Below are 57,671 nucleotides of genomic sequence, written 5' to 3' on the forward strand. Positions count from 1 at the left end.
AGCAAGACCGTATTTCCCACAGACGACAGTCTGCTAAAAATGCTGTATCTGGCCACGATGGACATCACGAAAAAATGGACAGGGCACCGTCAGAACTGGGGACAGATTCACTCCCAGTTGGAGATATTCTTTGAAGAAAGGTTATCCTAAAAACGGAAAAATTAAGGTATTAAGACTGCCGAAGGGGAGTTTTACTTGACAACCCCAAAAACAGATTTATAATACAAGCATGGGCAAGAACCACAGAAAAATGGCCTTGCCCATAAATAACTATTAAAATTTTATGTCAGTTTTTTGAGTTTACACGGACTTTGAAACGGTCTCCTTTGGCTCCTTTTTATTTGTCAATCAGCACTACTTTATTTTAATAAACAGAATGACCTTCCGAATGTTTTCGTTACATTAGAATAATGAATTTATTATTCTGATACTCCTGTAGTTATGAAAAAGCAACTTATATGATTAATGTATTTGCTAACATAACTTTGTGAAAATTCATATCTATAATTCAAAGCAAATAATATCTCAATTAAGCAAACTTATTTTTCTACCCAAAATATAATTACTGCCCATATACTATATATCTTTCCCTCAACAAATGAAATAGACCTTCGAAGATATGTTGGATTTTTATTCCAAAAAACAAAAACCATATACCATAACTTCGAAGGTCTTGAAAACTTATACAGGGCAAAGTGTCCTTATTCTTAAATTATTGTTCCATCTGTCTGCCTAAAAAAGCAGCTGCTGTACTAGCCAATTTTGTTTCCACTTCTCCAAATTTCACTTTTGGATCTTTTGTAAGCATAATAACAGAACCTATCGCATCACCCTCGCTTATAATTGGGTAGATAACCTGGTAAGTATATTCACTTTCATCGTCTGCTACAATTTTAATAAAATTCTTATCTTCTTTACTAGCTAAAATATTTTCTCTTTCATTAATCACTTCTTCCAAATCTCTTGTAATTGGTTTTGAAATGATTTCTTTCTTCATACTGCCGGAAGCTGCAACAAATTGATCTTTATCAGAGATAGCAATAATGTAACCTGTAGTTTGTGCAAGAGAATCTGCATATTGTTTTGCAAATTGTCCTAACTCTCCTATAGGTGAATATTTCTTTAAAATTATTTCTCCTTCTCTATCTGTAAATATTTCTAGAGGATCTCCTTCTCTAATACGCAGTGTACGACGAATTTCTTTTGGTATAACTACACGTCCAAGATCATCTATTCTTCTTACGATTCCAGTGGCTTTCATAATAATATTCCTCCATTTGCATGATTATCATAGTACAATACTTATGATTATTATTGTTTGTCAAAAGGAAGAATTTATACCTAAACTTGTCATTTAGATAAAAAAATATTTGCGGGGACTTAGAATATTTTTAAAATTCTATTATTCATAATAAACCTGATAAAGGAAAAGTCCGTGTCCGCTAACTGTAATTCCTGCCTTTTGACGCTTTTTGCTTGTTAAAATTTCTAGCATGTCATCTGTCCCCCTATTTCCCTCACCAATTTCAATTAAGGTTCCTATTATGATTCGTACCATGTTATAAAGAAAACCATTGCCGGTAATTCCAATACTTAATACATTTCCATTTCCATTAACATGAAAATAAATATCTTCAATTGTTCTTATTGTAGATTTGCCGTCCCTTCGATCAGTTGAAAATCCTTTAAAATCATGTGTTCCAACTAAATAAGAGGCAGCTTTTTTCATATGTTCTATATTCAGCCTATTAGGCTCATGATACGTATATTTTCTTAAGAAAACCGATTGTGTTTCACCCATATAAATTCGATATTCGTAAGTTTTAGCCTTTGCTGAATACCTGCTATGAAAATTAAGATCCACTTCCTTAATATCTACTACCGCAATATCCTCCGGCAGCAACCTGTTTATACCTATAAGCATTTCCCTTAAAGGTAAATTAGTGTAACTATAAAAATTAGCAACCTGTCCCAGAGCATGAACGCCGGCATCGGTTCTACCCGAACCAATCAGTTTAATATCTTCCTCTAACAGTTTGGAAATACTATCTTCTATTACTGCTTGAATTGAAGCTTTTTTAATAGATTTACCAACTGTATCTACTGAGGTTTTCCCCAGCCTTTGCCAGCCTGAATATCTGCTTCCATCATACTCTATGATTATTTTTATGTTCCTTTTACTAATATTACCAGAAACTCTACCATTATTCATTGAATAATCTCCCACACCTGCTTCAATAAGCCTTTCTCTTTTGTACAATATCTATTATATATAATTTAACTATTTGGCAGTCAAATAAATAGATGTATTTCCCGGATATCTAATTCATAAAAATTATAATCTAAAAATTAATTCTACTTTACATTTATGTCTTTATAACTTTCTTGAAATATTATCCAGGTTTTTAATATATAAATTTAGCAAATGGGTTTCTTTATATAGTATTTACATAATAAAATTCTTAATGTGAAAAAAAGACATATGTATAATAATACATTTACTATTATACACAAGTCTTTCCAAAAGAAAACCCTAAATTTTGATATTTTTCTAAATTATTCTACATCTGATGTACAATAAGGGCATTTTGTCGCTTTAATATTGATCTCAGATAAGCAATGTGGACATTTTTTAGTTGTAGGTTCTGCCACCGGTGCATTCTTTTCACGTAATTTATTCATCTGTCTTACCATAATAAAAATAACAAATGCCATAATAAGAAAATTAAGAACTCCGGTAATAAAAACACCATAGTTAATAGTTGCAACGTTTGCAGCCTGAGCAGCCTGGATATTCTCATAAAACTTACCGTCAACTGCAATAAACCAATTGGAAAAATCTAAACTTCCTGTAAAGATACTTAGAATTGGCATAATAATATCATTAACTAAAGATGTTACTATACCATTAAAAGCACCGCCAATAATAACACCCACTGCTAAGTCTATCATATTGCCTCTTAATGCAAACTTTTTAAATTCTTTTAACATAATATAACCTCGATTCCAGCTCTTGAGCACTTTTTAATATTAATAGTAATTTTGTGTCCGGTACAAATAGTCCATGAAATATTTGTCTTTTTATATCTCTTCCTTTGAATCAAACTTATCATTTCCTCCCGATTACAGTTTAATTATGTAAGTTTGTGTCATGTCTTTATTATAATTTAAAAAAACGCAATAATCAAGAATTATATTTCCCTTGAAATATTCTAAAAAATAAAGATGAGAGGGCGTATATAATATTTACAGATAATCATGTGTCCCCTGTGGGAATGTTTAGGATAGAGAATACCTCCGTCCATAACCTGACACAGATTTCGAAAACATTATATACGCCCTCTCACCTTTCACAATAAGTACTTTTTTATATTCCTGGAAATCCTCTAAGGAAAGGGTTCCGGGTCTAATGTCTACTGCCTATGCATTAAACATAACCTTCTCACTGTTAAAAGCCTTTGTAATGAAAAAGGTCAAGATAACAGAAAGCGCCAGCGTACCGCCAATAGCAGCTCCAAACTGTACCATAGTCAGTTCACCGGAAAGAATCTGCTGTATTGATAAAGCACTCCCATATACAGGAATTGCAAATCTTTCTATAGGAATTTCACCACTTCCGGTAAACATTGTTATCATACCGGCTACAATAACCGCAATATACATTGGAGATATATAAGTATTGGCTTCCTTAGCAGTTTTGGAAAGTACAGCAACTAAAGATACTAAAGCTACGTATAGATAGACTAAAGTAATCATAACAACGAATAATTGTATAATTTGTTCTGTAGAAAACTTCATACTCAGATTGTTTAAATTGCCGTCTGTTAATTGTTTTAATATATTAGGCATGGAAACAATCATGGAAACCGCATAAACCGCCGCAGAAAGTACAGAAAGTAAAGATAAGGAAAGTAATTTACCCAGTACAATATCACGACGGTTTAATGGCGTTAAAAGCATACTTGCTATAGTTCCCCTTTCTTTTTCTCCGGTAATGGCATCAACCCCAAGACTCATGGCACCTGCAAATAACATTAATGTAATAAAGTAGGGCAGCATAGTCCCAATTAATTTTCCTGCTGCTTTATCTTCATCTACTATAATAGATGATTCCGGATCAACATCTATATTAAAAACCGTAAGCTGGCTTAAATCTCCAAAACGTTCTGCCAGTAATTGCTGTTGATATACGGAAAGGACTTCTGCTACAAAACTGTTTCTAACAGCACTGGAGTATTGTTCTGAACTATTATAGTAAGTTTTAACTTCCGGGATTCCACCTTCTGATCCATAATTACTTATTTTATTTAAGAAATCAATTTCAAAAACAACCAATAAATCCGTTGTACCTTTTAAAATTCCATTCTTAATCTCTGTAACATCTGCATTCATTTCCAGATTTGCAATATTTCCGTTAAAACCAGCAGCTGCCATAACATCCTTGAAGCCTTCCGGTATATTTTGAATATATACGGATGGCACATGCTTTTCAATATCATCTATCATGGCAGATTGTAATCTTCCTATCAAAGAATACAAACCAACCATAATAATAACCGGCAATATAAATAAACTAAACACCAATTTCTTATCGGTAAATACTCTGGTCAATTCTTTTTTAACAATATATTTTACCCCATTCATATTATGCTTCCTCCTGGTTATATTCTTTATAAAGTTCGAAGAAGGCATCTTCCAAATCCTTTGTACCTGTTTGAACTAATAATTCCGGAATGGTTCCTTCTGCTACCTTTTTGCCATTAATAATAATTCCTACCCTGTCACAAAGTTTCTCCGCTTCTGACATAATATGAGTAGATACAATCACTACTTTGCCCTGTTCTCTCAATACTTTTAAATAATCTGTAACGCTTCTTGCAGTTACAATATCCAGTCCATTGGTGGGCTCATCGAATATAACAACTTCCGGATCATGAACCAAGCTTACTGCTATGGAAGCTTTTTGCTTCATACCAGTTGACAGCTCTTCGATTTTTTTATCCTGAAAATCAAAGATTCCAAATTGTTTAAACAGCAATTCTCTTCTTTCATTAATTGTTTTATCATCCATTCCGTGGAGTTTTCCGAAAAAGTTAAACATATACTTTGGTGTAAACTGAGGGTCTAACTTTATTTCATTGGTTAAGAAAGCAATGGATTCCCTTACCTTCTCCGGATATTTTATGGTATCATTTCCGCAGACCTTTATAGCTCCGTCCGTTGGTCTTAGCAAGGTTGCCACACAACGAAGGGTAGTTGTTTTACCCGCACCATTAGGTCCCAACAGACCATAAAGTTCTCCTTTTTTAGCAGATAAAGATACATTATCTACCGCTTTTTTTATACTTTTCTTTGTTTTTTGTTCTCTCATCTGTTTCTTGGAAAGCTTATAAATCTTCGTTAAATTACTTATCTCAATCATTTCTACACCCTTCCCATATCACATTTACAGACAAATGTGACACCGCCACCAATAAATCGGTTGAAAGAATCGGATTGTGGCAGCCTTTCTATATATGTATTTTCTTTCAGCCGTCTTCCGCTAAGATCTTGCCATATTTATTTTATACTGGTCCTGATCATACTTTTATGGCTATACTTTATTGTCGATATAAAGATATACCATTATTTCCCTTACGTCAATATCAATAATAATTATTAACATATTTTTAATACATCTTGAAAACAACTTTTCTATCATTTACTTGAGTTTTTAAATCAGATTATGTAGGTTTTAAGGTTTTTTCTTACCAAATCAGGATACAAATAGTCCAAAAATTACTTTACAAAAAAATTTTAATTTTTTCTTAAATTATTGTAATAACTGTCCTTTTATTCTCTTTTATTCTGTGCTATACTATGAATAATTGTGGGTAAATATACTACCCATTTTACTTATGTTCATTTTTAAAATTTGACTCAATAACTCCCTCAAAACTTCAAAAAGGTGGGATAACAATATTACAAAGGAGTAATATCATTATGAAATCAGGATTTGATCCTCAAAAATACATTGAAGAACAATCTAAGTTTATTCTGGAACGAGTAAATAATTATGACAAGCTTTATCTGGAATTCGGAGGTAAGCTAATAGGGGATAAACATGCTAAGAGGGTTCTTCCGGGATTTGATGAAGACGCTAAGATTAAACTTCTTCAAAAATTAAAGGACAAAGCAGAGATTATTATCTGCGTATATGCAGGAGACATTGAACGAAATAAAGTACGGGGAGATTTTGGTATTACTTATGATATGGATGTGTTACGGTTAATCGATGATCTTAGATCCTATAACTTGGAAGTGAATAGCGTTGTCATTACCCGTTTTAGCGGACAGCCGGCTACTACTGTATTCATGAATAAATTAGAACGGAGAAATATAAAGGTCTATACTCATGTGGCAATCGAAGGATACCCTACTGACGTAGATGCCATCGTCAGTGAAGAAGGCTATGGTAAGAACCCTTATATCACAACAACAAAACCTATCGTTGTTGTAACTGCACCGGGTCCTGGAAGCGGCAAGCTGGCAACCTGCCTGAATCAGCTTTATCATGAATATAAAAGAGGGAATTCTTCCGGCTATTCTAAGTTTGAAACCTTCCCTGTATGGAATGTTCCTTTAAAGCATCCTCTTAATGTAGCTTATGAAGCAGCAACTGTAGACTTAAAAGATGTTAATATGATGGATTATTTTCATTTTGAAGAATACAACGAAGTAGCTGTAAATTACAACAGAGACTTAGAAATGTTTCCGGTTATAAAAAGAATCATTGAGAAAATTACGGGAGAAGAATCCATTTACCAGTCACCCACTGATATGGGTGTAAATCGAGTAGGATTTGGAATCATAGACGATGATGTAGTTGCAGAAGCTTCTAAACAAGAAATCATCCGCAGATACTTTACCACTGCCTGTGAATTTAAAAAAGGCTTAGTTGACGAAGAGGTTTTAAATCGAATGAAGGTCATTATGGAAGAAGTAGGTTTAAAGCAGGAAGACAGAGGACCTGTGCTCCCTGCAAGAGAATATATGTCAAAACAAAAAGTTGGTTCTTCCGATTCTGAAAGAACTCCTGTTATTGCCCTGGAATTACCGGATGGTACAATGATTACCGGTAAAGGTTCTTCCTTAATGGATTGTTGTTCTGCTGCCATCCTAAATGCAATTAAATACATGGCAGGAATCTCGGATGAAATATACCTGCTGTCACCATTAATCTTAAATACCATTCAGGATTTAAAAGACAAGAAATTAAAGAATAAAATACCGGCATTAAACGCTGATGAAATATTAATCGCCCTAAGTATCTGTGCTGTTACCAATCCAACGGCTCAATTAGCTTATGACAAGTTAACTGAACTAAAAGGTGTGCAGGCTCATGCCACCGTAATGTTAAACAGACGCAGCGAGCAATTGCTCCGTGACTTAGGAATAGATGTTACCTGTGATCCATATTATCCATCAGAGAATTTGTACTATATTTAAACAAGCCGTTATCTAAAGTCATTAAAGGGATGTTGCATGCAACATCCCTTTATATTTATCACAAATCTTGATATTTACTTGAAATATTCGTCTAATCCATTGGCTATTCCTTGCACCATTTTATCCTGATATTTTTCTGTAGCCATTAATTTATCTTCTTTTGGATTTGTCATAAATCCCATCTCTACAATAGTTACAGGAACTTCACACCAATTTATGCCGCTCATCGTATCCGTTTCCCACACTCCTTTGGAATTGGCTCCTGTAGTTTCAAGCATTCCATCCAAAACGGCTTTTGAAAGTGTTTTGCATTTTTTATATAGGCTGCTGATATAAGGATTTTCTTTTGTGGGACTAATGGTCATAATGCCGGATACTTTGCTGTTGTCAGAGCCGTTGGCATGAATCCGGATAAATGCATCAGCTTTTGCTTCATTAGCAATAGCTGCCCTTTCACTATTACTGATATTTACATCATTGGTTTCACGAATCATAACAACTTCATAGCCTCTTTTTATAAGTTCCTTTTTCAATTTCAGAGATACTTTTAGATTCAATTCATACTCTTTTAGCCCACTGGCTACTCCTGTGGTACCGGAGGATACTTTTGCCTTCTTCTCCTTAGCCCCTGGCCCTACCGGTTCTTTTTCATTATTCCCTTTTTCTTGATGCCCGGCATCAATAACTATTAACTTCTTTGTTTCCTTTGCTTTTTCATTCTCCCCTTGATTCTTGCTTACTTTTTTATCCTTTTCCCTTTCTTTTGTATCTTTTGTTGAACTTTCTTTTTTAACTTCCGTACTGGCATTTTTACCTTCCTTTGTACTTCCGCTTTTACTTTCTCCTGTACTTCCACTTTTGTTTTCTTTTGTACTGACTTCTTTACTTATCTTAGTACTATCGTTTTCGCCTTCTTTTGTACCTGTTTTTTCTCTTTCATTTTCGCTTTTCTTTATATCCTTATTTTTAGTTTTATTCTCTTTCGCACCGGTATGTATAATGGTATCAAATGCATTATTATCTTCTGACTTTTCTATTTCTTTTATATCATGTTCCAATATTTTAGTTTCAGAAATTATTGGCTCTTCGGGGTTTGGATATGGGAGATTATCCTTCTTACCACATCCCCACAGGAAAAGAAAACTGGAAAGAAGTATTATTATTTTAAACTTTTCTTTAAACATAATGTGTATCCTCTCTTATATATAAAAAGACTATAAAATAACCGGATTTACCAATTTATTTTATAGTCTTTTCTAACTGTCTCTAAAATGGATTACTTAATCTATTTTTTGTCTTCCGGAGTTTCTTCCTTTTTACCATCAGCGGTTTCCCCCGTGGTGTCTTTGTTATCTTTTCCCGTTGAGTCTCCGGCTTTTCCTTCATTAGCAGCATCTGATGCTTTATCTGATTTTGCATCTTCTGATATAAACGTTATGGAGTCCCATATTTCATTATTTACTTTTATATCCGTATCTTTATTCCATTCTTCATAAAGTTTTTGGAAAGCATCCGATTGTCGTTTTGATATGATTTGTTCTTTTTGCTCCTGTGTTGCATCTTCGTCAAAATCACTTACACAGTAAAGAATGTGAAATCCATAATCTGTTTCAACAATATTACTTACTTCTCCTGGTTTCATTGCAAAGGCTGCCTCTTCAAATGGTTTTACCATTTCACCTTTACCAAAAGTGTATTCTACACTTGAATCATCGGTATTGGCTTCTGCCAACTTATAAAAGTCATCTGTTTCTTTTGCTTCCTTTAATAAGTTATCTGCCTTTTTACGCGCTTCTGCTTTTTCTTTTTCAGTTAAATCTACAGTTTTTCCATTTTCATCCTTCTTTTGTGTCTTAACTAAAAGATGCTGAATGGTAATTTGTTTTGCTTCTTCATCAGAAACTTCTGTATCCACATCTAAAGTAGCTGCTTCATATACTTTTTGTTTTAATAAGTCATCTTTCAGTATATTAGTAACAACCTCTTCTGTTATTCCGTAAGCTGCTTTATCTTCATCTGTAATCCCTGCTAGGAATTTTGTTGTATATTCTTTAATTTCTGCTTCTTCATCTTCTGAAACTGATACATTAAAGCTGCCTGCTTTATCACTTATTATTTTGTTCTGAACAATCATGTTCATAATATCCTGCTTTGCCAATTCTTCAAAAGTCTGGCCTCCGCCGAAATCATATCCCCATATATCAGAACCGTACTGCGCTTCCATCTGGGCCTGAAATGACTTAAAATAAGCCATTGCCTCACTATATAAAACCTTTTTATTTCCAACAGAAACAACTTCTTTTCCAAATAACTTATTGTCTGTTTCTGTACCTTTCTCATCTGTTTCTTTTCCTTCTGCACCCTGGCTTGTGCTTCCGTTATTATCTTTTTTACCAGGCTTTGAACAAGCTACAGCAAATACCGTAATGGATGCCAAAAGCCCTAAGTACATTAATTTCTTTGCAATTTTCTTCATTCTTTCCTCTTTCCTGCCTAAGTCAGTCTACCTTGAAAAAACTAAAGGCGCAATTTCTCTTTTATTGCATAATACATGTCTCATTATAGTTTAATTTTCTTCATCTAGCAATAGTTTTAAATCATTTAATAGATTTTTCACATTTTCAAAAAATGTTATACAATCTATTTTTCCTTTCACTATTTTCTTTAAATCATAAGTAAAATAGGGGTTTGCTTCCATGGTAAGTTTTAAAGCAGGTTGGTATTTTTTGATTAATTCCGGGAACTTATCCGCTTTTAATTTCGCCCTATTATACATAATCAATTTAATCTGATCATTTTTATGAATCATGGAAGTAATATACACCCCATGGCACATAGATTTTATAAGTGCAATATTCAATAAATTATTGACGGAAGAAGGAATATCTCCAAAACGGTCCAATAATTCCTCCTGCATGTCAAGGAATTCTTCTTCATCTTCAATCTCTGCAATCCGTTTGTACACATCCAGTTTTTGAAATTCACTTTTAATATAAGTAGCAGGAATAAATGCATCCATATCCACATCCACTGTGGTATCAAAAGTTTCCTCTTCTACCGTATCCCCCTTCATAGTCCGCACTGCATCATTTAGCATCTTGCAGTATAAATCATATCCTACTGCTTCCATATGTCCACTTTGTTGTGCACCAAGTAAATTTCCTGCACCACGGATCTCTAAATCCCTCATGGCAATCTTAAAACCGGAACCCAGCTCAGTAAATTCTTTAATGGCTTGAAGGCGTTTTTCTGCTATTTCTTTTAACATTTTATCTCTTTTATACATCAAAAAGGCATAGGCGGTTCGATTAGACCTTCCTACACGTCCTCTTAACTGATATAGCTGTGATAGACCAAGGCGGTCCGCATCATCTATAATCATAGTGTTTACATTGGAGATATCCAGACCAGTTTCAATAATGGTTGTGGATACCAATACATCAATTTCTCCATTAATAAAGTCAAACATAATCCGTTCCAATTCCCGTTCACTCATTTGACCATGTGCAAAGGATACATTTGCCTCAGGCACTAATTTTGCTATTCTTCCTGCAATTTCATCAATGCCATTTACACGGTTGTACACATAATACACCTGTCCATCCCTTGCCAGTTCCCGGTTTATAGCCTCCCGGATAATTTCGTCATTATGTTCTAAAACGTAAGTTTGAATAGGCATTCTATCCACTGGCGGTTCATCCAAAACACTCATATCACGAATTCCGATTAAACTCATATGAAGAGTTCTTGGTATAGGAGTAGCCGTTAAGGTCAGTACGTCAACCTCCCCTTTTAACTGTTTGATTTTTTCTTTATGAGTCACTCCAAATCGCTGCTCTTCATCCACAATCAGCAGCCCCAGATTCTTAAATTGTATATCCTTTGATAAAACTCTGTGGGTACCAATTATAATATCCAGGCTTCCTTTTTTCAGCCTTTCAATTACTTTCTTCTGCTGAGCAGGTGTGCGGAAGCGGGACAGCATATCAATACTGATAGGAAAATCCATCATTCTTTGCACAAAAGTATTGTAGTGCTGCTGAGCCAATATAGTAGTGGGCACCAGAATAACTACCTGTTTGCCGTCAGAAACAGCTTTAAATGCAGCTCGAATGGCAATCTCGGTTTTGCCGTACCCAACATCTCCACAGATTAAACGGTCCATGATCTTCTTACTTTCCATATCCCGTTTTGTTTCTTCAATAGCCCGAAGTTGGTCGTCTGTTTCATCATAAGGAAACATTTCTTCAAATTCCTTCTGCCACACCGTATCTGAACCAAACTGGTAACCGGTTTTAGATTGGCGAATGGCATAAAGTTCTACCAATTCCTTAGCAATCTCTTTTACCGCCCCTTTTACTTTTGCCTTTGTCTTTTTCCATTCCGGCGAATTCAGTCTATTTAGTTTCGGCTTCTTAGTTTCTGCGCCTGCATATTTTTGTATCACGTCAAGGCCTGTTGCAAGTATATACAACACGCCTCCTCCAGCATATTCAATCTTTATATAATCTTTTGTTATTTTATCTACTTCGATCTTTTCAATACCCCGGTAGATACCTAATCCGTGATTTTCATGAACCACGTAATCACCAATATTTAAATCGGTAAAGTTTTGTATCTTCTTACCGTCATATTCTTTTATTTTTCGCTTCTTCTTTTTCTCTGTACCAAAAATATCACTTTCAGATATGATTACAAATTTAATAAGGGGATATTCGAAACCTTTGTGAAGACTTCCATAAGCAACCATAATTTCGCCCTTTTGTATGATACGGTCCATATCTTCACCGTAAAATGCAGTTAACTCATGTTCCATTAAGTCTTCGCTAAGCCTTTTAGCTCTGGTTCTGGAACCTGACAGCAAAAGAATACGATATCCGTTTTTCTTCCACTTTGCCAAATCCTTAATCAGAACATCAAAGTTATTGTTATAAGGGTTCACAGACCGTACAGTAAAATCGTACCTGGATTTAATGGCAAAGACATTTGTTTTATAATCCATGGTGCTTAATAATATGGTATTCTTACGGTTTAAATTAGCAAGAAGTTCTTTGTAGCTATAAATAACATCACTTTGTCCCGGAAGAATATAACCCTTCTCCATTCGGCCAATCATGCCTTCTCTAAACTCTGTTTCCACAGCCTCCCCTTTTTCTACAACTCTGGAGGGTTCATCCAGGAAAACAATAGAATTATCTCCTTCAAAGTAATCAAATAAGGAGACGGTTTTATCATAAAAATAATTTATGAAACTATCAATACCTACAAAGCTTTGAAAATGAACGATATTTTCTTTGAAATCATCAATAATATTCTGAATACGGGCGGCCTCTTCTGTTTTAAACTGTTCCCGGAGCTTTGCCGTATATTGTTTTTTCTCATCCTCAATTTTTTTAAGGCCTTCTAACATCCTATCCTTACTAAGAATCATTTCCGCCGCAGGATATATCTTAAGGCCTTTTACATTCTCAATAGATCTTTGGCTGTCTACATCGAAAGAGCGAATGGAATCCACTTCATCCCCCCACAGCTCTATACGGTAAGGACAGTCTTCCGTAGGAGGGTAAATATCCAGAATACCTCCTCTTACTGCAAATTCACCGGGGCCTTCCACCTGCCCCTGCCTTTCGTAACCCAGATGAATCAGTTTCTCCTGAAGCCCTGTAAAATCTACAGTAGCTGCCTCCTCTATGGTAATTACAGATTCCATCAGTGAATCAAAAGGTAGAATTTTATCCATACCTCCGTCTAATGTTGTAATAATGGTTACCGGCTCTTGTTCCATAAGCTTTCTTAATATCTTAAGACGGTTCTTCACAAGGGCATTGCCATGAATATCTGCACTGTAGAAGATAATGTCTTTGGCCGGATACAAATAAACATTTTTATCATAAAGCTTATAATCTTCATATATTTCCTTGGCTTTCATATCATTATAAGTTATGACTAATTTCCATGGATAGCCTTCACCCAAGCCACTGATGAGATGACATTTCTGCGAGTCAATACAACCTGTAACCTGCACCGGTGTGTTTTTTAATTTTAAGTTGTTCTTAATGTCATTAAATTCTTTTAGTTCCTTCAGAGGAGAAGTAAAGGTTTTCAAATTGCTGCCTCCTTTATAGACACCTATTGCTGTTATTTTCTATTATAAATATTCATTGCAGATTCCATTCCATCTGTAATAATTGACTTTACTGCTTCGGAAGACCTTTTTAAGGCTTCACGTATAACAGGTTCTTCTTCCTTTGGAAAACGGGACAGCACATAGTCTGCCAAGTCCCAATCCTTAGGTTTGTCACCTACTCCTATTTTGATCCTTGCAAAATCCTCAGTACCCAGATGGCTGATAATATTCTTAATTCCGTTGTGTCCTCCCGCACTTCCTTTACTGCGAAGGCGAAGCTGACCAACTTCTAAACTAATATCATCATAAATTACTATAATTTCTTCGTTTGACACTTTATAAAAATCCACTAATTCCCTAACACTTTCTCCGCTTAGATTCATGAAGGTCTGAGGCTGTGCAAGCACTACCTTTTCACCTCCAACGTATCCCTTTCCGCATATAGCTTTGTGTTTTTTAAAATCCAAAGGAATATTATAATCATCCGCAATTCGTGTTATGGCATCAAACCCTATATTATGTCTCGTTGCTGCGTATCTTTGATCCGGATTACCCAGTCCTATAATAATGTACATAACTATACCCACTGCATATCACAAGCTTTCCTGCGATACTGCCATTCATAAATAATGTGAAAGAATTCAGTTTACGGCATCCTTTCATTCTTAATTTTTCTTTCACCGTTTTAAAGCGGATATTCCCACTTGCCTACAGGCAAGTTTATCCGCTTACGCTACTTGCTCATAACCTCATTGCCACTACGTGGCATTTCAGCAGGAGCACTAACTCCTGCTGAAACAGGCAAGCCCTCTTCCCTGATGAGGTTAACTTCTAATCTCCATAAGAAGATGCTGCGGCTGCCGCAGAAGCACTGGATACAGCAATAATCATTGCCGTTTGCTGTGCAATTATCAGGTTTGTTATCCCATTAGCCAAAGTCATTGTAAGGGAATCCTTCTTTGATTCTTTCAGGTATTCCTCCACTACCAGTACTGAACTGAATAAAGTTCGATCCTGCTTGGATATGGACCATCTTCCAAAACCTTTTTTCCCCAACAAATATTTATTGACTTCTGCAATCTCATCTGTCAGCTTCTCCACATCTTCACTAACCAATACTAATATGCCAAGATTAGCAAGATTATGATATTTTGATATCTTGCAATCTTTATTATTCAAACTTTCAAATACTTCTAATACCCTGTCACATTTTTCCTGAGCAGGTTCTTCTCCCATAGCAAGTACATGGGTCAAGGATTGCAATTCATTGCCCACCCCAAAATTTTTCTTTAACAGTTCATAACACATTTCCATCTCGTTTATTGTGGAAGCTATATTTAAATCTGTTGCAGCTAACATTGCTGCATATCCATAATCATCAGCGGCAGTTAAAAACCGATGCTCTCTTTTCATTGCATCATAGAATTCTTTTGCTCTGCTAATGACAGCTCCCACATCCTGCTCCGGCTTTTGCTTTGCCACGGAAAATGCAGCTAAGGTCAAATAGGGCGAAGCACGAAAACCTGTTTTTCTCATTTCTTCATATATATTCTTAGTTTTTAAAAACATCTCTTCCTGATTCTTTTCAAGAGAAAATAAAGTAGATAAAATAAAAAATGAAATATCCTTAAAAGAGGAGAAAACTCCTGTATTATTCTTAATGATTCCTTTTGCCTTTTTTATTGCTTCTACATCAGCCTTGATACCGGCATTGGCACATATTATAGCGGCTAATCTTAGCATCATGGAGTATTCCCATTTAAAATTCTTCTTTAATATCCCATAGTTTTCTTCAAATAAATCACATTTGTATTGTAGATTGTTACTTAACATTCTAATACCTCCCTCTTTAACAAGAACGGACAACATGAAAAATACTGCAAAATATGCACGTAACAACGCTACACCTATAATAATTATACGTGCAGCGTTGTTCCATATTGTTATTATTATAAAGCATTGTAATTTTAATGGCAATAGTTTTTCTAATACTAATTCCTCATTAAAACCTTTCCAAAACTGGACAAATCTTTTAGTCCGAAAGTCACTCTTAAATCTTGTTAAACTTGTTATTATGTGTTTTACTTATAGTAGGATTTACTCTTATTCCATAATTGATTTGTAAAAAGAACGAGGTGATACCATGTCTGCTGAAATTACATTGGAAAGAATTTTAAAAGAACTTTATAATATATCCGGCTTTCGAATCAGTATCTATGATACCGAATTTAACGAAATAATTGCCTATCCCCAAAAATTAAGTTGTTATTGCAGTCTTATACAGGAGTCTCCGGAAGGAAAACAAAAATGCGTACAAAATGATATTAATGCTTTTGAAAAAGTACAAACTTTGAAAAATGTATATATCTACAAATGCCATTTTGGCTTGTGTGAAGCCGTTACACCTCTTTACAGCTTTGACACTTTAACCGGTTACCTGATGATGGGCCAGTATTTGGATGATGATTCCGAATCAATGAATAATGCCTTTTATGCTGCATTTCCTTATACAAAAGATAAAAACCGTTTATCAGAGGCTTTAAAACAAGTTCCTGTCAGCTCCAAAGAAACTATTCAATCGGTAATTACCATCATGAATGTTTGTGCTCAGTATATTACTTTAAGCAACCGTTTAAATCATCAAAAGCAAGACCTTGCCATGAAAATAAAAGAATACCTTGATATAAATTATAGCAGAAAAATCACCATTGATTTACTATGCTCTCACTTTTTCTGTTCAAAGTCCACATTGCATACTCATTTTAAAGCGAAGTTTCATAAAGGTATTAATCAGTATCTGACAGAAATCCGTATTCAGCATGGAGAAAATTATCTTCGCAACAGCAAGAAAACCATTGGAGAAATTACATCATTGTGTGGTTTTACCGACCAAAATTATTTTACCAAGGCATTTACAAAGCATAAAAATATGTCCCCAACAGAATTTCGCAAAAGCTGCGAAACAGGTAATGAAATAGCAAATTAAATTTTTATCAAAGGGATTAATAATAATCTCCCTTAGAAATATAGATAAAAAACTCCGAAAGTCCAAGAGGCATTTCGGAGTTTCATTTATTTTACCTGAATTTACTGTCTATAACCTTCTGGATTATGACTTTGCCAATTCCAGGCATCCTGACACATTTTTTCAATATCATATTTTGCAGACCAGTCTAATTCGCTCTTTGCTTTCTCCGGATTAGAATAGCATGCAGCTACATCCCCCGGACGACGATCAATAATTTGATATGGAAGCTCTTTTCCACATGCTTTTTCAAAAGCATGAATCATTTCTAATACAGAATAACCTCTGCCGGTTCCTAAGTTATAAATATATACTCCCGGATTGCCAGCTTTTTTCTCAATGGCTTTCAGGTGTCCAATACTTAAATCTACAACATGGATATAATCTCTTACACCGGTACCGTCAACCGTAGGATAGTCGTTACCGTATACACTTACCTGTTTTAATTTACCAGTAGCAACTTGTGCAATGTATGGAAGTAGATTGTTAGGAATTCCACGTGGGTCTTCCCCAATACGTCCGCTTTCATGAGCTCCAATAGGATTAAAGTAACGAAGAATAACAATGGAGAATCTGGAGTCAGAAACATATAAGTCTTGTAAAATCTGTTCTATCATTAACTTGGTTGTTCCATATGGATTGGTTGTGGATAGTGGGAAATCTTCTGTAATAGGTAATTTCTCAGGTGTTCCGTATACCGTTGCAGAGGAAGAGAATACCAGATTAAATACTCCGTGTTTTTGCATACAATCAAGCAGATTAAAGGTACCTGTTAAGTTATTATGATAATATCTTAAAGGAATGCTTACAGATTCTCCTACTGCTTTTAAGCCTGCAAAATGTATAACTGCATCTACTACATTTTCATCAAATATTTTATCTAACGCACCATAATCAAGTAAATCAGCCTGATAAAACAATATATCTTTACCTGTTAATTCTTTTACACGCTTTAGGGATTCTTCACTGGAATTGGATAAGTTATCAACAACAATAACATCATGTCCGGCATTTAACAGTTCCAGACAAGTATGGCTTCCAATAAAACCAGCACCTCCGGTTACCAATATATTCATAACAACACCTATGCCTTTCCTTTATATTTTGCCTCATAAGGCCATCTGAGCTGAAATGTACATTTTCAGCCGGTAACTTGAATATTTACATATATTCATTACAGTATAGTATACTATACTGCTCTATCTATTTCCATTGTTTTTTTGCCATGGCGCCAATTAATTCTTGCAATGGCTCATTACTATTTCATTCATCATTTCCATCTTCTCTTCCATGTTGGCAACCAATTTAAATTGAGTTCTTGCACGGTCTAAGTTATGATGTTCTCTGTGGATTTTAAAGTAAGTGTCTCCCTCCAGATAATCAGTAAGAAAACGGATACCGCATTCTAAAGTCAGAAGCTTTGCAGAGAAGGCAAGTAATTCATATTCTTTCTTTGTTAATGTTTCACCAGCTTCACTTAAGAATCCTTCCACATATTCTTTGAATAAATTAATGTCCATATAAACCTTGGACAAATCTGTCTCATCTTCTGCTGCAGAACTTGCTCCAAAACGGATACTGTCACCAAAGTCATAGAAAACGGAACCTGGCATTACAGTATCAAGGTCAATAACACAGATACCTTCATTGGTTTCATTATCCATCATAATATTATTTAGTTTTGTATCATTATGAGTTACACGTAAAGGTATCTCTTTCTTTTCGATGAGATCCAACACGATACCACAGTCGTCTTTTCTAGCTTTTACAAATTCAATTTCCTTTTGAACGTCTTTTGCTCTTCCCATCCTATCTTCTTGTACTGCTTTTTCAAAGTTTTTATAACGGTTTACGGTGTTATGAAACTTTTCAATGGTTTCTGATAAGGTTTCTGCCGGGTAATCAGATAATAGTTTCTGGAATCTGCCGAAGGCTTTTGCGGAATTATAGAATAGTCCCGGTTTTTCAGCAGACTGATAGCAAGTAGCATCCTCAATAAAAAGGTATGCTCTCCAACATTCTTTATCCCCATCTTCATAAAATAATTTTCCGTCTTTTGTTTTTACGATAGTAAGGGTTTCTCTGTCAGGATTACCGCCGGCTTCCATAATCTTTTTACGTAAATGATTGGTTACCCCTTCAATGTTTTTCATTAATGTCAATGGATTTTTAAGAATGCTTGTATTAATTCTCTGCAAAACATAACGGATTGGGGGTACTGTTTCTCTTCTGAAATATACCGCATAAGTTGAATTAATATGTCCCTGTCCCAGGGGCTCAATATGAATAAACTCTCCATTAAACTCAAATTGATTTACGACTTCTGCTGTTATTTTAGTATCAATTATTTTATTTTCCATGTTAACCTCGATTCCGGTGCTTGGCACCATTTAATAACGACAGCAATTTTGTGCTCCTGCACAAATTGCGGGCTGAAAATGCTTGTTTTATCAACCTAATCTGGATTCCGGTGCTTTAGCACCATTACGTTTCAGTTATTCTCAATATTAGAACATCCAGTGGTTGAAATATCCCTGTTTGTAAATATTATTTATTCCACAAATTCTCCGGGTAAACACCTATTTCAATTTGTTTACTAATGAATTTCACGATTTCTTCTTTATCTTCATGGTAAGTTACACCATACCATTTTGCATTGGTATTAAGGACTTTAACATCGCATTTTTCATTGTCAATTAAGTTTTGTACCACAGATGGCAAGAAGAATTCTGCTTTTGCTAAAGTAGCGGTGTCCTGTTTAAAGAAGTTCTTCATCTGCTTTTCGATTTCAGTAAAAATGTCCGGTGTAAAGCCCCAGCAGTTCATAGATACGGTACTGTTTGGATCTATTGTTGTCCAGCCGTCACCTTCTTCGTAGAACTGAACCTTTCCGTGGTTGTATTGAATCTTTGTTCTTTCTGTTACATTCTTTAGATAATTATTGGCATCTGTGGTGCATACACCTCTTGCAACGTGACCATTTTCAGTTAAGGTGTTATTTAAGATAAATCCTGCCATTGCAAAATGATGCTTATCTCCGGCTTCCGGCTTTTCTTTCAAAAAATCAGCTAATTGTACAAAAGAATCTCTTCCATAGAAATCATCTGCATTAATAACTGCAAAATTCTCATTCACTAAATCCTTGCAGCTATAAACAGCATGTGCAGTTCCCCAAGGTTTTGTTCTTCCCTCCGGCATTACAGTTCCTTCCGGAATTGTATCAATTTTCTGAAATGCATATTTTACATCAACTAAGTTCTCAACACGCTTTCCCACTGTGTCACGAAATACTTCATAATTCTCTTCTTTTATAATAAATACAACTTTATTAAAGCCTGCTATAATAGCATCATAAATAGAATAATCAATAATGAATTCACCATGTTTCCCAACCGGATCAATTTGTTTTAATCCGCCATATCTGCTTCCCATTCCTGCAGCCATAATTACCAACGTTAAATCACCTGTATTATCCATAGCTTCCTCCTTCTAAACTTGTTCTATCAAGATACAGATTAATTATTTCTCTGCTCTTTAAAAGTGTTTTTAAAGTATCTATATATAGCTTTATTTTATTTAATAACAGGAAAGATTACTATGAAGAATCGTATGATTATTAGTAATTTAGTATGATGTTATATTATTTTACGATAATTATATAAATCTACATTATACATAGGAAATCTAAAAGAGCGGCTTTAATTTCAGGTAATTTTTCAGAAAGAAAAACCAGGAAGAGATACTGCTCCAACTCCCTGGTTTCTATCTAAACTATTCTTTTTAAATGGCTAACTTTCCAGACAGGATAATCCGGGATATCTCAAAATAAAAGATAAGATGCTTTTCACCTCTTATTCTTCATAACTTTCTTTACTCATATTGTACTCCTTATGAAACTCTTCTGTCTGAAACTCTTCATCTCTCACATGGTTTGGAAAGTCCTTATCCGCCTTTAAGAAGAAATCATACGTCAGCACTTCTTCCCCGTTCCAGGTAAGTGGATCGTCCCAAGTACTGTCAAAATTATACCATTTTCCCTCTAAGTATACGATATTCCAACCATGGGCTTCACCATTACCTGTTCCGGTTACGATTCTACAGGGAATCCCTGCTTCCGTAAGCATTTTATAGGCTAAACTCATATATCCTTGGCAAGTAGATGTTTTTTCGAACAAATTATCATAGGCGGAATAATTTCTCATAGAGGTATCATAAGAAGCATTTTCTATAATAAAATCATGAATTTTCTTAATCTTCTCATAATCGCTAAGTTTTTCTATATTCCACTTACGGAAAAGCTTTTTAACCTTATCATCTACTTTTTTTGTTTCATCTGCAGTTTCATTATATTTAAACTGATAAGTAACAGATAAAATTTTTCCCAAACCCCCAACTTTAGCATAAATGCTTTCCACCTTATATCTAAGATAATCATAGTCACTGGAAGTTTGCTGATCATCTATGGAATAAGCCATGTTTATTGCATCCTCTGTAAACCAATCTATACTGTTGAATTCCCCAACATACTGAATTATAAGTTCTTCCTCCCCTTTAAGCATGGCTTGGCGGATTGTATTAATAAACTCTTCTTCCACGGTTTCTTCCGTTGTGATTACATGGTATACCCACTCAATTATTTTATATTTATCTTCAAGCTTATATATTAATACAGCAAATAATGCTATAATTGCTAAGGTTTTTATAAGTTTTTTCACAAAAGGCACCTCAAACATTCTAAATCATTATGGTTTCGTAAATAAAACAAGTTTCTAATAATCATTATATAGATTATTGGTTCATTATATCTTATTTTAGAACCAATAACCATATGAAAAAAAAGAAAAGGAAGAACAACTTAACAGTATTCTTCCCTTTCATATTAACTTTGTTTAGAATGGTTGAGATCATTTATGAATTATGTAATGCCTAGCTTCTAAACGATACTCTCTTACACTAGAAATACTCTCATCGGATTATCTTTTTATTCTGCTTCTGCTGCAGTCTCATCTGTACCTACTTCAGCTGCTGCTTCATAGCTTTCCAAGATAATTTTTTGTATCTTCTCCCTAGTTTCAGAATTGATTGGATGTGCGATGTCGCGATATTCACCATCACCGGCTTTACGGCTTGGCATTGCTATAAATAACCCTTTTTCACCCTCAATTACCTTAATATCATGAACAACAAATTCATTGTCCATAGTAATTGAAACAACCGCCTTCATCTTTCCTTCTTTGCTTACTTTGCGTACTCGCACGTCTGTAATTTGCATTTTGTAAGTCCCCCTTCTGAGTTTATCTTTTGGTTTTTTATAGATAAAAATTTTATCTTAACGTATTTAATACCCACCAAAATCTGTAGGATTTAGTTGAAAAAATAAATTTTACAACTTCTTGATTTGTATGTATTCTATAGCTAAAGCAGGAGTTTTATAACACATATCTATTATTTTTCTCCACCACAATCCTGATTTCACCATCTTCACCTATATAGCTTGAATTTGCCTGGATGGTGCCTCTGCTTTCTACAATACAATTTTCTATATAGGTATTATTACCTATATATACATCGTTCAAAATAATAGAATTCTTAATAGTACAGTTATTACCTATGTAAACTTTTTTGAACAGTATGGAATTTTCCACCTGACCATTGATAATACAACCGTTGGAAATTAAACTGTTTTTCGTATTGGAGCCCTGGTTGTACTTGGCAGGAGGCAAATCCTCTACTTTAGAATATATATCCGGATACTGCCTGAAGAAATAATTCCTGACATCCTTGTCCAGAAAATCCATGTTTGTTTTATAATAAGCCTCCACAGTAGAAATATTATTCCAATAAGTATCCATAGAATAGGCATATATTTTCTTAATATCCTTATACCTGATCAGAATATCCTTTACAAAATCAAACCGCACTTCCTCAGCCGCTTTTTCTAACAATTCAATTAATTGACGTCTGCGGATAATATATATTCCCGTAGACACAGTATCGGAATCTGTTACAATTGGCTTCTCTTCAAACTGTGTGATTCGTCCATCTTCCCCTGTTTTAACTACTCCAAACCTGCAGGCATCTTCATCCTTAGGAAGCCTTGTACATACTACCGTAATATCTGCTCTTTTATTAATATGATAATCTAAAACTTTATGATAGTCCAGCTTATATATACAATCTCCTGATGCAATAACTGCATATGGTTCATGACTCTTTTTCAAGAAACTTATATTCTGATACATAGCATCTGCTGTTCCCCGGTACCAGTAGCTGTTTCTTGCGGTTATTGTAGGTGTAAATACGAATAGTCCACCTTGTTTTCTTCCAAAATCCCACCATTTTGAAGAACTCAGGTGTTCATTTAAAGACTTTGCATTATATTGTGTAATTACTGCAACTTTTTGAATGTGGGAATTTGACATATTACTTAATGCAAAATCGATTGCACGATAACTTCCGGCAACAGGCATGGCTGCAATAGCTCTTTTGTTGGATAATTCCCTCATCTTATTATTATTCCCACCTGCTAAAACAATACCTATTGCTTTCATAATCTGTCACCTGCCTTAATCAAAGTTTCACCGCTTTCAAGAACTCCGTTTGGATAATCCTCGGGAAGGGTAATTCCTTCTATGGCTGTATTTTTACCAATCTTTACACCGGATGGTATTTGAGTATTTTCAGCCACTGTAACAAGACCAAAGGAATAAATATTAGGATATAATTTATTCGGGACTTCTTCCCCCACACCTAATTGTGTATTGGCACCAATCACTGCTCCTTCTGCAATAATAGATTTATTAATATGTACACCTTCTTCAATCACTACATCTTTCATTATAATGGAATCCCGAATAACTGCACCGGATCCAATTGTAACTCCAGAACCGATAACAGAACTATATACTTCGCCATAGACTTCCGTTCCTTCACCTATGATTGCTTTATTAACGGCAGCGGTATCCGAAATGTAGCCCGGTGGAATAGTATCTGCTTTCGTATATATCCTCCAGAATTCTTCATATAAATTGAACTCCGGAACCAAATCTATCAGTTCCATATTGGATTCCCAATACGCCCCTAAAGTGCCTACATCTTTCCAGTATCCATTGTATTCGTAAGCAAATACTCTATCGCCTTTTTGATGACAATAGGGAATAATGTGTTTGCCAAAATCACATCCCTTTTGCGACCATAAGGCAATTAGTGCATCCTTTAACACCTTCCAGGTAAAAATATAAATCCCCATGGAAGCTAAATTACTCCGTGGTTTTTCCGGTTTCTCTTCAAATTCAGTAATTCTCTTATTCTCATCTGTGATTGCTACACCAAACCTGTTGGCTTCTTCTATTGGTACCGGGATGGTTGCTAAGGTAATATCCGCATTCTTTGATTTATGAAAATCCAGCATGACCTCATAATCCATCTTGTAAATATGATCCCCGCCAAGAATCAGTACATAATCGGGATTATAGTATTCCATATATCCTAAGTTTTGATATATGGCATTGGCTGTTCCTGTATACCATTCACTGCAAGTATTCTTTTCATAAGGAGGAAGAATACTTACACCCCCAATATTCCGATCCAGATCCCATGGTATACCAATCCCTATATGTGTGTTTAATCGCAAAGGCTGATACTGAGTCAGCACACCGACGGTATCAATACCTGAATTGATACAATTACTAAGAGGAAAGTCGATGATTCTATATTTCCCCCCGAATGCAACCGCCGGCTTAGCTACATGGGACGTCAAAACTCCCAGTCTGGAGCCTTGTCCACCGGCAAGAAGCATTGCTATCATTTCCTTTTTAATCATGCAATCACCTCTTACTCAATCTGAGACTATTATACCATATATTTCTATTGTTGTGAATAAATTTTACAATAATTTTCGAAATATTTAAAACTTTTACTACATATTGTATATATCTATTACCAGAAAATATAAATTAATTATAAATTATTAACATAATTAATTAATTCCTGTCATTAATTATAATATTCTATATATTATAGATATACGATGATTCTAAATTCCTCTTTTATTATTGGTGAAATCAGGAGCGCAAAGCAATAAAATAGAGTATTTATAATTTATCAGCAGCCTGCATAGCCTGTTTGCTTCCCCATAGGATAAATTTTAATTGTATTTTTATAGGAAACGGTTATAATAACAATATGTAACTTATATCTGACACTTATTTCAGATATAAACCAATTAATTTAGAATAGGAAGTGTCTTATGTATCAAATTGATTTTAGCAAACCAAACAACGTGCACTTTATTGGTATCGGCGGTATTAGTATGAGTGGACTGGCCGAACTTTTACATACGATGGGTTTTCGTGTCAGTGGTTCTGATTCAAAAATGAGTAAAATTACAAATCACCTAGAAAGTATTGGTATAAATATAATATATGGACAAAGGTCTTCAAATATTACACCTGATATTAACTTTGTAGTTTATACTTCCGCAGTAAAGGAAGATAATCCAGAATACCAGTCCGTTATTCAGGCAGGGATCCCCATTATGGACCGTGCAGAACTCCTTGGCCAGGTAATGCTTCATTATACTGATTCCATTGCCATTGCCGGAACTCACGGAAAAACTACAACTACTTCCATGTCATCTCTTATCCTATTAAAAGCAAATTTAGATCCAACCATTTCCGTGGGCGGAATCTTGGATAATATAGGAGGAAATATTCGTATAGGCCATTCGGAGCATTTCATTACGGAAGCTTGTGAGTACACCAACAGTTTTCTAAAATTTAATCCTGCAAGGAGTATAATATTAAATGTAGAGGCAGAGCATCTTGATTTCTTTAAGGATTTAGATGATATCCGTCATTCTTTCCGTGAATTTGCAAAGCGCCTTCCTGATGATGGATTATTAATTATTAATGGTGATATTGACAATGTAAGTTATTTTACAGAGGATTTACCCTGTAATGTAATAACTTACAGTGTGAATCAGGAGATGAGCCCTGTTTCAAAGGCATTGCTTCATTATAGTGCAGCTAATGTAATGTTTGATGGTAAAGGCCATGGTCATTATGATTTAATGGAAAATGGCAAACTGCTGACTCACATTGATTTAAATATAATGGGAATTCATAATATTTCCAACTCCTTACCAGCGATTGCTCTGGCAAGAAGTTTAAATATACCTTTAGATGTTATCAAAGAGGCTTTGCTATCCTTTCAAGGCACGGAACGCCGGTTTGAATATAAGGGAGAGATAGGCGGAATCACCATAATCGATGATTATGCACACCATCCTACCGAAGTAAGGGCTACTTTAGCAGCTGCTAAGAATTATCCACACAAAACAACCTGGTGTGTATTCCAGCCCCACACGTATACCAGAACAAAATCTTTCTTAAAAGATTTTGCAAAAGCTTTATCTTTAGCAGATAAAGTAGTGTTAACTGATATATATGCCGCAAGGGAAGCCAATCCCGGAGACATTTCTTCAAAAGATTTACAGGATGAACTGTTGAAATTAGGGAAAGAAACCTATTATTTTCAAAGCTTTGGAGAAATCGAAAACTTTTTATTGCAAAATTGTACTAACGGCGACTTGTTGATAACTATGGGCGCTGGAGACGTTGTAAACATTGGAGAAGCACTTCTTGGGGAATAGTTATCCACATTATCCACAATCTTATCAACAATTCTATTGTGATATGGTTGTGGATTTTTTAGTTCACATAATAACCTTTGTACTTCACTATAAAATATTCCCAATTCTTAAGATTTATTTTGAATACCAACATTTCTTGCTCTTGTAACATAAATTAGAAGAATTCTTGCACCAATCTATCCACATTATCCACATTGTCCACAAATGTTTTGTGGGGAATTTCCACTCCCATTTCACCTATTTCATTCTTTTGAAACCTATGCTATAATGAGGCGGAATGAGGATGGCAGGTGAATTAAAGTATTTCCATTGCAAGCTTCTCTTGCTAATTCTCACTGATGCTTATAACATGAACATCCTTCGATTCATGTTATATAGTCGTTGTAACAAATATTAATTAACATGTTAATAGCAGAAGATTTATAGTATGTATTCTGCATAGAAAGGCTTGGTATAAAAATGAACACAATTACTTTACAATCCAACAGTACCTCTGAGAGTACTGTTATACCAAATATTTTTATAGACAACTATATGCCCTCTGCAAATGGAGCCTATGTGAAGGTTTACTTATATTTATTGCGTTGTATGGCCTCTTCGGACATGGAGATTACCCTTTCTTCCATTGCCGATCATTTAGAAGATACGGAAAAAGACATAACCCGAGGATTATGTTATTGGGAAAAAGTAAATCTGCTTTCACTGGTAAGAGACACCAACCATCAAATTGTATCTATTACTATTAATGATATCTATACAGCAAAAGATAGTCAGGATGCCGAAGAATATGCCACTTCCACCGCAGCTCCACCGTCAGAGCCGGAGCAGGCTGAGACAGTTTCCATTTCACCGAGGCAGAACTTTGAAAAACCAACTTACTCAGATGCCCAGATAAAACAACTAACCAATCATGATGAAGTAAAGTGGTTGTTGAACATTATTGAAATATACTTAGATCGTTTGATAAAACCAATGGATCTTCAATTAATCCTGTATTTATATGAAAGTCTTGGTTTCTCAGCAGAGTTGATTATGTATCTGTACGAATACTGTGTTTCCAAGAACAAAAAGAATCCATCTTACATAGAAGCCGTTGCCTTATCATGGGCAGAAGAAGGAATTGATACCGTAGAGAAAGCAGAGGCAGCCACTGTCCTCTACAACAGCAACTACAATGCTGTGAATAAAGCATTTGGATTAAACAGAGCACCTGGTAATGTAGAAAAACAGTTTATTAATAAATGGTTAAATAAATTTGGCTTCTCTATCGATATTATTGTAGAGGCCTGCAACCGTACTATTCTTATGACTCAAAAACCGGATTTTAAATATGCGGATAAAATATTGGAGAACTGGTTTAAAAAAGGCGTGAAAGAATTAAGCCAGATAGCTAAATTAGATGAAGAACATTCTAAGAGCGTAAACGCTAAGGCTAATTCCTCCAAAATGGCTCCTGCATCCAAGGCGTCCCAGTCAAACCGTTTTAATGCATTTCCTCAAAGGACTTATACCGATGAAGATTATTCTTCTATGGAGCAAAGACTGTTAAATAAGCAATAAAACCATAACTTAGATAGATGAAATGATGTGAATCATAAGGAAGGAATTACCTATGGCATTGAAAAATTTTCAATATAATAAAATATTACGGGATTATGATGCAAAGCAGTTGGAAAGTAAGCACAAATTAGATCTGCGTACTGAGCTGGTATATAAAACAATCCCTGAAATGAAGGAGATTGACGATAAAGTCATAAGCAGTTCCATTGAAAGTGCAAAGCTTCTTCTATATGGGGATGAGAAAGCATTGAATTCATTGAAAAAAATCACCAAAGAAGCTTCCAGAAAAAGAATCCAGCTGTTGGAACAACATGGATTTCCAAGGGATTACCTTCAGCCTACCTATTATTGCCCGGATTGCAAAGATACCGGTTATAAGGGCAAAGAAAAATGCCATTGCTTTAAACAGGCTATCGTAGATATTGTTTATTCCCAGTCTAATATCAAAACGGCCATTGCAGTAGAGAACTTTTCCACATTTTCTTATGATTTTTATTCCGATGATTATATGGAACCAAGTATTAAAATGACTCCAAGGCAGAACATTAAAAAAGCTGTCCAGACATGCAGGCAGTTTATTGAGAACTTTGATAAGGAGTATAATAACCTTTTACTTTATGGCAATACTGGTGTTGGGAAGACTTTTTTAGCAAACTGCATAGCAAAGGAACTTTTAGACAGTGCCCATACAGTTATATATTTAACTGCTTTTCAATTATTTGATATATTGGAGAAGAATAAATTCGGTAAAAGCGAAGAATCCTTTGAATCACAAAATCAATTTGAATATATATTAGATTGTGATTTGCTTATTGTAGACGATTTAGGAACAGAATTGAATAACACTTTTGTTTCTTCACAATTATACTTATGTATTAATGAACGTTTCTTACGGCGCAAGTCCACTATTATTTCTACAAATTTATCTTTAGATAATATAAACATTAATTATAGCGAAAGGGTTTTTTCCCGTATTGCCAGCAATTACATTCTTTTGAAAATTATAGGAGAAGACATTCGGCTAAAAAAACTGTTTTAGAAGTTTGTTTAAGATTTAGCCTTGACTTACTATATTGATAATGGTATAACGTAAATGGACATTTTCCCATTAACTTATTAAATTTTTATCGGAGGACAAATACAAATGCCACAGCAAGAAAAAATAATCGAAACAATCCCAGTGGGACCTTTAGGAATAATTGCCTTAGAAAGTAGTAAAGAACTTGGGCAAAAAGTAAATAACTACATTGTAAGCTGGCGTAATGAAGTGAACAGTGAGCATACTTCTACCATAGCCTTTGCTGGTTATCAAAGAGATTCCTATTTAATCAACGCTTCCTGCCCAAGATTCGGCAGCGGTGAAGCAAAGGGCCTCATTAAAGAAACTGTGCGAGGTGACGATTTATATCTGTTAGTAGACGTATGTAATTATAGTTTAACTTATTCTGTATGCGGTCAAGTAAATCATATGTCTCCAGATGACCATTACCAGGACTTAAAGAGAATTATAGCAGCTGTTGGCGGCAAAGCTCGTAGAATTACTGTAATCATGCCATTCTTATATGAGAGCAGACAACATAAAAGAAGTTCAAGGGAATCATTAGACTGTGCTTTGGCTTTACAAGAATTAACAAACATGGGTGTAGAAAGCATCATTACCTTTGATGCCCATGACCCTCGTGTTCAAAATGCTATTCCTTTAAAGAGCTTCGAAACAGTACAACCTACTTATCAATTTATTAAAGCTTTACTTAAGAATGTACCAGACTTGAATTTAGATCCAAACCATATGATGGTTATCAGCCCTGACGAAGGTGGAATGAACCGTGCTGTATATTTTGCCAATGTTCTTGGCATTGACCTTGGTATGTTCTACAAACGCCGTGACTATAGCACCATCGTTAACGGACGTAACCCTATTGTTGCCCATGAATTCCTGGGTGATGATATAGAAGGAAAAGATATGTTAATTATTGATGACATGATTTCCTCAGGGGAAAGTATGATAGATGTTGCTACAGAACTAAAGAAGAGAAAAGCAGGAAAAATCTTTGTATGTGCAACTTTCGGATTATTCACCAATGGTTTTAAAAAATTTGATGAAGCTTACGAGCAAGGATTAATCGATCGTGTATTAACCACGAATTTGGTATATCAACCATCTGAATTGCTTTCTAAGCCTTATTATATCAGTGTGGATATGAGCAAATACATTGCTTTATTAATTGATACTTTAAACCACGATAAATCCATCAGTGAATTTTTGAGTCCAACCGAACGTATCCAAAAATTATTAAACAAATATAAAAACCGCCAGTAATCATCAGATTACTGCTCCGAATTAAAAATTCCCGGAACTTAAAACCGGGAATTTTTTGTATCATTTTTTATATGTTTTTTATTATCCAGGCCCCCCATTACCCCCTAAGCCTTTGTTTATATCTTCTTCCCATCCGTTGTTTATATCACCGTTTGCATCTTGGTCCCTAGGCCTATCTTTGTCTGTCGGTACCTCTTGCTCTGTATTCTCTTCATAAAATTCTTCTAAATCGGTCTGGTCCTCAAAGTCCATTCCTGATTCCGTATCTTCATAAAAATCATCCTCATTGGACTCATTCCATTCCTCTCCTGAATCAGGGCTTGGATTAATGTCTTGATTTTGGCTATCCTTTGCCTTCTCTTGGTCATTGTCCTTTCCTGTTTTATCCTTGTTTTCATTATCCTTTGTACTATCCGGTTTTTCTGAATCCTTTATAGAATCCTCTTCCGCCTCTTCTTCCTTTTTCTCTTTCGGCGGTCTATTATCTGTATATAATATGAATTCTTCATTCTCTAAGTTTTTATGAATTTCATTCATATAAGTTTTCCATATAGTACCCGGATGTTTAGAGCCGTATAGGTTGTTAAGGGACTTCGGAAGATCGTACCCAACCCATACCCCTGTGGTGTAATAAGGGGTATACCCTACAAACCAACCATCTTTGTTGTTATTTGTAGTTCCGGTTTTACCGGCACTGGTCATATTGGTTAAAGTCAGACCTTTTCCGGTACCTCTTTTCATAACGCCTTCTAATACATTCGTCATTATTCTGGCTGCGTTGGTTTCGTAAATGCGCTTTTGTTTATTGATTTCACCCACAACTTCATTACCTTCTGCATCTAATATCTTTACAATACAGGTAGGTTCCCGAAAAATTCCGTCATTTTCTAATGCGGCATATGCCGAAGTCAGTTCAACCGGACTTGTACCTATTGTAAATCCTCCCAAAGATGCCGCCGGTATATAATCATTCTTATCAATTTTAGAAAAATTCATATTCAGCAGATAGGATAACCCAACATTCGGTGTCAGTTCTTCAAACATCTTCCATGCTATAGTATTCTTTGATACTTCAATTGCCTTTCTTAATTCCATCTGTCCGGAATAGGTTCCGCCGGAATTAGAAGGCCCGCCTTTTATTGGTTCATCCACAACTGTACTGTCGGGATAATAACCTCTCTCGAAAATTGGAGTATATACAATCAGGGGTTTTATGGCACTTCCAGGCTGACGGTAACTTTGATATCCCCGGTTCAGGGTATATCCGTTATATTTTTGTGATCGCCCTCCCACAATAGCTACCACTTTTCCCGTTGAATTATCTATACTGACTGCTGCTCCTTGTAAAGTATAAATTCCTTCTTTATTTACTTCTCCGTAATCTTTCAGAGTATTATCCACTGCCTGCTGCAATAGTTTTTGCTTCTTCATATCAATGGAGGTATAGATACGGTAACCCTCAAAATAAAGGGATTTTTGAATCTTATAATATAAATCATAATACTGTTCTTCGTATTTTTCCTGCTGTTCTTTATTATCAAACCGATACTGGAACTCAAAACCCTGCTTCTCCATCAATGCCCTTATAGCACAGTAAGACACATAAGTATCTACATAATTGTTCTTTTTCACCTTACTTAAGGACAAGGTAATCTCCTGATTCGAAGCCTTATTATACTCTTCCAATCCTATGCGGCCGTCTTGATACATATGGTCCAGAATACGGTTTCGTCTGGCTTTGGTATTATCCATATGATGCAATGGGTTATAAATGGTGGGATTATTGGGTATAGCACATAAAAATGCAACTTCAGACAGACTAAGGTCCTTTGCGCTCTTATTAAAGTATCCCTTACTAGCTGCTTCAATACCATAATAACCATTTGCAAAATAGATATTATTTAAATAAAACTCCAGAATATCTTCTTTGCTATACTTCTTCTCCAACTCAATGGCAATAAATATTTCTTTTAATTTCCTTTCATAGGTCACTTCATTGCTGAGAAAGATGTTCCTTGCCAACTGTTGGGTAATGGTGCTGGCTCCCTGAGTAATGTCACCTTCGTTCTTAATAAGTGCTGTCATTGCCCTGATAATGGCCAGCAGATCTACCCCTTCATGAGACATATACTTCTTATCTTCAATTGAGATCATCGCTTTTACTGCTGTCTCAGGAATCTCTTTATACTCCAGATAATATACATCTTTCTCTCCCTTTAGTACAGAGATTGGTTTCCCTTTTATGTCATATACCAAACTGGTTTCCGCCTGGCGGAAAGTATCCCTGTCAGACATACTAACTGCCTCCTGAGCTTCTTTCTGAAACCGGATAATGGTATTACCGTATTTAAAATAAATAAACAAACCTGCTATGAGAACGCATAAGGATAATATCAATAACAGAATCAGAAAAAACAAGCCTATTTTCTTACCGATGGAATCTTTCCCTGTATTAGCTGCTTGTCTCTTATTCTTTTTTGATTTTTGATTGGTCCTTTTACTTTTTTTATTATTTTTCTTCTTATGGATTTGACTTGTATTGGTTCTTGAATTCGTTGGTTTATTCATATTCTTCCTTCACTTACTCCTCCGGTTGCAAATGTTTATCTAGTTTGGATTCCATGAAAGCCTGCCCATGAAATACTTATGAAAATGCATATACTTTAGCTGTTAAGATTTATATAATTATAGTCTGCCTGCATCCCGTCAAGAAACTCTTTTTCTCTTTTATGACAGGTAAATATTATAATCTGTCCTTTTTTATTCTGTGTAAGAAACCTAAGAGCTGCTTTTGTTCGGTTATCATCATACAAAGCAAAGCAATCATCCAGCAATATGGGCATATTATCCTTGCCGTACACCAGATCGGATATGGCAAGGCGAAGAGCAAGATATAACTGCCCTATGGTTCCAGCACTTAGCTTGTCCAATAATATGTAATTGTCTTGCTGATCCACCTTTATATTCATTTTCTCATCTACTTTAACATTGGAATATTTACCGTCTGTTATAGCTCCTGCAAGGTCAGAAATCAGCTGGTTTAATTTCCAGCCAAAACTATCGTGAATGTCTACAGACAGACGTTCTATGGTCTCTATGGCTAATTTAATTGCAGATAGCTCCACTTCATTATCTTTCGCCTGTTTTTCTAATTCCTCAAGTTCTTTGGTTTGTTGCAGCAGCCTTTCTTCATTGTCCTCTAAACCTTTCAGTTCCCAGCCTATCTTTTCTTTTTTCAGCCTGATCTCTTCGTATCTTTTTGTTCTATGGTCTTTTAAATCTGCAATAACCTGCTTTTCATTACTAATATACTTCTCCCATAAAGATAAGCTGCTATCACTAATTTCAAAAGCCGGCAGCTTCTCTTTATGAAATACATCGGCAAAAGTTTGAAAATATTTTCTTAGTTCTTCTTCTATTATTTGAATCCTTTCACTGATACCAGTTATCTGTTCTTCGTAGTCTTCTATTTGTTTTTTAAGATGCCCTAGTGACATTACCGATTTTAAATAATAATCATGCCTGCTCTTTAATTCTACTTCACTTACAACATGATTACTGTTTAATATACTTTGCTTTCTGGTTTTTAATTGTTTTAAAGTATCTTCCAGGATTTTATACTCTTCCTCCATACTGTTCTGCATTTCTTTTGAATGCTTTACCATAAATAAGGATCCGATAAAACCCAAGCCTCCTAAGACTGCAAGGGCTAACAGAAAAGGGTATTTGTGATTTATCCAAAAAAGGATACTAAAAATACATAAGGTTGCCGGAATAAGCCCTATAAGCAGATTACTTATCCCTTTTGTTACTTTACCTCTGTAGTTTTCCATATAAATGGATTTCTTTTGTTCATATTGAGAAATTCTATTATTTATATCCTCAAGTTCTTCTAGATGATCTGAAATATAATCCTTCCACTTCTCATTATCTAATATCTTCCTTTCTTCTTCCTTTTGTTTGTTTTGCTTCTCCTTCAGAGTTTGTATCAAGTTCCAGTCTTGACGGTAATTATAGTACTTTTCTTTCATAACCGGAAAATGATTCAGAAATTCTTCGTATGCTAAGGTTGCTTCATTACTAAAGGAGGCACTTCTATATTCATGTTCTAGCAGCTTTTCCTGACTTTCCAATTCTTTTATTTGTAAGGTTAATTCTTCTATTCTATCTTCTTTTTCAAGACACTCTTCCAACTCTTCTTTTATGCTATGAATCTTATTATCTAATTGAAGACTCTCCAGTTCTTTTCGTCTATCCTGTAAAAGACTTTGTGCTCTTGTTACATCTACCTCATTGCTTTTTGACATAGATAGATTGGCAAGATAATTTCTTACTTCATCCTCCAGTTCCTGATCCGTTTTTGCCCTTAACTGTTCAATACTGATCGTATTCCGGTATCCGGACTCGGTAAGTCCGCCATAAAACTCCGGAAGTTCCTCCGGTTTTATGTTTATTTCCCTTCCGGTGGTAATATCTATGATGGTATAGCTTTTTGTATTCTTATCAAAGTTACGGATGATACGGTAAGCCTTATCTGATTTTTCTATATCCATGCTTCCGCTATAAGCACCGGGCATATCCCAAGGCTGATACTTTAAATAAATATCATCTTTGGAGGCTCTTCCTCTTTGCTTTTCTATTCCAAACAGCATACCTTTGATAAAAGTATGAATAGTGGATTTACCTGCTTCATTTTCACCATAGATAAGATTTATACCGCTTTTTAAAGTTATTGCTTTATTATGAAACTTTCCAAAATGATTCAGTCTTAATTCTTTGATCTCCAAGATTTCATCTCCTTGTTACCTTACTTTTGCCCCTAATAACGCCTCCAGTCCATAATACAATGCCTTTTTCCCTATTATATCCCGGTCGTTACCCTTTTGGCAGTGCTCTTGGATTCCTTTTATATACAGACCTATTATGTTGTCCTGATTTTCCCGGTAGAGGGTTTCAAAATCATAATCAGGCACTGTATCATCCATTACCTCAATTACATTTCCAAGATTATAGATATCCTCTTTCTGAAAAGAAATATCCTCATCCCGAAACCCGTTAATCTGAAATATAAATATATTCTGCTCTCCATATTCTTTAATTTTATCTTTTGCCATATCAATTAAAGCACCATTAGTGAAACCAGGATCTACCGTCAACTCTGCCTTTATATATTCCCTTACGGAATGAGGAATAAAATTTATATGGATATGGGAATTCTCTTCTTCTTTTACTATTTCCCCTTTAATATACCCTCTCGGGCCTGTTTCGTTTTTATCCAAAGGTTCCAAAGAACCTGCATATGCCATTCGGCTGCCGAATAATTCCGGCTTATGAATATGTCCCAAGGCTACATAGTCAAATCCATTGTTACCTACTGCCTTTTTATCAATAGGTATGTTTTTCTCATCACCGCCATGGGCAAGTAATATGTTGATCCGTTCCTCACATCCCGGTCTTACTTTATTATACAATGGTTTTGTAATATCTCTCTTATGATAGCTAAAACCATACACTTCTGTATTAATATCTTCTAAGTATATGCTGTCCATATCTTCCTCTATTAACATCTGAACCTGTCTACACCATTCAAAACCAATATAGTTAGATCTGGCACCAATATAATCGTGATTGCCGGCTATTAAAACAACCTGAGTTCCTATTAATTTTTCAAAACTATAATTCACCTCTTTTAATTCTCTAATTAAAGGCTGCTTATGAAATAAATCACCTGAAATCAGCAGCAAATCTATGCCTTCTTCGTTACATATATCTATTATTCCATTAAAAGCAGACAAAATCTCTTTTTCCCTCATTACTCCCCAGGAGTAATTAGAATCTGGCTTTGCACCTATATGTACATCTGATATATGGATAAACTTCATATGCTCACTCCTTGTTAATACAGCATTTATTATAAATTACGTTTAATTTATTTGAATAGGTTAAATCAATACTAATATTTGAAAATCATAATCGAATATTTGTTTTCATTATTGTACCATTATTTCAATTTCATGACAACCAATTCATTACAGACCAAAAGTCTCATTTCAATTAGGCTGTTTTATCATGCAAAGGACCTTGCATCTACTAAAAATAGAATTATAACAACTTCTATATGTAATCCCATATAATATAATAAAATACTTCTTGGAGTATATATGCAAATTTATATAGTTCAACCCGGAGATACGATATATTCTATTGCAAACGCTCATAGTGTTTCCCCTGAGAGGTTATCATTAGAAAATGATATACCATTTCCTTATAATTTAGTAGTAGGTGAGGCACTAGTAATTATACAGCCAAACCGTACTTACATTGTTCAGGAAGGGGATACGCTAAAAAGTATATCCCTATCCCAGCAAATCGATATAATGGAGTTACTTAGGAATAATCCTTCGATTTCGGACGGAAATCTTTATACCGGTGAAGAGCTGGTAATAAGTTATGCCGACAAAAGAACAGGGGAAATTGAAACAAACGGATTTACCTATCCTTTTATTGATATGAGTATCCTCAGGAAAACCTTACCCTATCTAACTTACTTAACAATCTACTCTTATCAGTATAACCGGGATGGAAGCCTGATTGAAATAGAGGATACTGAAATAATACAGGCTGCAAAAAGTTATGGTGTGGCACCTATTATGTATATTACTACGCCAACCAGCGGGGATAATATTGATACCGAAATAGCACACATCTTTGTCAGCCATATGGAAATACAAAATAGATTTATAGATACAATTCTGCTGACACTTCAAATTAAAGGTTACTCCGGAATAAATATGGATACCCCTTATATACAACCACCAGACAGACAGCTTTATGTAGATTTTATCAAAACATTGACAAACCGTTTAAACCGGGAAGGATATTCAGTAACAGTTACAGTAGCACCTAGTCTTTTTGAAGCGGCAACCGGAATTACCTATTCAGGAATTGATTATACCGGGTTAAGTAACGCAGCCAATGCCGTTTTATATCAGCTGACCTATGAATGGAAATATCCTTATTACCTTCCAATTAGTATATTACCTCTTGATGCCGTTTTACATACACTCAGGAAAGCTGTGGCCCAGTTCTCACCTCCAAAGTGTATTTTAGGTTTTACAAACATTGGTTTCGTTTTTGAATTCCCATATTTTGCAGCAATTACGGAGGCGAATTTTATAAATTACCGCTCAGCAATAGAACTTGCCAATAATACAAACTCTAAAATTGAATTTAACGAGCCCTCTCATTCTGCCTATTTTCATTATATAGGAAATGCAAAGGAATACATGGCATGGTTTAAAGACAGCAGGGCTATAAACTCATTAATTTCTAATTCACAAGAATTAGGTATGCGGGGCATCTCAATATGGAACATTATGTATTTCATTACAAATATCTGGCTGTTAATCAATGCTCAGTTTGAGATCAAAAAAATATTATTATAAATAAAAATGAGGTTGTCATAAAACTGCTTTGAGCCCTTCTGCTACTTCAAATCTTATCTCCCTAAAGAGATTCTTTCTTTAGATTTAGAAACTAAATTAAGCTCAGTTAACAGTTTTACAACAGCCTCATTTCCTTTGACTGCTGTGTTCCATTTTGACTTATTCTATTATTAAATACCACAAAGGGATCTTCTTCCCTTCCAGGAATTCATCTAATGTTCGAATATCATCTTCCTTGCCATATATATCATTGTAAAAATGGAATTTACGGTCTTCTCTACGGAAGGCTACATAATGTATATTGTTAAAATCTGTATAAAGAATAATACCTACTGCATTTTTCTTTGCCTGTAATCTTCGGGAAAGAAAAGCATATCTAAAATCATAATTTTGTTCTTCAAAGTACTTTTTAATCCCAAAAGGATTGGTACCAAACCGGCCGTCAAGAATCGTATATTTATTTAGATATTGAAGAACTTCCTCCACTTCTACTTTTTCACCTAATAACTTCATGACATTATAAGTGGCTATCCACCCACATCCGTTATAATCCGAGGTATATTTCCCATACGGGATTGTCTTTAGTTGGCTCTGATTAATAATTAACCCATCATTTGACAGTGTACTACATAATAGCATATGAACTCATCCTTCCAACACATTATACGGGACAAATTGATAGTTCAAAAACACCAATTCATACAAAATCTGCTTAAAAATATCTGTTTAAATAACCTTATATATATGGTCCCATTCTATTATATGCCAGAAGGTTAATATGAGGTATCAAAACAATATATTTACTGTAGCTAACAGAATAATAACCTAATATATATAAACGATACTATTCCCGTTATATCCCTAGATAAGGATAAAGATCAGCTTTACTATTAATCCGCATTTCCTATGTTCATTAAATGTATATTGTTTCCGAATTTAACCCCATACCATGGCGTATCACTATTTATATGAATAGTTTGATACCATGGATCATGAGTAGCCTCTTTCTTCAAGCGATTGTAATCAAATCCTGCTACTCCAAACCCAGCTATAGATATAAGAACCCCTGTCAGTATTAAAATTAAACTTAAAATTATACATTTTCTTTTAATGTTTTTTATTTTCATCCTACTATCACCTTCTTTTTAAATAATGCTGCCAGTTTTGCATTTAAATTTTTTGTTATGATAATAAGTCTCTTTGATAAGCCTAATGTGGCTAATCCTAATAATAATGAAATACCAATAGAAGCAATGCCTGTTCCTAACTGCATAATACCCATAGAAGCGTTTTTTAACATAACAAAAGGTGATCCAACAATTCCGATAATTGATGTTGTAAAAAATCCTATACTTAGGGCTCCTGTGGTAAAAGGAACGCACCAGATAATTACATATACAGAGAATACCATTAATACAAACGCAAGTAAAACACTTCCCCATAATGGAAACCCTATTATTGTTAATATATAGTTTAAGCCTCTAATGCCGGTAAAAGGTAAATTTATTTTAACACTGCCGTAATCAGCTAAAAGTTCCTCTGCAATTTTCTTTGGATCTCCGATTTTATCCACGGCATCCTCTTCGGTCATACCATTTTCAACATAATCAGATAGCATTTCGTCATAGAAGATAATAAACTTATTTTTTTCAGAATTATTCATATTTTGCAAACAAAATGATAGCTCATTTAAAAATTCTGCTTTATTCATAATTGCGTTCTCCTTTTATAAAATAATATATTTCCATTACTTGCTGCCACTCCTCCAGAAATTCTTTTATATAATCTTTACCTTTATTGGTAATCTTATAATACTTTCTTAATCGGCTATTATGCTCAACTGAATATGTTTCCAGATAAGAACTTGCTTCCAGCCTTTTCAATATCGGATATAAGGTGGATTCTGAAATCTCCACACAGGTTGATATATCTTTAATTATTTGATAACCATATGAATCTGATTTATTAAGAACGGCAAGAACACAAAACTCAAGCAGGCCTTTTTTTAATTGACTGTCCATATAATACCTCCCTATGTCATATACTATACATTGCATAGTATTATCAGTCAAGGATAATTTATAATTATTTTATTTTTGTTCTCAAATTTATGTTAAAGAATTAATAGAAATTGGCTGTCCTCAACGTTCTGCTAATACATAATATGCTTCTGATTTGAAATATTAAGTACATAAATATATAATTCCAGTGTAATGTTCTTATGACTCTTGTTATGTATTCTCCTTATTACATAAATAAAGTTGTAAGGAAAAAGCGATTAACTCCCTCAGAATCTATTTTGTCATGAATCTGGACTTACCAAACAAAATTATATAATTATAACTAGCAAATGAAACTTTTTTCACATTATTTTAGTATTGATAATTGAAAGGAGGTACCATGGAAGATTGTACAATCATTAAAAAACTCAAACAAAATAAAGAAAAGGCACTAGAGGCCTTAATGGACCGTTACACATCCTATGTTGTTTCCATCGTTGTAAAGATTGGAGGACACCTGCTGTCCGCTCAGGATGTGGAAGAAATCGCTTCCGATGTTTTTTTTGCAATATGGAAGAAACGTGAAAATCTAATCGAATCAGGCAGTTTAAAACCATATATTGCTCAGATTGCAAGAAATATGACAAAGACACGGCTGTATCAGACAAGAGAGGAAGAACCTTTGGAAGAAGACATTCTGGTCTTTGTATCTGAAAGCATGGATGAATTTCTTATTCGTAAGGAACAATTGCAGTTTCTTCAGGATACCATATCAGGGTTTACCTATCCTGATAAAGATATTCTAATTGCTTATTATTTTTGGAATTATAAATTAACTGAAATTGCCCAGCGGTTTGAATTGCCCCTTTCTACTATTAAGTCAAAACTTTACCGTGGCCGCAGTGAACTTATAAAAAGATTTGAAGAGGGAGGTTATCATTATGAAACATAATGTTGGTTTACATTCATTATTTAAAAAACTAAATATAGAAGATATACAGGCAGAAGACAGTTCTTCTTTGTCCAGTCAGGTCAATATGGAACGGATACATCAATTGACCATGGAAAAAGTACGAAAAGAGAAAAAAGAAGTAATATCTCCTTTCAAGAAACAATTATTTAAAGCAGCCATTGTTGCTTGTACCGTGGTATGTATTGGGGGCGGGACTGTATTCGCCGCAACTAATAAGACAGTACGTGAAACCATTAGCAGCCTGCTTGGTATTTCACAGTCAGAAATATTGATGGTGGGGGAAAGCATAAAAAGTAAGGATTACAAGCTCACTGTTCACGAGATTGTCTGTGATTCTTACACCGGAATGGTAAATATATCTGTGGAAGCTTTAAGCGCCAAAGCTAAGGAAACCTTTCTTAAAGATAATATCATTCATAAATTAGGCCACTTAGGCTCCGTAGGCTATGGTCTTAAAGAACTGGAAGAATTACAGAATGAATTTTCCAGATATTTTTCTTTTTCCTTTAATGTACATGATAAGAGACATCTGGATGATGGTCTAACCTTTTCTATGGAGGGTATCTCTAAAAAGATAAAGATACCAATTACCCAGACGATAGAATTATCAGAATTAGCTATTAAAGTACCGGAGGCAAAGGGTTACTCTGTATCCTATCAAAAGTTATCCTACTCTGAAATTGGCTTCACTCTTTTAGGTACCTTAGAAAATGAAGAATTCGATCCGGAAAATATTCTCATTACAATTGAATTTATGGATGGTCGTATTAGTAATTTCTATCACTTCTTTAAAGAGAAAGATGAAATCCAGTCCTTTAATGAAATTCCTGCTTCGGAATCTCAGGTTTCAAAAAATGGTTCGGAAACAAGTGTCACAAATGCTGCAACACCGTCAGAAAAAAATTTAGTAAATGACTTTGATGAGGAATGGTTCTCAGGTGGTGGTGGTTATTATGGTACTGAAAAAGTAATTACTACTTTCAGTTTTTCTCAAAAGATGGATTGGAGCTTGGTAAAATCAATTACCATCAATGGAATAACAATTTATTTAAATTAAAAGTATACCATTTCATACATTAAATATATATATCATTCCTGCTCCTCTTTCAGCCGTTACTAACCTTTAATAAACTCTATCGGAATCATACTTAAACTTCTCAGATAAAACAAATAGACATTTGTATGTTGCGCCCTTTATAACCGCCATAATACAAATGTCTGTTTATGTTTATTATACTTCATGGAAAGGAATTTTTTATTATTTCCTCTCCATATCTTACATTTCCAGTTAAGGTACTATAGTTTAATAGTTGATTTTAACTTTCTTTACTGTACTCCACTTGCCGTACTATAAAACATTTTTAACCTTGATTCTGGAACTGACTCATATACAGTTTTTCATAGAACCCTTTCTTTTCCATTAATTCGTCATGGGTTCCCTGTTCCATAATGGTTCCGTTATTCATTACAAGAATTAAATCCGCATTTCTAATAGTTGAAAGGCGGTGGGCAATAACAAAACTGGTTCTGCCCTTCATGATATTTTTCATAGCTGTCTGAAGCATTAACTCAAGTCTGGTATCCACTGAACTTGTGGCTTCATCAAGGATTAATATAGCTGGGTCCGCCAGGAACGCTCTCGCTATTGTTAATAGCTGTTTCTCACCCACTGATACGTTTGAGGATTCTTCATTTAATATCATATTATAGCCATCCGGCTGTGTTTTGATAAAATGATTTACATTTGCTGTTTTCGCAGCATTTACAATCTCTTGCTGGGTTGCATCCTCTTTCCCGTATTTTATATTATCGGCAATGGTTCCGTTGAATAACCAGGTATCCTGTAACACCATACCAAAAATGGAACGAAGATCATCCCGCTTCATATCCTTAATATTCACACCGTCAACCTTAATTGCCCCTTCATTTACGTCATAAAAACGCATTAAAAGATTGATAAGTGTGGTTTTTCCAGCACCGGTGGGGCCCACAATTGCTACCATTTGACCGCTTTTCACGTTAATATTCAGATGCTCAATCAGCATTTTATCTTTGTTGTAACCAAAAGATACATCTTCAAAGGTAACATTTCCTTTCAAATCCCCTATTTTTACAGGATTGTAAGCTTCCGGCGCTTCTTCTGCTTCTGATAGAAATTCAAATACTCGTCCCGCTGCTGCCATGGCAGATTGGATGGAGGCGGACAATTGTGTCACCTGCTCCAGCGGCTCATTTAACTGCCACATATATCGGATAAATGCCTGAAGCTGTCCTACCGTTATAGCACCTGTAATTGCAAATGTGGCACCTAATATGCAAACAGCTACAATGGCTATATAAGTAATTAAGGAAATTAACGGTGACATCAGCCCTGATATAAACTGTGCCTTAAATCCATTTTCACAAAGATTATTATTAATCTCCTTAAACTGTTCTATGGAGTCTTCTTGCTTCCCATATAGTTTAATTTCGGTGGATCCAGTGTATCTTTCCTGAATGTAACCATTTAAATTACCAAGTGCAACCTGTTGTTTTTTAAACATAGCGGAAGAACGTTTCATAATAAATTTCATAATCAAAGCGCTTCCCGGTATCAGTAAAACCGCTACAGCACCCATAATGGGGTTAATATAAAACATTAATACTATTGCTAAAATAATGGATAAGAAAGCACTTAGTATTCTAGATAAACTCTGCTGAAGAGCGTTTGACATGGTATCAATATCATTTGAGATGATGCTGAGAATATCTCCCACTGTACGTTTATCAAAATAGCTGATTGGAAGCTTTGCAATCTTCTTTTGCACATCATTTCTTAAATCACGCATTGTGTTTTGAATGCCATTTGTTAAAAAATATTGTGAACCATAATTACTAAGAACATTTCCGATATAAATAACAAGTAATAGCTTTAAGATTTTAATTATATAAGAAAAGCTGATGGCAGCCCCAGGAACTTTGTTTGCGATATCTAAAACATCATCCTTTAGTCTTGTTGTAATCAAGCCTTCCACCATTGGTGCCGCTGATAAGAAACCGGAGTATCCTATTGTAAGGAGAATAGCCACTATAAAAAATTTTAAATATGGCTTTATATATGGATATAATTTTCTCATTGCTCTAGTTCCTCCTTTGTTAATTGTGAATCTGCAATTTCATAATATACATTACATGACTTTAATAGTTCCTTATGAGTTCCCATACCAACCACTTCGCCCTCATTTAGTACTATTATTTTATCCGCATTCATGATTGTACTAATTCTTTGTGCAACAATGAATACAACGGATTCTTTTGTTTCTTCCTTAAGTGCGGTACGTAAAGCAGCATCTGTTTTATAGTCAAGGGCAGAAAAGCTGTCATCAAAAATGTAGATTTCAGGTTTTCTGACCAAAGCTCTCGCAATGGAAATCCGCTGTTTCTGACCTCCCGATACATTCTTTGCACCTTCACTTATAAATTCCTGTAATTTATTGGGCTTATTCTCAATAAACTCCTTTGCCTGAGCTACTTCTATTGCATGGTCTATTTCTTCCGGTGTAGCCTTGGGATTACCGAATTTAATATTTTCTTCTATGGTTCCTTTGAATAAAAATGCTTTTTGTGGGATAAAGCCAATTTTTTGACGGAGTGCCTTTAAGTCATAGTTACGTATATCCACACCATCAATTTTGATAGAACCCTCTGTCACATCATAAAATCTTGGAATTAAATTAATTAATGTACTCTTTCCGCTGCCTGTACTACCGATAAATGCTACAGTTTCACCTTTAACTACAGTAAATGATACATCCTTTAAAACCGGGAGCTCGCCATCGGGATACTGGAACGTAACATGGTCAAATTCTACCATACCTTTATTTTTAGCTGCGATGATCTCTGTAGGATTTCCCACTGATGATTCCTCATCTAGTAATTCCTGAATACGGTTTGCGGACACCTGGGCTCTGGGATACATTACAAACACCATGGAGAATAGCATAATAGAGAACATTGCATGAAACTGATACTCTAAGAATGCAACTAATTGCCCAACCTGTAAGGTACCTTTATCAATCATTACACTTGATATCCAAAACACTGCCATCATTGCAAGGTGTAATAAGAAGAAAAAGGCTGGCTGTGTAAATGACATGATTTTAAATAACTTCTTGGAATTAGAAGTATAGTTATCATTGGTTTCTGCAAAACGTTCTGCTTCATATTCACTTTTTCGAAAGGCTCTGATTACACGGACCCCTGTTAAATTTTCTCTTGAGATTCGATTCAGTCGGTCCATACCTTTTTGTTGCTTCTCGGAAAGAGGATTGGTTAATTTGGCAATGACAATAACACCCACTACTATAAATGGTAAGCTACCTCCGATAACCAAAGAGAGATTAATACTAGTTCTGATAGTCATAAAAACACTAATAAAAATCATTACCGGTGCTAAAAGTGCAGTTCTAAATAACATATTAGAGAACAACATTAACTGAAATGCATCATTTGTTGTTCGTGTAATCATGGAAGATACACCAAATTTATTATATTCCGTGTGGGAGAATTTCTGCGACTGAGCGAAAACATCATTTCTGATGTCACGGATCATATAGGTTGAAATTCTGGATGAAGCAAACGTTAATAAAATGGTACCTGCACCTCCAAGGATACAGACAATCAGCATGATTCCTCCCATTTTCTTAATATAAGCTATATCACCATTACCTATTCCGTTATCAATCATCCATGCCATAATCGTTGGAATTCCGAGCTGTACCGCTACGAAACTAAAGATTCCTATGATGTTTAACAGAATTAGTTTCGGATATCTTTTCAGATATTTTAACATTAATTTCATAACATAACTCCTTTATCTGTACTGAATAATTACATAAATAATTCAGCCACATTCCTTGACAGGATATGGCCGTTTGATTATTATAAACTATAAGGTTGTCTTATAGTCAAGAAGAAAACAATAGGATAAAATTTTTTACTAAATTGCTGGAACTGCAAACATAAAATCTGTAAAAATACAGCATAGAACCGAGGTAATTTTATGTCTGAAAATAAAAATGAATACTTAACAACTGGACAATTTGCAAAAATCTGTGGAATCCCTAAGCATATTTTATTTCATTATGATCAGATAAATCTTTTTCAACCTGAGATCACAAAAGAGAATGGCTACCGCTATTACTCCTTCCGGCAACTGGATACTTTTTCTATTATCTCTGCACTAAAAAGGCTAGGAATGCCACTAAAAGAAATTAAAAAGTACATGGATGAAAGAAACCCTGCAAAATTAGTAGACTTACTGGAACAAAAATCTGATGAAGTGGCTAAGGAAATTATAAAATTAAAAAACACGAAACGTGAGATAGATTCTCTTAAGAATTTAACAGAAAATGCCTTATCCGCAGAATACAACATCATTAAGCCTGCTTATCATAAAAGCATGAAAGCTATATGCAGTACTTTAATGGATAACGGCAATGACAATTCTTACTCCATTTTTGTAACAGAACTGATCGCATTCCGAAACAGCAGTAATGCAAGTATGATTGATTTTCTGGGAGCCTCACTTACCATTGATAATATCCGGGAAAAAAGATTCGACAGCTTTTCCTTCTTATATACGAAAACAAACAATACTGATAAGAAAAACAACACTCTGGTGCGAAAAGAAGGTTGGTATCTTCAGGTTTATTATAAGGGAAGTTACCGTAATATCAGTGAAATGTATACAAAGATTATACAGTATGCAAAAGAGCATCAGATAAAACTTGGGAAAAATGCTTATGAGGAATATCTTATATTCGAGATAGGTACAAAAAATAAAGACGATTATGTTACGTTGATCTTGGTTGAAATTGAAGGCGAACCATAGAAACATTAAAGAAACAGAGGCAGAAAGTATGGCAATATTCCAATTTCTGACTCTGTATTATTATAATTCTAAGCATAAAAATAGGTCTTCACAACTCTTCTTTACCTTCCACAGTGACATAAATAATCTCTAGATTTTTATAGGTATTCGGCTGATAGCACCGGAGAGCAGCCGAATCAGTACAACAATCAGCAATAGTGATATACAAAGCTGTGTGGTCTCAGGTAAGTGAAGCAGCATGGATGTGGCATTCATGATATGGAAGCAAGCAATGGCATATAATATTCCCAAAAAAGCGGTATGCAATTTTCCAAACCGAAAGCCGATAGCAGCCGTTGCAGCCATTTTTTTCTCCTGCTCAGTAAGCTGGCAGAAGAAAACAGCTTCTTTCTGATTACCAAGAATCCGCTGGGAAAGAAGTTCCCTGCCCTCCACAAAGCGATCTACTGCTTCCCAGTCTCCTGTTATTGCAGTTCCTTTTTGACGGAGAGCGTCACAATCATCATGGGCAAACACCTGTCCTTCATGCAAGATAACCATATCGCTGAATAATGTCTCCATCTCATTGATATAGTGTGTGGAGAATAGGATTAACTTCGGTTTCCTCATATAATCCTCCAGCAGCTCACTGATAAACAGTTTTCTCATTGCAGCATCCATGCCCAGATGGTCATCTCCATCACTCCAAATTAAATCATGTCATCACTTGACAACCTCTATTTTCATGCTATACTAAAACAGTCACAAATGCCCTAAAAACAAGGTCTATGGGCTATATAAACCGTGTGTTCGAGACCTTCCACACGTAAAACAAAACATTCAGAAGTGTTCTTTTATCTAGTTCTATCAGCCTTTATCATTCCCTTGGATGAAGGCTTTTTTAAGAATTTAGGCTTTATCACCTTTTATCTGATTTCATCTGAAAAATACCGAGTTGAGTCAGAAAATTGAGTCAAAAAAAGAGTGCTATCCACTTGAGCTAGCACTCTTCTTTTTATCGTTCCCTTAATCGGGTCTTTAACATACGTTCCTTTAATCAGGTCAAAATTATTAACGTACATACATATTATATGCAATTATACACAAAAAACGCTAACAATATAGCGTTTTTTAAAATTTTATCGTTTCCTTAATCGGATCTTTTTTATATACTTTTACCGTTCCCTCAATTGGGTCAAATTAATAATAACATATTTTATATATTTATGCAACACTTATTTTTATCTTTTTTCTTTACTATATTTCTCTGCAAAGTCACTAAATTCACAAATATTATGTAATATTATCAATTAATGCTTTTGCATTGTTTATTTTGTCTTGATTATTGGAAAATAATGCTTTTACTATTTCCTTTCTCCTTTTATAACGATTTTCCTTATAGTATATATGTTCTGTATACAATGATTTATGTTGAGCAGAGTCAAATTTATCTTTGTCAATTTTTTTTGCTTTCACATTATACTCTATGGTATTACAACTATATTTAATTATAGCATTGTTATCATCTGTCACAGTAAACGAATAATCATATATTAATCTATATCCATGAAGTAATTCTACTGTATTATAATCCAATATCCAATTTGCATTTATCTCTTGAATGTAATCGCATAAACACTTGCCTTCATTTAACAAAAACAACTTTATGCCATCATTTATTCTTATTATCTGTAAGTCGCTTAATACAACTTTCAAATTATTTCCTTGGCGATCTGCTATATTATTTCCACTTGATGTATTAATCTGAAACCATGGTGATATCCTTTTTCGTGATACTTCTCTTATCTTGCCCAGATGAACCCAGCTTTCTTTTATATCCAAACAATCTCTAGAAGTAACAAAGTTTTCTATTTTTCCTATTGTAAATGTCTTCATTGACTCTAACTTAGGTTGGCTAGTCATAGGAATTACAATAATGCTCTCATCATTAGGTGGTGCACTCCACACAATAGCAAAGTGAGTATCATTATATTCTGTTCCTAATCCTGTAAATTCACAACTAACTATATTACCTCTTTTTAATTGAGGTAAATATGCATTATTTGTTCCTCTTTCAACCTTCACTGAACTTAATTGTGTAACTCTAATAACATTATCAAGTATCATTTTATTCATATTTTCTCTGCTACCCATTATTCACTCCTCTACTGCATGTCAGTACATTTTCATATGTCTGCTTTATTTTTGGAGAGTCAAAAGTTCAATACCAATTAACACTTTAAATTGAAAATAACTTTTACCTCTCCAGTACTAATGCATATCAAATTATTATTTCCTCGTATTAGTGCTAATTGCTTTATTTATCAGCATAACTATTTCTTACTTTCTCAATTCCAGTACGACCGTGAGGATTAGTACCATATCCATCAATAATATCGGCATCGTAATTACCTATAATTGGCTTAAGTCGTGTGTTGTACCAATCCGTTATACTAGTATTTACTGCTGCCTTTCTGTCGTAATTATATTCATCAAATAAAGTTTCTTTCGAGCATCTTATTACGACCTTAATCTCTTCTTTTTCAAAAATTTGCCTTTCTAAATCAGTTGCAGATACTTTACCCATTTTATAAGCCCTTTCTATTACTATTTATTAATACGTATTTAATATAATGTTAATACGACTTTATATTAAGCTTATTATTGTGTTTTGTCAACGCTTTTTAAATATAATTTTTATTGAAATCAGGACCACCAGTGTGAACTGGTGGTTTGCTCTGTCCCTGTAAAGGACTATTGCCGGCATGAACCTCAAAGGTCCTTCGAAAGTAAAGGCCTCAACCGTACCTAAATTGAGTCAAAAGTTGAGTTAACGCTTGACAACCCCCATTTTCATGCTATACTAAAACAGTCACAAATGCCCTAAAAACAAGGTCTTTGGGCGATATTAAACCGTGTGTTCGAGACCTTCCACACGTAAAACAAAACTAAAGGAGAATTTTATATGAGAAGCAAGAAAATTTTATTTATGACGGAAGCTGCTATTATTGCAGCTATTTATGTTGTATTAGTTTTTGCATTTGCACCAATTAGCTTTCCTGCCATACAGGCAAGAATTGCAGAGGCACTAACTATACTTCCTTTCTTTACTCCTGCTGCCATTCCGGGAGTTACCATTGGTTGTCTGTTATCTAATCTTTTGATTGGCGCAGATATTCTGGATGTCATCTTTGGTACTCTTGCAACCTTACTTGGCACTATGGGTTCCTACCTATTAAGAAAGAACAAGTTCTTAGTTCCCCTTCCACCCATTATTGCCAATGCCCTAATTATACCATGGGTCCTGCGTTACGCTTATGGTGCACCTGAGGCAATCCCATTTCTAATGCTTACGGTAGGCATTGGAGAAATTATTGCTTGTGGTATATTAGGTACGTTTTTATTGCTTGCATTAGATAAATATAAACATATTATCTTTCATTATAATAAAGAATAACTGTTAAACCTGTTGCAAATGCCATTTTGTAGCCTCTTACCTAAAGGAATCTCCTTATGAAGACGGTTTTTTCTAAAACTACAGAACTACATGTTTGCATTTTGACAGATACAGGGACAGAAACAAGATATAGCATATTTAATAATAATTAAAAATAAGGTCGATTTATATGGACTTCCATAATTATGGAAGTCTTTTTAATATTAATATAATCTTAATATTTCCACCTATGGTTCTTACTTGATATCAATTGGAATAAATGGTAAACTGTTTTTATAAATTTTATTTTCTTTTCTGCTATTAAAAGGCACTAAAGTGCCAGAATCGAGGTTTATTATGTCCAAGATATCCAAAGAACGTAAAGTAACTTATTATATTGGAATGGGATTAATGATAATAGGCTTTCTACTATTTATCTCTGTGTTCTTTCAAGTTGCAAGCTTTACAAATGATCCCTTCTCTATGACAAACACAGAACCTTCCTTTTCCAACGCTATATTCGGTTTTATTCTTATTGCTATTGGCGGTATTGTCTCTAATGTTGGAGCGAAGGGTGCTGCCGGTTCCGGCATGATTCTGGATCCGGATCAGGCCAGAGAGGATCTGAAACCATTTAATGAAGCAAAAGGCCAAATGTTAAATGATGTGATTAGTAACATAGATGTAGCGAACAATTTGGCTAAACCGGCAGAGGAAAAAGAAGTTATAAAAATAAAATGCAGAAGCTGCGGAACACTTAATGAAGAAGATGCGAAGTTCTGTAAGGACTGCGGAGAAACTTTGTAACTGTATATCTATAATTCTAATAAAATTTTATCAATAATGTGCTATACAAATTATTATTTAGTTTTTTCTAATTCCTTTATATAAGACTTAGCAATTAATTAAAGTAATACAAAAAGTAGACAAGTGAAATTAAAACATTGCCTACTTTTTATTTTATTACTTCCGGTAATCTATTAATATTAGGATGTAAACTCACCTTCCGGGCAATTATCTAAATCTCTTATATTTCAAGAGATAGGTTATTTATAAGTTTCGATGCTTCTCTAAGAAATATTTATGGAGGTGATTACATGTCTAAATATGAAAAATTTGTACGTGATCGTATAACACAGCTTAGGCTACGGAAAGGAATATCCGAATATCAATTAAGTTATGATTTAGGACATAGCAGAGGGTATATTTACAATATTACTTCAGGAAAATCCCTTCCCCCCCTTAACAGAGCTTTTTGCGATTTGCGAATATTTCAATATTACTCCGGTAGAGTTTTTTGATGATAAACTTTCCACTCCTGAACTTGTTCATAAAGCAGTGGAAGGATTAAAAGAATTGGATGACAATGATGTCTTGATGATACTAAACCATATTAACCGTCTAAGAAGGAAATAAGTAACAGCCACTTGCCAAATTTAACAGCAAGTGGCTTTTTATTTTCATGGAAGTTTCTGATTTTCTTTAATTTCACCCTGTGATAAATCTAACTTATGTAATTAAGCAAGATTAATTTATTCTAAAATTGTTTGTAAATACAATAAACTGCCATTCTTAAGCACAAAATCCCGTTGTACTCTACCAATGACAGTTTATTCATTATATAACCTATTATAAAATTGTTTATAAGAACCCTAAATACCTATTCTATTCCAGATACTACAACTCACAGTTATTAACCGTACGTGGGAACGGTATCACGTCTCTGATATTGCCCATTCCGGTTAAGTACATTACACAGCGTTCAAAGCCAAGTCCAAAGCCTGCATGCCTTGTAGAACCAAACTTTCTTAAATCAAGATAGAAGTCATAATCTTCTTTATCTAATCCAAGCTCTTCCATTCTCTGAACCAGCTTATCATAATCATCTTCTCTTTGGCTTCCGCCGATAATTTCACCAATTCCCGGAACTAATAAGTCCATAGCTGCTACGGTCTTATTATCTTCATTTAATTTCATATAGAATGCTTTGATGTCCTTTGGATAATCCGTTACAAACACCGGTTTCTTAAATACTTCTTCTGTTAAGTATCTTTCATGCTCGGTTTGTAAATCGCAGCCCCAGCTTACTTTATAATCAAATTTATCATTATTCTTCACTAAAATATCAATTGCTTCTGTATAAGTAACATGTCCAAATTCAGAATTTGCTACATGCTCTAATCTTTCCAGTAAGCCTTTATCAATAAAGGAATTAAAGAAATTCATTTCCTCTGGTGCATTCTCTAATACATAACGGATAATATATTTAATCATGTTTTCAGCTAAAACCATGTCATCCTTTAAATCAGCAAATGCAATCTCTGGCTCAATCATCCAGAATTCAGCCGCATGACGGGTGGTATTAGAATTCTCTGCACGGAAAGTAGGTCCAAAAGTATAGATGTTGCGGAAAGCCATAGCATATGTTTCTCCATTTAGCTGGCCGCTTACTGTTAAATTGGTTGGTTTTCCAAAGAAATCTTCTGCATAATCCACTTTTCCATCTTCAGTTAGGGGAACATTGTTTAAGTCCAAAGTAGTAACCTGGAACATCTCTCCTGCTCCCTCAGCATCACTTCCAGTAATAATTGGAGTGTGTACATATACAAAGTCTCTTTCCTGGAAAAACTTATGAATCGCATAAGCAATCAAGGAGCGAACACGAAATACTGCTTGGAACGTGTTTGTTCTGGGTCTTAGATGAGAGATGCTTCTTAAATACTCTAAGGTATGTCTTTTCTTTTGTAATGGATATTCTGATGGGGAATTTCCTTCAACCTGAATATCTGTTGCCTGAATTTCAAAAGGTTGTTTTGCTTCCGGTGTTGCAACTAACTCTCCTTCAATAATAAGAGCAGAACCAACATTTATTTTTGCAATCTCAGCAAAGTTGGATAATTTGTCACCATATACAATCTGTAATGTTTCAAAAAATGTTCCATCATTTAATACGATAAAGCCGAAAGTCTTAGAATCTCTATTACTTCTAACCCATCCTCCAACAGTTATCTTTTTTCCAATATACTGCTCTTTATTTCTATACAGTTCTCGAATTGTGATTAGATCCATGTGTTTGACTCCTTTGTCTTAATATTTCCTGTAATTTCTTTTTTATTATATCATGAACATAAACTTATTTCATGATCTTCCCACTCCACTGGGAATTTCAAACATGCTGAAATTCCTCATTCCGTTTTTATTATTATATCATATGATTTTCTGATTACAACTAAAAGTTCTGAATATTATTTCGTTAATTCTCCGTTTTTATATTACTATTCATTATGATACCAACTATTTATTCTATTCATTTTCATAAAATATTAGCCACTTCATTGTTATTAAAAACCGGTGTAATTCTCTAGTTTTTCCCATCCCCATACTATTTATATGGTCTATTTCTGTAAACATAATCATTCATACGTAAAATATCGCTGTTTCTTCCGGACCGCTAAAAAATCATTTTTCTTATATTTCTAAAATAAAAATCTAAAAAAATTTAGATTGTCTATATTCTTTATGAACTTAACTTCATTAATACATCTATTATTTTCTTTTTTGTTTTATCACTGGCTGATCCCGTCTGAGAATTTTGCATAGAATGGCATAGATAGAAAGCATTTAAGCAGCCTTATTATTTACCATACTTTTATCCCTAATATCTTTGACACCACTATAATAACATGATAAAATAAAATTATAATTTGTTAATCTAATAACAATGTTTTGGGAGGATTTCTATATGATAATTACAGTATGTATTGGCAGCTCCTGTCATTTAAAGGGTTCAAGAGAAATTGTAAAAACACTTGAAAGCCTTATTTCATTACATAACTTAAAGAATAAAGTAGAGTTGAACGGTTCTTTTTGTATGGAGAATTGTCTGAAGGGTGTTTGTGTTAAAATTAACGAAGATGTGTTTTCTTTAGAACCCAAAAATACAGAACAATTTTTTAAGGAGGAAGTCCTTAGGAGGCTAAGTAATGAATGTAATCAGCTTTAAAGAAGCAAAGTGCAAGAATTGCTATAAATGTGTCAGGACCTGTGAAGTAAAAGCAATTACCGTCACCAACTCTCAAGCCCAAATTATGGATGATAAATGTATTCTATGTGGTCTATGTCTGGAAGCCTGTCCCCAAAATGCCAAAACATTTAATAGCGATTTAAATAAAGTGAAAGGGTACCTAAGAGATAATATTCCTACTATTGTCTCCATTGCTCCCTCTTACCTTGGTGTGTTAAAATACAAAACTCCAGGGCAAGTAATTACTGCACTATTAAAGCTTGGCTTTTGGAAGGTATTTGAAACCGCAGAAGGTGCTGCATTTGTAACAAAAGAGTATGAGAAATTGTTAGAGGCCGGTACTATGGATAATATCATAACTACCTGTTGTCCAAGTGTTAATGATTTAATTGAAATATATTATCCTACCCTTACTAAATATATGGCACCTGTTGTATCGCCTATGATTGCCCATGGTAAAATTCTTCGTAAGAAATATGGAAAAGATGCAAAAATCGTATTCTTAGGTCCTTGTATTGCCAAAAAGAGGGAAGCCGAATGTGACCACAGAACCCGAGGTTATATTGATGCGGTTCTTAATTTCATTGAATTGGAACAATGGTTAAAGGAAGAGCAGATTAACATTTCAGATTTGGAAGATACTCCTCCCGAGAATCCGGATCCTATGGTAAATCGATTATATCCTGTTAGCAGCGGTATTATTTCTTCTGTTATTGCATCCCAGGTCCCAAGCAAATACCGTAAATTTTATGTTCATGGAATTAAAAATTGTATGGAATTGTTGGACAGCATGGAAAAAGAAGAAGTAACCGGTAGTTTTATTGAAGCAAATATATGTACCGGGGGCTGCATCAAAGGTTCTGCTCTGAATAAAGAAGGCTTGTCACGGTTTAAAGTAAAGCTGGATATGGAAGAAACCATTCCGAAACTTCCTGTAGATAACAAAGATTTCTTTGAAAGAGGAAATAACATTTCTTTTTTTAAACCTTTTTCCGACCATTCCCACAACGACCCTATGCCTACGGAGGAAGAAATAACTCAGATCTTACAGAAAATAGGCAAGATAAAACCGGAAGATGAATTAAATTGTGGTGCATGCGGTTATTCCAGCTGCCGGGAAAAAGCCATAGCTGTACATCAGGGAAAAGCAGAACTGACTATGTGTATTCCTTATATGCACGAAAAGGCCCAGTCCATGGCCAATATTGTTTTGGAAACCACACCCAATATTATTATATTAGTAGATTCTGATATGAAGATTCTTGAATTTAGCGGTACCGCAGAAAGTTATTTTCATATGTCCAGAGCAAAAGCTGTGGAAAAATATCTTTATGAATTAATTGACCATACAGATTTTGAAAAAGTACTTAATACCCATGAGCCTATTACAGGTAAAAAACTGGAATACCCGGACCTTGGTATTATTACTCTCCAAACTATTGTTTATGTAAGTGAGCAAAATGCTGTTTTGGGTATTATACAGGATATAACCAAGGAAGAAGAACAGAAGAAACAATCTTATAAAGTAAAAGTAGATACCATTGAAATGGCTCAAAAGGTTATTAACAAGCAAATGCTGGTTGCCCAGCAAATTGCCGGCTTATTAGGGGAAACTACTGCAGAAACCAAAGTTACCCTGACTAAACTAAGAGATACCATCTTAAATGACGGCATGGAAGAGCTTTCCAAAAAATGTTAAATACGCCATTGCAAAAGTAAATTCCACTGTCAGGTGGCTGGTAAGTGGAATTTACTTTTTTAATCTTTGAAATTATTCAGAAATTATCTCTATACCATTAAAATAAAGCTATAAACTTTATGATACATTAAACTCAATATTATTTTTATTTACAAATTTCCCTGTATTTTTCAATGACATCCTTTTTTATATCTATATGTTTACTATTATCCAAACTATCAGGCGTTAGTTTATTATAATCTTCTTCCGTATCATATGTTACATAATTTGCATGAATATCAATTACTTTTATAGAATTATAAACATTATAATAATATAACCCGCCAGATATTATTAAAGTTAATAAACAAGTACTTATAAAATAAATTAATTTTTTCTTCTTCATATAGACCCCTTCTATAATATTTTTTGCAGTTTTCTGTTCAGTTGTCATGTTATATGCGATCCATTTGATTTACAATTATAAGTCCAATCCTCATTTGCTTCTGCTGCTATCAAATCCTAAAGCTTTTTAAACATTTATAATCCTGCTATACAACTATGATATCATATATAATATCACAATTTGGTACTAATATATCATAGACTACACCATTTCCTTCCATGTTTCTGCTAATTTAATTTTATCACATCGAAAACAATAAGAGTGTATGTACTATAAGTAATAGAAATCGGATATATCAAGTTTGATGTATGAAGAAGGGTATGAAGGTGTCATTTGTTAAAACTATATTATCTTGCTATTTTAAAAAAATTTAACTACCTATTACATTGATAAAGCTTCCAACATCAGAAAACTTTCAGGAGAAAAACTGATTTAGTATGTGCTATTTACAAGGTTTCGAAATGTAGTAGAATTTATTCATGTTTAATTTGCAAAGTATATAGATTAATTGAAAATAGGTTTGGCCTCGAATCATATTATAAACTTATAATTAAATTTCTAAATTAGTTTTGTCTTACTGCATAAAATATGATATAATGCAACCGTTGAAAATTGAAAATAAAGTCGAAAGGTGTATATAAGCAGCTTGCCATATGCAAAAAGGTATAAATCATGAATGTAAGTATTGACACTTCTTATAAAAGTCTTAATAAACATCATGAAGAACTATGCGGTGATAAAGTTGAACTATTAAAAACGGCTGATTCCCATATATTGATTCTTTCTGATGGAATGGGCAGCGGCGTAAAAGCCAATATACTAGCCACACTGACTTCCAAAATATTAGGAACCATGTTTCTAAATGGAGCTTCCATTGATGAGTGTGTAGAGACTATAGTAAAAACTTTACCCGTCTGTCAGGAGAGACAAATCGCTTATTCTACTTTTAGTATATTGCAGATATTCCACAACGGAGAAGGTTATCTGGTGGAGTTTGACAACCCCAGTTGTGTTTTTATCAGAGAAGGTCAGCTCTTAAAGATACCTTATGCCGAAAGAACCATCGAGCACAAAACAGTTCGGGAATATCGTTTTAAGGTTCAATTAAATGACTGTTTTATTTTATTGAGCGATGGTGTTATCCATGCCGGTGTAGGTCAGGTATTAAATTTCGGATGGACATGGGAGAGCATGGCTGAATATGCCCTAAAAACCGTCAAATCAACGTTGTCTGCTTCCAGGCTTGCAACTACATTGATAAAGGCCTGTAAAGATCTATACAATGATATACCTGGGGATGACACCACTGTGGCTGTGGCAAGAGTCATAGAAACAAAAGTAATCAATCTATTTACCGGCCCTCCGGCCAATAAAAAAGATGATGCCCGGTTAGTCCGGGATTTTATGGAAGTCCCTGCAAAGAGAATTATTTGCGGAGGTACCAGTGCTAATATAGCAGCTAGAGTTCTAAACACAAAAATCAAGACCTCATTAATATACACCGACCCTTCCCTTCCTCCCGTTGCGACAATGGATGGAATAGAATTAGTTACAGAAGGTGTCCTGACCTTGTCCAGAGCTTTGGCACTAATGAAATATTATGTGGAAGGTGAAATCAATGAGGTGTTTTTCGATGAATTAGATAAAGAAAATGGAGGCTCTATGATTGCAAAACAGATTATAGAA

Annotated in this window: 47 protein-coding genes and 1 pseudogene (1 of these 48 running past the window's edge); 17 read left to right on the top strand and 31 right to left on the bottom strand. The window is 34.6% G+C overall.

Annotated features, from left to right (window positions below; genetic code table 11):
* Positions 1-150 (top strand): annotated as a pseudogene (locus tag BM183_RS21105) (IS256 family transposase); the annotation flags it as partial.
* Between the two features lie 562 nt (positions 151-712).
* Here the strand turns inward: BM183_RS21105 and spoVT are convergent.
* The 5 genes from spoVT to BM183_RS13865 form a co-directional block, all read right to left on the bottom strand.
* Complete coding sequence (gene spoVT, locus BM183_RS13845; protein ID WP_091687470.1) at positions 713-1,261, bottom strand: stage V sporulation protein T; 549 nt, start codon at positions 1,259-1,261, stop codon at positions 713-715.
* Positions 1,262-1,402: 141 nt separating this feature from the next.
* Positions 1,403-2,212, bottom strand: a complete 810-nt coding sequence (truA, locus tag BM183_RS13850) for a tRNA pseudouridine(38-40) synthase TruA (protein WP_091687471.1) — start codon at positions 2,210-2,212, stop codon at positions 1,403-1,405.
* A 344-nt stretch (positions 2,213-2,556) separates the two neighbouring features.
* Positions 2,557-2,991: a large conductance mechanosensitive channel protein MscL gene (mscL, locus tag BM183_RS13855; RefSeq protein WP_091687472.1), complete on the bottom strand. Its 435-nt coding sequence runs from the start codon at positions 2,989-2,991 to the stop codon at positions 2,557-2,559.
* Between the two features lie 429 nt (positions 2,992-3,420).
* Positions 3,421-4,644 (bottom strand): ABC transporter permease, encoded by a 1,224-nt coding sequence (locus tag BM183_RS13860; protein WP_170848019.1) that lies wholly within the window; start codon positions 4,642-4,644, stop codon positions 3,421-3,423.
* 1 nt (position 4,645) lies between these two features.
* Entirely contained in the window at positions 4,646-5,422 is a 777-nt protein-coding gene (locus tag BM183_RS13865; protein ID WP_091687474.1) for an ABC transporter ATP-binding protein, read from the bottom strand.
* Positions 5,423-5,982: 560 nt separating this feature from the next.
* Between BM183_RS13865 and BM183_RS13870 the strand changes: the two genes are divergently transcribed.
* A complete protein-coding gene (locus tag BM183_RS13870; RefSeq protein WP_170848020.1) occupies positions 5,983-7,488 on the top strand; it encodes a DUF1846 domain-containing protein in 1,506 nt (501 codons plus the stop codon).
* Between the two features lie 74 nt (positions 7,489-7,562).
* Here the strand turns inward: BM183_RS13870 and BM183_RS13875 are convergent, their stop codons facing one another.
* The 5 genes from BM183_RS13875 to BM183_RS13895 form a co-directional block, all read right to left on the bottom strand.
* Positions 7,563-8,672 carry an N-acetylmuramoyl-L-alanine amidase family protein gene (locus BM183_RS13875; RefSeq protein ID WP_091687476.1) on the bottom strand — a complete coding sequence of 370 codons (1,110 nt, stop codon included), beginning with the start codon at positions 8,670-8,672 and terminating at the stop codon, positions 7,563-7,565.
* Between the two features lie 101 nt (positions 8,673-8,773).
* On the bottom strand, positions 8,774-9,964 hold the full coding sequence (locus BM183_RS13880) for a peptidylprolyl isomerase (RefSeq protein ID WP_091687477.1): 1,191 nt from the start codon (positions 9,962-9,964) through the stop codon (positions 8,774-8,776).
* A gap of 90 nt (positions 9,965-10,054) precedes the next feature.
* Complete coding sequence (gene mfd, locus BM183_RS13885) at positions 10,055-13,594, bottom strand: transcription-repair coupling factor (RefSeq protein WP_091687478.1); 3,540 nt, start codon at positions 13,592-13,594, stop codon at positions 10,055-10,057.
* 32 nt (positions 13,595-13,626) lie between these two features.
* Entirely contained in the window at positions 13,627-14,190 is a 564-nt protein-coding gene (gene pth, locus BM183_RS13890) for an aminoacyl-tRNA hydrolase (RefSeq protein WP_091687479.1), read from the bottom strand.
* A 256-nt stretch (positions 14,191-14,446) separates the two neighbouring features.
* On the bottom strand, positions 14,447-15,448 hold the full coding sequence (locus BM183_RS13895) for a DUF4003 family protein (protein WP_170848021.1): 1,002 nt from the start codon (positions 15,446-15,448) through the stop codon (positions 14,447-14,449).
* A 310-nt stretch (positions 15,449-15,758) separates the two neighbouring features.
* Here BM183_RS13895 and BM183_RS13900 point away from each other — a divergent pair, with 310 nt between their 5' ends.
* Positions 15,759-16,601: a PocR ligand-binding domain-containing protein gene (locus BM183_RS13900; protein WP_091687481.1), complete on the top strand. Its 843-nt coding sequence runs from the start codon at positions 15,759-15,761 to the stop codon at positions 16,599-16,601.
* A 101-nt stretch (positions 16,602-16,702) separates the two neighbouring features.
* On the opposite strand, the gene galE is transcribed toward BM183_RS13900, so the two are convergent.
* The 7 genes from galE to BM183_RS13935 form a co-directional block, all read right to left on the bottom strand.
* On the bottom strand, positions 16,703-17,716 hold the full coding sequence (gene galE, locus BM183_RS13905) for a UDP-glucose 4-epimerase GalE (RefSeq protein WP_091687482.1): 1,014 nt from the start codon (positions 17,714-17,716) through the stop codon (positions 16,703-16,705).
* A 159-nt stretch (positions 17,717-17,875) separates the two neighbouring features.
* On the bottom strand, positions 17,876-19,000 hold the full coding sequence (locus BM183_RS13910) for a phosphotransferase enzyme family protein (protein WP_091687516.1): 1,125 nt from the start codon (positions 18,998-19,000) through the stop codon (positions 17,876-17,878).
* Positions 19,001-19,187: 187 nt separating this feature from the next.
* Positions 19,188-20,117 (bottom strand): nucleotidyltransferase family protein, encoded by a 930-nt coding sequence (locus BM183_RS13915; RefSeq protein ID WP_091687483.1) that lies wholly within the window; start codon positions 20,115-20,117, stop codon positions 19,188-19,190.
* A 374-nt stretch (positions 20,118-20,491) separates the two neighbouring features.
* On the bottom strand, positions 20,492-21,355 hold the full coding sequence (locus tag BM183_RS13920; RefSeq protein ID WP_170848022.1) for a transglutaminase domain-containing protein: 864 nt from the start codon (positions 21,353-21,355) through the stop codon (positions 20,492-20,494).
* 266 nt (positions 21,356-21,621) lie between these two features.
* The gene (gene spoVG / locus BM183_RS13925; protein WP_091687485.1) at positions 21,622-21,912 is read right to left on the bottom strand and encodes a septation regulator SpoVG; all 291 of its coding nucleotides are present in this window, start codon (positions 21,910-21,912) and stop codon (positions 21,622-21,624) included.
* 157 nt (positions 21,913-22,069) lie between these two features.
* Entirely contained in the window at positions 22,070-23,191 is a 1,122-nt protein-coding gene (glgD, locus tag BM183_RS13930) for a glucose-1-phosphate adenylyltransferase subunit GlgD (protein ID WP_091687486.1), read from the bottom strand.
* Positions 23,188-24,462, bottom strand: a complete 1,275-nt coding sequence (locus BM183_RS13935) for a glucose-1-phosphate adenylyltransferase (protein ID WP_091687487.1) — start codon at positions 24,460-24,462, stop codon at positions 23,188-23,190. The genes glgD and BM183_RS13935 overlap by 4 nt, the downstream gene beginning before the upstream one ends.
* 426 nt (positions 24,463-24,888) lie before the next feature.
* Between BM183_RS13935 and murC the strand changes: the two genes are divergently transcribed.
* The 4 genes from murC to BM183_RS13955 all read left to right on the top strand — a co-directional run bounded on the left by murC (position 24,889) and on the right by BM183_RS13955 (position 30,172).
* Positions 24,889-26,292 (top strand): UDP-N-acetylmuramate--L-alanine ligase, encoded by a 1,404-nt coding sequence (gene murC / locus BM183_RS13940; RefSeq protein WP_091687488.1) that lies wholly within the window; start codon positions 24,889-24,891, stop codon positions 26,290-26,292.
* Between the two features lie 558 nt (positions 26,293-26,850).
* Positions 26,851-27,852, top strand: a complete 1,002-nt coding sequence (locus BM183_RS13945; protein WP_170848023.1) for a DnaD domain protein — start codon at positions 26,851-26,853, stop codon at positions 27,850-27,852.
* A 52-nt stretch (positions 27,853-27,904) separates the two neighbouring features.
* On the top strand, positions 27,905-28,891 hold the full coding sequence (locus BM183_RS13950) for an ATP-binding protein (protein ID WP_091687490.1): 987 nt from the start codon (positions 27,905-27,907) through the stop codon (positions 28,889-28,891).
* A 105-nt stretch (positions 28,892-28,996) separates the two neighbouring features.
* Positions 28,997-30,172: a ribose-phosphate pyrophosphokinase gene (locus BM183_RS13955; protein ID WP_091687491.1), complete on the top strand. Its 1,176-nt coding sequence runs from the start codon at positions 28,997-28,999 to the stop codon at positions 30,170-30,172.
* A gap of 81 nt (positions 30,173-30,253) precedes the next feature.
* Here the strand turns inward: BM183_RS13955 and BM183_RS13960 are convergent, their stop codons facing one another.
* From BM183_RS13960 to BM183_RS13970, 3 genes are all read right to left on the bottom strand, one after another.
* Positions 30,254-32,740: a transglycosylase domain-containing protein gene (locus tag BM183_RS13960; RefSeq protein WP_091687492.1), complete on the bottom strand. Its 2,487-nt coding sequence runs from the start codon at positions 32,738-32,740 to the stop codon at positions 30,254-30,256.
* A gap of 95 nt (positions 32,741-32,835) precedes the next feature.
* Positions 32,836-34,959, bottom strand: coding sequence for an ATP-binding protein (locus tag BM183_RS13965; protein WP_170848024.1), 2,124 nt, complete (start codon positions 34,957-34,959; stop codon positions 32,836-32,838).
* A 15-nt stretch (positions 34,960-34,974) separates the two neighbouring features.
* Positions 34,975-36,054 (bottom strand): metallophosphoesterase family protein, encoded by a 1,080-nt coding sequence (locus BM183_RS13970; protein ID WP_091687494.1) that lies wholly within the window; start codon positions 36,052-36,054, stop codon positions 34,975-34,977.
* Positions 36,055-36,333: 279 nt separating this feature from the next.
* Between BM183_RS13970 and BM183_RS13975 the strand changes: the two genes are divergently transcribed.
* The gene (locus BM183_RS13975) at positions 36,334-37,617 is read left to right on the top strand and encodes a LysM peptidoglycan-binding domain-containing protein (protein ID WP_091687495.1); all 1,284 of its coding nucleotides are present in this window, start codon (positions 36,334-36,336) and stop codon (positions 37,615-37,617) included.
* Positions 37,618-37,776: 159 nt separating this feature from the next.
* Here the strand turns inward: BM183_RS13975 and BM183_RS13980 are convergent, their stop codons facing one another.
* From BM183_RS13980 to BM183_RS13995, 4 genes are all read right to left on the bottom strand, one after another.
* The gene (locus tag BM183_RS13980) at positions 37,777-38,256 is read right to left on the bottom strand and encodes a hypothetical protein (RefSeq protein WP_091687496.1); all 480 of its coding nucleotides are present in this window, start codon (positions 38,254-38,256) and stop codon (positions 37,777-37,779) included.
* A 251-nt stretch (positions 38,257-38,507) separates the two neighbouring features.
* A complete protein-coding gene (locus BM183_RS13985) occupies positions 38,508-38,744 on the bottom strand; it encodes a hypothetical protein (protein ID WP_091687497.1) in 237 nt (78 codons plus the stop codon).
* On the bottom strand, positions 38,741-39,328 hold the full coding sequence (locus BM183_RS13990) for a DUF1700 domain-containing protein (RefSeq protein WP_091687498.1): 588 nt from the start codon (positions 39,326-39,328) through the stop codon (positions 38,741-38,743). Before BM183_RS13990 ends, BM183_RS13985 begins: the two co-directional genes overlap by 4 nt.
* On the bottom strand, positions 39,321-39,638 hold the full coding sequence (locus BM183_RS13995; protein ID WP_091687499.1) for a PadR family transcriptional regulator: 318 nt from the start codon (positions 39,636-39,638) through the stop codon (positions 39,321-39,323). Before BM183_RS13995 ends, BM183_RS13990 begins: the two co-directional genes overlap by 8 nt.
* Before the next feature lie 379 nt (positions 39,639-40,017).
* On the opposite strand from BM183_RS13995, the gene BM183_RS14000 reads away from it, so the two are divergent.
* Together BM183_RS14000 and BM183_RS14005 are read left to right on the top strand one after the other, a co-directional pair.
* The gene (locus tag BM183_RS14000) at positions 40,018-40,569 is read left to right on the top strand and encodes an RNA polymerase sigma factor (protein WP_091687500.1); all 552 of its coding nucleotides are present in this window, start codon (positions 40,018-40,020) and stop codon (positions 40,567-40,569) included.
* Complete coding sequence (locus BM183_RS14005; RefSeq protein WP_091687501.1) at positions 40,559-41,647, top strand: DUF4179 domain-containing protein; 1,089 nt, start codon at positions 40,559-40,561, stop codon at positions 41,645-41,647. The genes BM183_RS14000 and BM183_RS14005 overlap by 11 nt, the downstream gene beginning before the upstream one ends.
* A gap of 304 nt (positions 41,648-41,951) precedes the next feature.
* Here BM183_RS14005 and BM183_RS14010 read toward each other — a convergent pair whose 3' ends face one another.
* On the bottom strand, positions 41,952-43,706 hold the full coding sequence (locus BM183_RS14010; protein ID WP_091687502.1) for an ABC transporter ATP-binding protein: 1,755 nt from the start codon (positions 43,704-43,706) through the stop codon (positions 41,952-41,954).
* Entirely contained in the window at positions 43,703-45,430 is a 1,728-nt protein-coding gene (locus tag BM183_RS14015) for an ABC transporter ATP-binding protein (protein ID WP_091687503.1), read from the bottom strand. Before BM183_RS14015 ends, BM183_RS14010 begins: the two co-directional genes overlap by 4 nt.
* Positions 45,431-45,631: 201 nt before the next feature.
* Between BM183_RS14015 and BM183_RS14020 the strand changes: the two genes are divergently transcribed.
* Positions 45,632-46,462 carry a MerR family transcriptional regulator gene (locus BM183_RS14020; RefSeq protein WP_091687504.1) on the top strand — a complete coding sequence of 277 codons (831 nt, stop codon included), beginning with the start codon at positions 45,632-45,634 and terminating at the stop codon, positions 46,460-46,462.
* A gap of 129 nt (positions 46,463-46,591) precedes the next feature.
* Here the strand turns inward: BM183_RS14020 and BM183_RS14025 are convergent, their stop codons facing one another.
* The 3 genes from BM183_RS14025 to BM183_RS14035 all read right to left on the bottom strand — a co-directional run bounded on the left by BM183_RS14025 (position 46,592) and on the right by BM183_RS14035 (position 49,028).
* Positions 46,592-47,110: a hypothetical protein gene (locus BM183_RS14025; protein WP_139221530.1), complete on the bottom strand. Its 519-nt coding sequence runs from the start codon at positions 47,108-47,110 to the stop codon at positions 46,592-46,594.
* 624 nt (positions 47,111-47,734) lie between these two features.
* Positions 47,735-48,595: a type II toxin-antitoxin system PemK/MazF family toxin gene (locus BM183_RS14030; RefSeq protein WP_091687506.1), complete on the bottom strand. Its 861-nt coding sequence runs from the start codon at positions 48,593-48,595 to the stop codon at positions 47,735-47,737.
* A gap of 163 nt (positions 48,596-48,758) precedes the next feature.
* Positions 48,759-49,028 (bottom strand): hypothetical protein, encoded by a 270-nt coding sequence (locus BM183_RS14035; RefSeq protein WP_091687507.1) that lies wholly within the window; start codon positions 49,026-49,028, stop codon positions 48,759-48,761.
* Positions 49,029-49,406: 378 nt separating this feature from the next.
* Here BM183_RS14035 and BM183_RS14040 point away from each other — a divergent pair, with 378 nt between their 5' ends.
* From BM183_RS14040 to BM183_RS21405, 3 genes are all read left to right on the top strand, one after another.
* The gene (locus tag BM183_RS14040) at positions 49,407-49,898 is read left to right on the top strand and encodes a QueT transporter family protein (protein ID WP_091687508.1); all 492 of its coding nucleotides are present in this window, start codon (positions 49,407-49,409) and stop codon (positions 49,896-49,898) included.
* A 336-nt stretch (positions 49,899-50,234) separates the two neighbouring features.
* Complete coding sequence (locus BM183_RS14045) at positions 50,235-50,684, top strand: hypothetical protein (RefSeq protein ID WP_091687509.1); 450 nt, start codon at positions 50,235-50,237, stop codon at positions 50,682-50,684.
* A gap of 290 nt (positions 50,685-50,974) precedes the next feature.
* A complete protein-coding gene (locus BM183_RS21405) occupies positions 50,975-51,178 on the top strand; it encodes a helix-turn-helix domain-containing protein (protein WP_316284875.1) in 204 nt (67 codons plus the stop codon).
* A 376-nt stretch (positions 51,179-51,554) separates the two neighbouring features.
* Here BM183_RS21405 and asnS read toward each other — a convergent pair whose 3' ends face one another.
* Positions 51,555-52,946, bottom strand: coding sequence for an asparagine--tRNA ligase (gene asnS, locus BM183_RS14055; protein WP_091687510.1), 1,392 nt, complete (start codon positions 52,944-52,946; stop codon positions 51,555-51,557).
* Between the two features lie 673 nt (positions 52,947-53,619).
* Here asnS and BM183_RS14060 point away from each other — a divergent pair.
* Together BM183_RS14060 and BM183_RS14065 are read left to right on the top strand one after the other, a co-directional pair.
* The gene (locus BM183_RS14060; protein ID WP_091687511.1) at positions 53,620-53,880 is read left to right on the top strand and encodes a (2Fe-2S) ferredoxin domain-containing protein; all 261 of its coding nucleotides are present in this window, start codon (positions 53,620-53,622) and stop codon (positions 53,878-53,880) included.
* Positions 53,861-55,600 (top strand): [Fe-Fe] hydrogenase large subunit C-terminal domain-containing protein, encoded by a 1,740-nt coding sequence (locus tag BM183_RS14065; protein WP_091687512.1) that lies wholly within the window; start codon positions 53,861-53,863, stop codon positions 55,598-55,600. The genes BM183_RS14060 and BM183_RS14065 overlap by 20 nt, the downstream gene beginning before the upstream one ends.
* A 145-nt stretch (positions 55,601-55,745) precedes the next feature.
* Here the strand turns inward: BM183_RS14065 and BM183_RS14070 are convergent, their stop codons facing one another.
* Positions 55,746-55,985 carry a hypothetical protein gene (locus BM183_RS14070; RefSeq protein ID WP_139221531.1) on the bottom strand — a complete coding sequence of 80 codons (240 nt, stop codon included), beginning with the start codon at positions 55,983-55,985 and terminating at the stop codon, positions 55,746-55,748.
* 672 nt (positions 55,986-56,657) lie between these two features.
* On the opposite strand from BM183_RS14070, the gene BM183_RS14075 reads away from it, so the two are divergent.
* Positions 56,658-57,671, top strand: the 5' portion of a protein-coding gene (locus BM183_RS14075) for a SpoIIE family protein phosphatase (protein ID WP_091687514.1). It continues 159 nt past the right edge of the window; only the first 1,014 of its 1,173 coding nucleotides appear in the window; it begins with the start codon at positions 56,658-56,660; its stop codon lies beyond the right edge, outside the window.

The sequence above is a fragment of the Anaerocolumna aminovalerica genome (assembly GCF_900115365.1).
Lineage (GTDB): Bacteria > Bacillota > Clostridia > Lachnospirales > Lachnospiraceae > Anaerocolumna > Anaerocolumna aminovalerica.

Excerpts from the sequence above, each read along its gene's own strand:
- asnS (WP_091687510.1), bottom strand. The coding sequence starts at position 52,946 with ATGGATCTAATCACAATTCGAGAACTGTATAGAAATAAAGAGCAGTAT.
- BM183_RS13975 (WP_091687495.1), top strand. The coding sequence starts at position 36,334 with ATGCAAATTTATATAGTTCAACCCGGAGATACGATATATTCTATTGCA.
- BM183_RS13880 (WP_091687477.1), bottom strand. The coding sequence starts at position 9,964 with ATGAAGAAAATTGCAAAGAAATTAATGTACTTAGGGCTTTTGGCATCC.
- BM183_RS14000 (WP_091687500.1), top strand. The coding sequence starts at position 40,018 with ATGGAAGATTGTACAATCATTAAAAAACTCAAACAAAATAAAGAAAAG.
- BM183_RS14025 (WP_139221530.1), bottom strand. The coding sequence starts at position 47,110 with ATGAGAAAACTGTTTATCAGTGAGCTGCTGGAGGATTATATGAGGAAA.
- BM183_RS13950 (WP_091687490.1), top strand. The coding sequence starts at position 27,905 with ATGGCATTGAAAAATTTTCAATATAATAAAATATTACGGGATTATGAT.
- BM183_RS13960 (WP_091687492.1), bottom strand. The coding sequence starts at position 32,740 with ATGAATAAACCAACGAATTCAAGAACCAATACAAGTCAAATCCATAAG.
- BM183_RS13985 (WP_091687497.1), bottom strand. The coding sequence starts at position 38,744 with ATGAAAATAAAAAACATTAAAAGAAAATGTATAATTTTAAGTTTAATT.
- BM183_RS13995 (WP_091687499.1), bottom strand. The coding sequence starts at position 39,638 with ATGGACAGTCAATTAAAAAAAGGCCTGCTTGAGTTTTGTGTTCTTGCC.
- BM183_RS14005 (WP_091687501.1), top strand. The coding sequence starts at position 40,559 with ATGAAACATAATGTTGGTTTACATTCATTATTTAAAAAACTAAATATA.
- BM183_RS14040 (WP_091687508.1), top strand. The coding sequence starts at position 49,407 with ATGAGAAGCAAGAAAATTTTATTTATGACGGAAGCTGCTATTATTGCA.
- BM183_RS14020 (WP_091687504.1), top strand. The coding sequence starts at position 45,632 with ATGTCTGAAAATAAAAATGAATACTTAACAACTGGACAATTTGCAAAA.
- BM183_RS14070 (WP_139221531.1), bottom strand. The coding sequence starts at position 55,985 with ATGAAGAAGAAAAAATTAATTTATTTTATAAGTACTTGTTTATTAACT.
- BM183_RS13910 (WP_091687516.1), bottom strand. The coding sequence starts at position 19,000 with ATGGAAAATAAAATAATTGATACTAAAATAACAGCAGAAGTCGTAAAT.
- BM183_RS14030 (WP_091687506.1), bottom strand. The coding sequence starts at position 48,595 with ATGGGTAGCAGAGAAAATATGAATAAAATGATACTTGATAATGTTATT.
- BM183_RS14065 (WP_091687512.1), top strand. The coding sequence starts at position 53,861 with ATGAATGTAATCAGCTTTAAAGAAGCAAAGTGCAAGAATTGCTATAAA.
- BM183_RS13870 (WP_170848020.1), top strand. The coding sequence starts at position 5,983 with ATGAAATCAGGATTTGATCCTCAAAAATACATTGAAGAACAATCTAAG.
- galE (WP_091687482.1), bottom strand. The coding sequence starts at position 17,716 with ATGAATATATTGGTAACCGGAGGTGCTGGTTTTATTGGAAGCCATACT.
- BM183_RS14015 (WP_091687503.1), bottom strand. The coding sequence starts at position 45,430 with ATGAAATTAATGTTAAAATATCTGAAAAGATATCCGAAACTAATTCTG.
- BM183_RS21405 (WP_316284875.1), top strand. The coding sequence starts at position 50,975 with ATGTCTAAATATGAAAAATTTGTACGTGATCGTATAACACAGCTTAGG.
- BM183_RS13860 (WP_170848019.1), bottom strand. The coding sequence starts at position 4,644 with ATGAATGGGGTAAAATATATTGTTAAAAAAGAATTGACCAGAGTATTT.
- BM183_RS14060 (WP_091687511.1), top strand. The coding sequence starts at position 53,620 with ATGATAATTACAGTATGTATTGGCAGCTCCTGTCATTTAAAGGGTTCA.
- BM183_RS13875 (WP_091687476.1), bottom strand. The coding sequence starts at position 8,672 with ATGTTTAAAGAAAAGTTTAAAATAATAATACTTCTTTCCAGTTTTCTT.
- glgD (WP_091687486.1), bottom strand. The coding sequence starts at position 23,191 with ATGAAAGCAATAGGTATTGTTTTAGCAGGTGGGAATAATAATAAGATG.
- BM183_RS13895 (WP_170848021.1), bottom strand. The coding sequence starts at position 15,448 with ATGTTAAGTAACAATCTACAATACAAATGTGATTTATTTGAAGAAAAC.
- truA (WP_091687471.1), bottom strand. The coding sequence starts at position 2,212 with ATGAATAATGGTAGAGTTTCTGGTAATATTAGTAAAAGGAACATAAAA.
- BM183_RS13955 (WP_091687491.1), top strand. The coding sequence starts at position 28,997 with ATGCCACAGCAAGAAAAAATAATCGAAACAATCCCAGTGGGACCTTTA.
- BM183_RS13915 (WP_091687483.1), bottom strand. The coding sequence starts at position 20,117 with ATGGATAATACAGGTGATTTAACGTTGGTAATTATGGCTGCAGGAATG.
- BM183_RS13900 (WP_091687481.1), top strand. The coding sequence starts at position 15,759 with ATGTCTGCTGAAATTACATTGGAAAGAATTTTAAAAGAACTTTATAAT.
- pth (WP_091687479.1), bottom strand. The coding sequence starts at position 14,190 with ATGTACATTATTATAGGACTGGGTAATCCGGATCAAAGATACGCAGCA.
- BM183_RS13990 (WP_091687498.1), bottom strand. The coding sequence starts at position 39,328 with ATGAATAAAGCAGAATTTTTAAATGAGCTATCATTTTGTTTGCAAAAT.
- spoVG (WP_091687485.1), bottom strand. The coding sequence starts at position 21,912 with ATGCAAATTACAGACGTGCGAGTACGCAAAGTAAGCAAAGAAGGAAAG.
- BM183_RS13970 (WP_091687494.1), bottom strand. The coding sequence starts at position 36,054 with ATGAAGTTTATCCATATATCAGATGTACATATAGGTGCAAAGCCAGAT.
- BM183_RS13865 (WP_091687474.1), bottom strand. The coding sequence starts at position 5,422 with ATGATTGAGATAAGTAATTTAACGAAGATTTATAAGCTTTCCAAGAAA.
- murC (WP_091687488.1), top strand. The coding sequence starts at position 24,889 with ATGTATCAAATTGATTTTAGCAAACCAAACAACGTGCACTTTATTGGT.
- BM183_RS14045 (WP_091687509.1), top strand. The coding sequence starts at position 50,235 with ATGTCCAAGATATCCAAAGAACGTAAAGTAACTTATTATATTGGAATG.
- BM183_RS14010 (WP_091687502.1), bottom strand. The coding sequence starts at position 43,706 with ATGAGAAAATTATATCCATATATAAAGCCATATTTAAAATTTTTTATA.
- mscL (WP_091687472.1), bottom strand. The coding sequence starts at position 2,991 with ATGTTAAAAGAATTTAAAAAGTTTGCATTAAGAGGCAATATGATAGAC.
- BM183_RS13980 (WP_091687496.1), bottom strand. The coding sequence starts at position 38,256 with ATGCTATTATGTAGTACACTGTCAAATGATGGGTTAATTATTAATCAG.
- BM183_RS13935 (WP_091687487.1), bottom strand. The coding sequence starts at position 24,462 with ATGATTAAAAAGGAAATGATAGCAATGCTTCTTGCCGGTGGACAAGGC.
- BM183_RS14035 (WP_091687507.1), bottom strand. The coding sequence starts at position 49,028 with ATGGGTAAAGTATCTGCAACTGATTTAGAAAGGCAAATTTTTGAAAAA.
- spoVT (WP_091687470.1), bottom strand. The coding sequence starts at position 1,261 with ATGAAAGCCACTGGAATCGTAAGAAGAATAGATGATCTTGGACGTGTA.